This window comes from Oceanispirochaeta sp. M1 (assembly GCF_003346715.1).
Classification (GTDB): Bacteria; Spirochaetota; Spirochaetia; order DSM-2461; family DSM-2461; genus Oceanispirochaeta.
This window is the reverse complement of record NZ_QQPQ01000036.1, coordinates 1-48,679: the sequence shown is the minus strand read 5'-3', so window position 1 is coordinate 48,679 and position 48,679 is coordinate 1. Positions and strand designations below refer to the sequence as shown.

At 42.2% G+C, this 48,679-nt stretch carries 44 protein-coding genes; 26 read left to right on the top strand and 18 right to left on the bottom strand.

Annotated elements, in window-relative coordinates; genetic code table 11:
* Positions 1–332: 332 nt before the first annotated feature.
* Positions 333–1,109, bottom strand: coding sequence for a hypothetical protein (locus tag DV872_RS20305; RefSeq protein WP_114631799.1), 777 nt, complete (start codon positions 1,107–1,109; stop codon positions 333–335).
* 426 nt (positions 1,110–1,535) lie between these two features.
* Between DV872_RS20305 and DV872_RS20300 the strand changes: the two genes are divergently transcribed.
* On the top strand, positions 1,536–2,468 hold the full coding sequence (locus DV872_RS20300; protein ID WP_158547081.1) for an alpha/beta fold hydrolase: 933 nt from the start codon (positions 1,536–1,538) through the stop codon (positions 2,466–2,468).
* 43 nt (positions 2,469–2,511) lie between these two features.
* Here DV872_RS20300 and DV872_RS20295 read toward each other — a convergent pair whose 3' ends face one another.
* Positions 2,512–3,708 (bottom strand): hypothetical protein, encoded by a 1,197-nt coding sequence (locus tag DV872_RS20295; protein WP_114631797.1) that lies wholly within the window; start codon positions 3,706–3,708, stop codon positions 2,512–2,514.
* Between the two features lie 88 nt (positions 3,709–3,796).
* Between DV872_RS20295 and DV872_RS20290 the strand changes: the two genes are divergently transcribed.
* On the top strand, positions 3,797–4,183 hold the full coding sequence (locus DV872_RS20290; protein ID WP_114631796.1) for a hypothetical protein: 387 nt from the start codon (positions 3,797–3,799) through the stop codon (positions 4,181–4,183).
* On the opposite strand, the gene DV872_RS20285 is transcribed toward DV872_RS20290, so the two are convergent.
* Positions 4,167–5,432: an OmpA family protein gene (locus DV872_RS20285; RefSeq protein ID WP_114631795.1), complete on the bottom strand. Its 1,266-nt coding sequence runs from the start codon at positions 5,430–5,432 to the stop codon at positions 4,167–4,169. The two genes, DV872_RS20290 and DV872_RS20285, sit on opposite strands and share 17 nt — an antisense overlap.
* On the bottom strand, positions 5,429–6,553 hold the full coding sequence (locus DV872_RS20280; protein WP_114631794.1) for a hypothetical protein: 1,125 nt from the start codon (positions 6,551–6,553) through the stop codon (positions 5,429–5,431). Before DV872_RS20280 ends, DV872_RS20285 begins: the two co-directional genes overlap by 4 nt.
* A 52-nt stretch (positions 6,554–6,605) precedes the next feature.
* Between DV872_RS20280 and DV872_RS20275 the strand changes: the two genes are divergently transcribed.
* Entirely contained in the window at positions 6,606–8,126 is a 1,521-nt protein-coding gene (locus DV872_RS20275; protein WP_114631793.1) for a hypothetical protein, read from the top strand.
* 6 nt (positions 8,127–8,132) lie between these two features.
* Here the strand turns inward: DV872_RS20275 and DV872_RS20270 are convergent, their stop codons facing one another.
* Positions 8,133–10,433: an ATP-binding protein gene (locus DV872_RS20270; protein ID WP_114631792.1), complete on the bottom strand. Its 2,301-nt coding sequence runs from the start codon at positions 10,431–10,433 to the stop codon at positions 8,133–8,135.
* Positions 10,434–10,796: 363 nt separating this feature from the next.
* Between DV872_RS20270 and DV872_RS20265 the strand changes: the two genes are divergently transcribed.
* A complete protein-coding gene (locus DV872_RS20265) occupies positions 10,797–11,135 on the top strand; it encodes a helix-turn-helix domain-containing protein (RefSeq protein ID WP_114631791.1) in 339 nt (112 codons plus the stop codon).
* Positions 11,136–11,141: 6 nt separating this feature from the next.
* Here the strand turns inward: DV872_RS20265 and DV872_RS20260 are convergent, their stop codons facing one another.
* Positions 11,142–11,447 (bottom strand): EamA family transporter, encoded by a 306-nt coding sequence (locus tag DV872_RS20260; protein WP_255526131.1) that lies wholly within the window; start codon positions 11,445–11,447, stop codon positions 11,142–11,144.
* A 258-nt stretch (positions 11,448–11,705) separates the two neighbouring features.
* Between DV872_RS20260 and DV872_RS20250 the strand changes: the two genes are divergently transcribed.
* The 14 genes from DV872_RS20250 (at position 11,706) to DV872_RS20185 (ending at position 27,085) form a co-directional block, all read left to right on the top strand.
* A complete protein-coding gene (locus DV872_RS20250) occupies positions 11,706–11,999 on the top strand; it encodes a hypothetical protein (protein WP_114631788.1) in 294 nt (97 codons plus the stop codon).
* Between the two features lie 111 nt (positions 12,000–12,110).
* The gene (locus tag DV872_RS20245; protein WP_114631787.1) at positions 12,111–13,319 is read left to right on the top strand and encodes a transporter substrate-binding domain-containing protein; all 1,209 of its coding nucleotides are present in this window, start codon (positions 12,111–12,113) and stop codon (positions 13,317–13,319) included.
* Positions 13,320–13,572: 253 nt separating this feature from the next.
* Positions 13,573–14,784, top strand: a complete 1,212-nt coding sequence (locus tag DV872_RS20240; RefSeq protein ID WP_114631786.1) for a 3-oxoacyl-ACP synthase III family protein — start codon at positions 13,573–13,575, stop codon at positions 14,782–14,784.
* Complete coding sequence (locus DV872_RS20235; protein ID WP_114631785.1) at positions 14,774–15,199, top strand: VOC family protein; 426 nt, start codon at positions 14,774–14,776, stop codon at positions 15,197–15,199. The genes DV872_RS20240 and DV872_RS20235 overlap by 11 nt, the downstream gene beginning before the upstream one ends.
* Complete coding sequence (locus DV872_RS20230) at positions 15,196–15,981, top strand: SDR family NAD(P)-dependent oxidoreductase (protein ID WP_114631784.1); 786 nt, start codon at positions 15,196–15,198, stop codon at positions 15,979–15,981. The genes DV872_RS20235 and DV872_RS20230 overlap by 4 nt, the downstream gene beginning before the upstream one ends.
* A 12-nt stretch (positions 15,982–15,993) precedes the next feature.
* The gene (locus tag DV872_RS20225) at positions 15,994–16,443 is read left to right on the top strand and encodes a hypothetical protein (protein WP_114631783.1); all 450 of its coding nucleotides are present in this window, start codon (positions 15,994–15,996) and stop codon (positions 16,441–16,443) included.
* A 12-nt stretch (positions 16,444–16,455) separates the two neighbouring features.
* Positions 16,456–16,896, top strand: coding sequence for a methylaspartate mutase subunit S (glmS, locus tag DV872_RS20220; RefSeq protein ID WP_114631782.1), 441 nt, complete (start codon positions 16,456–16,458; stop codon positions 16,894–16,896).
* A gap of 29 nt (positions 16,897–16,925) precedes the next feature.
* The gene (locus DV872_RS20215; RefSeq protein WP_158547080.1) at positions 16,926–18,368 is read left to right on the top strand and encodes a methylaspartate mutase subunit E; all 1,443 of its coding nucleotides are present in this window, start codon (positions 16,926–16,928) and stop codon (positions 18,366–18,368) included.
* Positions 18,369–18,462: 94 nt separating this feature from the next.
* Complete coding sequence (locus DV872_RS20210) at positions 18,463–19,443, top strand: aldo/keto reductase (protein WP_114631780.1); 981 nt, start codon at positions 18,463–18,465, stop codon at positions 19,441–19,443.
* Between the two features lie 14 nt (positions 19,444–19,457).
* Positions 19,458–20,699, top strand: coding sequence for a DEAD/DEAH box helicase (locus DV872_RS20205; protein ID WP_114631779.1), 1,242 nt, complete (start codon positions 19,458–19,460; stop codon positions 20,697–20,699).
* A gap of 115 nt (positions 20,700–20,814) precedes the next feature.
* Positions 20,815–24,684, top strand: a complete 3,870-nt coding sequence (locus DV872_RS20200; RefSeq protein ID WP_114631778.1) for a response regulator — start codon at positions 20,815–20,817, stop codon at positions 24,682–24,684.
* Complete coding sequence (locus tag DV872_RS20195; protein ID WP_171832144.1) at positions 24,681–25,517, top strand: protein-glutamate O-methyltransferase CheR; 837 nt, start codon at positions 24,681–24,683, stop codon at positions 25,515–25,517. Before DV872_RS20200 ends, DV872_RS20195 begins: the two co-directional genes overlap by 4 nt.
* Positions 25,514–26,086: a chemotaxis protein CheB gene (locus DV872_RS20190; RefSeq protein WP_114631777.1), complete on the top strand. Its 573-nt coding sequence runs from the start codon at positions 25,514–25,516 to the stop codon at positions 26,084–26,086. Before DV872_RS20195 ends, DV872_RS20190 begins: the two co-directional genes overlap by 4 nt.
* Positions 26,087–27,085, top strand: coding sequence for a diguanylate cyclase (locus DV872_RS20185; RefSeq protein WP_114631776.1), 999 nt, complete (start codon positions 26,087–26,089; stop codon positions 27,083–27,085). It begins immediately after the preceding gene.
* Positions 27,086–27,106: 21 nt separating this feature from the next.
* Here DV872_RS20185 and DV872_RS20180 read toward each other — a convergent pair whose 3' ends face one another.
* The 7 genes from DV872_RS20180 to namA all read right to left on the bottom strand — a co-directional run bounded on the left by DV872_RS20180 (position 27,107) and on the right by namA (position 36,304).
* The gene (locus tag DV872_RS20180) at positions 27,107–28,891 is read right to left on the bottom strand and encodes an ATP-binding cassette domain-containing protein (protein ID WP_114631775.1); all 1,785 of its coding nucleotides are present in this window, start codon (positions 28,889–28,891) and stop codon (positions 27,107–27,109) included.
* 7 nt (positions 28,892–28,898) lie between these two features.
* Complete coding sequence (locus tag DV872_RS20175; RefSeq protein WP_114631774.1) at positions 28,899–30,254, bottom strand: sigma-54 dependent transcriptional regulator; 1,356 nt, start codon at positions 30,252–30,254, stop codon at positions 28,899–28,901.
* Between the two features lie 58 nt (positions 30,255–30,312).
* Entirely contained in the window at positions 30,313–31,272 is a 960-nt protein-coding gene (locus DV872_RS20170) for an ABC transporter permease (protein WP_114631773.1), read from the bottom strand.
* A 3-nt stretch (positions 31,273–31,275) separates the two neighbouring features.
* On the bottom strand, positions 31,276–32,769 hold the full coding sequence (locus DV872_RS20165) for a sugar ABC transporter ATP-binding protein (protein ID WP_114631772.1): 1,494 nt from the start codon (positions 32,767–32,769) through the stop codon (positions 31,276–31,278).
* Positions 32,770–32,774: 5 nt separating this feature from the next.
* Positions 32,775–33,971, bottom strand: coding sequence for a hypothetical protein (locus DV872_RS20160; protein WP_114631771.1), 1,197 nt, complete (start codon positions 33,969–33,971; stop codon positions 32,775–32,777).
* Between the two features lie 69 nt (positions 33,972–34,040).
* Complete coding sequence (locus DV872_RS20155) at positions 34,041–35,006, bottom strand: sugar ABC transporter substrate-binding protein (protein WP_114631770.1); 966 nt, start codon at positions 35,004–35,006, stop codon at positions 34,041–34,043.
* 266 nt (positions 35,007–35,272) lie between these two features.
* Complete coding sequence (namA, locus tag DV872_RS20150; RefSeq protein ID WP_114631769.1) at positions 35,273–36,304, bottom strand: NADPH dehydrogenase NamA; 1,032 nt, start codon at positions 36,302–36,304, stop codon at positions 35,273–35,275.
* Between the two features lie 354 nt (positions 36,305–36,658).
* Here namA and DV872_RS20145 point away from each other — a divergent pair, with 354 nt between their 5' ends.
* Positions 36,659–37,030 (top strand): RNHCP domain-containing protein, encoded by a 372-nt coding sequence (locus DV872_RS20145; RefSeq protein ID WP_114631768.1) that lies wholly within the window; start codon positions 36,659–36,661, stop codon positions 37,028–37,030.
* Positions 37,027–38,130, top strand: a complete 1,104-nt coding sequence (rsgA, locus tag DV872_RS20140; protein WP_114631767.1) for a ribosome small subunit-dependent GTPase A — start codon at positions 37,027–37,029, stop codon at positions 38,128–38,130. Before DV872_RS20145 ends, rsgA begins: the two co-directional genes overlap by 4 nt.
* Positions 38,131–38,355: 225 nt before the next feature.
* On the opposite strand, the gene DV872_RS20135 is transcribed toward rsgA, so the two are convergent.
* From DV872_RS20135 to DV872_RS27140, 4 genes are all read right to left on the bottom strand, one after another.
* A complete protein-coding gene (locus tag DV872_RS20135; protein ID WP_114631766.1) occupies positions 38,356–38,811 on the bottom strand; it encodes a MarR family winged helix-turn-helix transcriptional regulator in 456 nt (151 codons plus the stop codon).
* Entirely contained in the window at positions 38,811–39,236 is a 426-nt protein-coding gene (locus tag DV872_RS20130; RefSeq protein WP_114631765.1) for a flavodoxin family protein, read from the bottom strand. Before DV872_RS20130 ends, DV872_RS20135 begins: the two co-directional genes overlap by 1 nt.
* Before the next feature lie 133 nt (positions 39,237–39,369).
* A complete protein-coding gene (locus DV872_RS20125) occupies positions 39,370–40,014 on the bottom strand; it encodes a peroxiredoxin-like family protein (protein ID WP_114631764.1) in 645 nt (214 codons plus the stop codon).
* Positions 40,015–40,099: 85 nt separating this feature from the next.
* Positions 40,100–40,222, bottom strand: a complete 123-nt coding sequence (locus DV872_RS27140) for a hypothetical protein (protein ID WP_255566876.1) — start codon at positions 40,220–40,222, stop codon at positions 40,100–40,102.
* Positions 40,223–40,323: 101 nt separating this feature from the next.
* Between DV872_RS27140 and DV872_RS20115 the strand changes: the two genes are divergently transcribed.
* The 3 genes from DV872_RS20115 (at position 40,324) to DV872_RS20105 (ending at position 44,275) form a co-directional block, all read left to right on the top strand.
* Entirely contained in the window at positions 40,324–40,869 is a 546-nt protein-coding gene (locus DV872_RS20115; protein ID WP_199563520.1) for a TetR/AcrR family transcriptional regulator, read from the top strand.
* Positions 40,870–40,944: 75 nt separating this feature from the next.
* Positions 40,945–41,895: a 1-phosphofructokinase family hexose kinase gene (locus DV872_RS20110; protein WP_114631761.1), complete on the top strand. Its 951-nt coding sequence runs from the start codon at positions 40,945–40,947 to the stop codon at positions 41,893–41,895.
* Positions 41,896–41,941: 46 nt separating this feature from the next.
* Positions 41,942–44,275: an EAL domain-containing protein gene (locus DV872_RS20105; RefSeq protein ID WP_114631760.1), complete on the top strand. Its 2,334-nt coding sequence runs from the start codon at positions 41,942–41,944 to the stop codon at positions 44,273–44,275.
* A gap of 2 nt (positions 44,276–44,277) precedes the next feature.
* Here the strand turns inward: DV872_RS20105 and DV872_RS20100 are convergent, their stop codons facing one another.
* The gene (locus tag DV872_RS20100) at positions 44,278–45,069 is read right to left on the bottom strand and encodes a hypothetical protein (RefSeq protein WP_114631759.1); all 792 of its coding nucleotides are present in this window, start codon (positions 45,067–45,069) and stop codon (positions 44,278–44,280) included.
* Between the two features lie 337 nt (positions 45,070–45,406).
* Here DV872_RS20100 and DV872_RS20095 point away from each other — a divergent pair, with 337 nt between their 5' ends.
* The 3 genes from DV872_RS20095 to tpx all read left to right on the top strand — a co-directional run bounded on the left by DV872_RS20095 (position 45,407) and on the right by tpx (position 48,531).
* Positions 45,407–45,628, top strand: coding sequence for a FeoA family protein (locus tag DV872_RS20095; RefSeq protein WP_158547079.1), 222 nt, complete (start codon positions 45,407–45,409; stop codon positions 45,626–45,628).
* On the top strand, positions 45,612–47,789 hold the full coding sequence (gene feoB, locus DV872_RS20090) for a ferrous iron transport protein B (RefSeq protein ID WP_114631757.1): 2,178 nt from the start codon (positions 45,612–45,614) through the stop codon (positions 47,787–47,789). Before DV872_RS20095 ends, feoB begins: the two co-directional genes overlap by 17 nt.
* A gap of 241 nt (positions 47,790–48,030) precedes the next feature.
* On the top strand, positions 48,031–48,531 hold the full coding sequence (gene tpx / locus DV872_RS20085; RefSeq protein WP_114631756.1) for a thiol peroxidase: 501 nt from the start codon (positions 48,031–48,033) through the stop codon (positions 48,529–48,531).
* Positions 48,532–48,679: the final 148 nt, after the last annotated feature.

The following is a 48,679-nucleotide window of genomic DNA, read 5'->3' as shown; positions in this document are numbered from 1 at the left end:
AAACAAATTGTAGCACGATGGGGTCGCTTTGCGGCCCCTTTTTACATTTAAAGACTTTCGAATAATTGTTTTGAAAAAGAAAAGGGCTGTCGCTTTAGTCTAATTAGACTTTTGCAACAGCCCCTTTTTTTTCAAATCAGGATTCATAAGATCCTGTCAAATCTCAAAAGAGATCTGTATAATATCTATAAAAAAATACTTCCATAGATTGTCGGACTACTCTCATCATTCATACTCAAATCTCCTTAATATGCGGATTTTTGTTCCAATGAACTTACTTATAAGATAATACGAAATCCCTCTAACTGCAAATTAATTCGCCGATTTTCCATCTACTGCCGCAGGGAAAACTCTTTATTGAAGGATTTCTGGAATGCGTTAAAAATAAAGAAACGTACCTTCTCTTTCACCTTAGCCTGAGCATCAGCCTTGAAAAGAAACACATAGACAGATTGTTCACCGCTGACTACGCGGGAACCAATTAGAATAACATCGGTATTGACAATTACCCCTCTCAGACGCATCTGTGTATTTCTTATCAGCTGATTCTGAACCAGGCCCTGATGCGCACCCAGAGTACAAGACATTCCGACTGAACTGATATCCAATATTTCTCCGTTGACCTGTGTATCAAACAGAGAAAAATTGACTGCAGCCCGATCTTCAAGATTGCATTGATAACGGATATATTTGCGGCGACCCTTAACCTCATTGGCTTTGAGAACCTTCATCATCATATCCGAAGCAGCCTTTGTCCCCTGCTTAAGCTGAATAAACCCGCAGCTGACTCCAAGATCAAGGAGGTAGTACTGAACCTGTTCCGGATCTGTAATTTTGAATGACATTATCCCTATCTGAATACCAGGATTAACTGAATTCAAATTTTCTATAAAGATCTGCCACTCGTTTTCCACCTGTACAGCATCCACATTTATGAAGAAGATAGTATCCGGATATTTGGCAACAATCGCGGGTATTTTCTGATGATCCATAAGAACATAGACCTCAAGCTCCTCATCTGTGAGGATCTCCATAATCGGCCCTTTTACAAGATCGGGAGGATTTACAAATACAATCTTTTTCCCGAGGAAGTCAATATTAACGCTCATTGTGTCTGCCCCCCGCAGTACTATTCCGCCTATAGCATCAATTTTAGATTCTCTTAATTCCACTGAAACCGGACTGGATATTTACAGTTACCATGTTGAGCTCTTCCGAGGCTTTCAAAGCCTCCCGGCTGGCGGTATTCAATTATTCAATTGAGTGACCGATTTCAGAAAAAGAATTATTCATATCTTCAATTTCCCTATTGATTTCATCAAAGACATCTAATGTTTTCTTAAAAATTGCCGTCTGTTTCCGACACAGTATCTACAATATCATATTAATTAATACTTACCTGATATTTAGTTTCACAATCACTCCATTTCTTTTAACTGACAATGCTTAAAGTATCAGTTAAACTGAGTATGACTACAATTAGAAAAAACATTAATAAAAACTCACTTCAAGATAAAGCTCAAAAGGAAAATGTCATGGCTGTAAATCTGAAGAGAACTTTGATTATGTTAACAACACTTATCGTACTTCTCCTTATAATATCATTGATCAGTCCGGAAAAAAAGTCACTGAATAACACTGTAAGAGAGCAGTCGGGAAATGATTATGTAAAGCTCTCCGAGGGCTGGACAGAATATGAGATCGACGGTCCGGAAAATGCTCCTGCCGTGATACTTATCCACGGTCTTTCGGTAGCAATGTATGACTGGGACAGGCAGTATCAGGTTCTTGTTGATGAGGGATACCGGGTTCTCCGATATAACCATTATGGACGGGGACTTTCAGACCGCCCCCGGAATAAATATGACAGCAGCCGCTATGTCCGGCAGCTCAAGGAACTGATGGACGCTCTTGATATTGATCAGGCTTATCTTGTAGGTCACTCAATGGGAGGGCTCGTGACTGCGGCTTTTGCGGCTGAACATCCTGATAAAGTGATGCGCCAGATACTGATATCCCCTGCTCTGCATATGGCAGAGAATAACTCAGGAGTAACCCTGGTCCGCATACCCATTCTGGGAGATCTGATGGCAATATCCATCCTGCCCCGTATTCTGACAGAACGGGCAGAAAAGCTATTCAGACATTCCGGTATCAGCGAATCAGAAGCCTATGTAAATGCTTTTACAAGTCAGACCGGATACAGAGGTTTTTCCAGGTCAGTAAAATCTCTTTTCAGGAATAATATGATGGAAGATTTCTCTGATACATATGCCCGGCTTCAGGGGGATCGAACCCTACTGATATGGGGCGGCAATGACGGTTCTGTGCCTGCGAAACATACTGAAAAAATTATATCAGTTCTACCGGGAATTCACACAGCATTTCTTGAAGGCTGCGGCCATATGCCGAATATGGAAGAGGCAGAAAAAGTGAACTCCCTCATTCTTGATTTTCTCCGGAAATAAATTAAAATTAATAGATACAAACTGCCGGATACGTGGACTGAGATCAGTACTCGGCCTCGATACTTAGAAAGAATCCTCCGCCTATAACCTCATCCCCCAGGATCTCTGTCTTGTCAAAGGCTCCCTTGGTATAAGCTGCCGGAGCTCCTGTATTATGATCACTGTAACCTGAATACAGAGAAAAAGGGCCCAGTTCCAGACAGAACCCCGCCTCATAGGAGAGCCCGGGAGAATCAAGAATGCCGAGGCCTGCAACGGCTCCGATCAGGCCGAAGTATTTATTCATCATACTCTGTACATCAAGACCAAAATTCATAAAACTGCCCTCTCCTGTGCTGGAGAGAATCATACCGTTACTTCCCGAAAGGTTGGCCGTCATTCCGGCCAGCAGGGGTATCTCAAAACCAGCCGCCCATTCAGCCTGCATGATATCATCACTGTCCCGGTCATACATGAGAAAATATTCAGTCATACCGAATCCGAAGATATCAATTCCGGCAAAACTCAACAGCAGTGTACCCCCTATCCCCAGAGTCATTGCGCTGTCCGGATCGCTATAAATCCGATTGTTCTCAAGATTAGAATGGGAGTCGTAGAAAAGCTGCATGGAAGAGCTCGTAAAATGGATCAGTGAGCCCCAGGAAATACCTCTATGATCATTCTCCAGATAGAATGCTCCGAAGCAGTCGGGAACAGAAATATCCTCAAACGAAAAGGAGGCCGGATTTACCGCTGCTGTAAGATAGTAGTTTTCACCGAACTGCAGCCGGGTTCTGAAATTGAAGCCGTCAATTCCGGAGGTAGTGGAGTGCTCAAATCGGTAGCGGGTATGTTCAAATCTTAATACCTCCTGGCTGCTTCCATATCCGAATTTCAGATTCAGGGGAACAGAGGGATTAAGACCGCTCTCCTGGAGCACATCGGATTCCAGGTAAAACATAGTTCTGTTGAAATCATCCTCAAGTTCAAAAAAACCTGAAGGGCTGTCGGTCCAGGCGGCGTTATAACCTTTCAATGGATTCAGCTCCAGACGGGCGGCAAAACGACTGTATTCTGTGAATGCGACCTCCACTGTGAAACCAAGTTCATCTGCCAGATTATATGCACTTCCGTCATTCTCTATTTTTAAGCTGTCCCTGAGAACTGCTCCGCCTTTAAAACTCGGATATTCCGCAAAAACAGGAAGAGATGAAAAAAATAGTATAAGAAGTATAAACAGAGGAAGATTTTTTTTATTCATAATCCGGCCTTTTTTCGAGATAGGATATTATATAATATAAGTTCATAAGAATGTATGGATTTATTATATATTCAGATAAAGGTTGTATATGAAGAGATCTGCCATATCCCTGGCATTGTTGTTATTACTGATCATTACTCTCTCTGCGGATGAAACGAAAACAAAGGATGATTTCATTCCGGCCCCGCCGACAGAGCAGCCTCTCACAGATTTTCTACCAAAAAAAATGAATCCTGAAACCGGTCTCTGGATATCTTCCGCAGGAGCTTTATTCGGTATGAGCCTGGCAACTGTTGTCAGCTACAATACATTCAGCAGAGCTTTGGATGATCCCCGACAACAGGATATGCAGATGGGAGTGCCCCTCCTTGGTATATGCCTTGCCGGTACAGTTGTATCTACCGTTCTGATTGACTATTTTCTGGATCAAATCAGAGAAAACAAGAAGAATGAAAGAGCTATTTCAAAAGAATAAATTCAACCCTTCTGTTTCTCCATCGGTTCTGTTCATCCTCAAAGGGGATAAGAGGGAATTCTCCTCCCCGTCCAGCGACATCCAGCCTCAGTAGGGGAATGCCTTCTTCTGCGAGAACATCTCTGACAGCAGCAGCACGTGATTCTGATAATGGAAGAAGAACTTCCTTCTGCTCTATGGCGGCCAGTTCATCCGAACTCCAGTGAATTAGATTTCCATGACCTTCAATAAGGATTCTATATTCGGGAAACTTCCATAGAGTGGCTGCAATTTTCCTGATAATCTCCCTATTCTGCTCTACCTCTTCGTCTGTCAATCTGGAAAAATCGGAGGATCCGGGTGGGAAAATAATCCCGGGGACTCGAATCTTCAGCTTTCCATTTTCTCTGAAAACAAAAACATCTGTAATAAAACTGCCTTCTCTCATAATTCTGTATCCCAGAATATCAAAGAGTTCAAGTTCAAGGGAAAAGTCTGCAGCCGATGAAACCAGAATATTATTTGAAGCATAACCGTCCCAGCTGATAGCAGGGGGGGGTGCTCCCTTTCCACTCTGCGAATAGATTTGAACACCAGTCTTATCAAATATCCGGAAAGTCCATTTTTTTACGGATGATGGATTCTCAATAATCGGAACAAGCTCAAGTACATCGGCCTCTCCATCACCGTCAGGAGAAAAGATTTCCGGCCTGACCAGAAGCTCCAGATCAACAGGAGGCACAGACCTTTTAAAGGGAATAGAGTGCTTTACCCCCAGGTTTATGGAAAGATAAGGAGGCAGTTCAGAGCTGAAAGGAAAGGATAGGGACGTTTCCAGACTCAGATAATTTCGCTTATACAGATGCATATCAAACATAGCCGAAGCTGCAATGGATGCCTTCATGGATATTCCTGATTCCTCCAGGGGCCAGTACATTGAAAATACTGCTCCCGGATAAAAACTGAAAAGTTCTCCCAGAGGCACTCTGTATCCTCCTTTCAGACTGAAATAAGGAAAAGGCAGTGCCTGGGAGTTATCATCACTCAAAAAACCATATCCCCCGGCAAGCCCCATTCTGACACGGGGGATAAAATCTACCACAGAGAGCCCGGTTTCTATCCCTCCTCCGATTTTACCTTCTCCAAGAGGCAGGAAGAATCCTGAAAAGAACTCCGGAACAACTGAATAAGTCCTGCCGGGATAAATGTCCTGTGCAGTGAGTGAAGATGCTAAAATTATCAGAATCCAAATCAAAATCCGCCGCTTCATAAGCTGACCCCGAGAGAGATCCCGCTGCTCAAGCCTTTGCCGGGAAGAATGAGGATTGGAATATTGATAAACATCCTGCTTATATCAAACTGGATTCCCGTAAAAAAATATCCGAGAAAAGGTCTGGGTGACGATCCTTCCACCGAACCATCAACAGAAATACTGCCCGGAACGTCTACAAGATCTCCCAGATAGCCCAGAACCGTAACTTCATTATCCCCGGAGAGAAGAATATCAGTTCTACCAAAGGAGAGATTGCATCCGGCTCCCAGATAAAAATGAAAACTGTTAAAAAGGCTTACTCCTGTGGTGGCGGAAAATGAGAAGCATCCGATATTAGACCGCATCCCGATATCAAGAACGGGGTCCAGAAGAATGGAGACGTCCTGAGGCGGAAGAGGTCCGTTCCCGTCAGGATCAGCTTCAAATTCTCTTATGATCTCTCCCACAGGAATATTGGTACCAACATCATGAAATCCATAGGCCCCTCCGCCCTGAATATATACAGGAGTCCAGCTGAGTCGATCCTCTCTGCCAAGATCTTTGAAAACAGCATAACCAAGGGCCGTCTGCAGAAAGAAATCCTTTAGATAATAATCTTCACTCTTAACATCTGAATAGCCGATTGAAGCAAAGAGAGACAGCCTGGGCAGTACTTTCTCAAGAGGGAATGTGAAGCTGCCGTTGATAAGTCTGGCACTTCCTCCAAACTCAAAATCCTCTTCTGGATTGAGTTCAGACAATCGGTCAGAGATCAGTTGAACATCCAGAGTATAGGAGTAGAGTGAGGCATAGGCTCCAAGAGAAAAGGAGTAAGTTGATGCAAGAGGTTGAGTTCCCAGCATAGGGAGGGTGGCAGACATACTGACAGCGGAGCCGAAGGCTCTGGTAAACTCTGGTTTCTCAAGAAAATTATTTACAAGATTCTCGATTTCAACTGCAGCGTCACCTATGTTCTCCGCAAGGAGCGCTTCCAGCTCTTCCATCCCGTCTCTCAACTGGGGTACAGCTATCTCCACCTGGATCTCTGCCCCCAGGCAGGCAGGAAATACCAGTATAAACAAGAGTATCAAGAATCTGAAAAGATTCTCCATAATAGGCTGTGCCCTTTTGATTTCCATGCAGATAAGAGATATATTAATACATACTATGTCATTAATAAAGGTAAAGACGATGAAACAGTCATTAGCCGTATATTTTATGTTAAGCGCACTTTTCCTGCAGAGCTGTTCATTGGACTTCCTGGACGAAGATTCTCCCACAGACAGTGCATCAAGTTATACCCGCTACGATTCCGAGGGAGATATCCTCTATTGTTATGACAGTGAGGACAATCTGAAATGGATTGAGTACTATGATTATAACAGTCAGGGACAGTGCATCTTTATTAAGCATACCCTCCCCTCCGGCACAGTTCTCTGGTCCTACGTCTATGAATGGACCGGTTCAGACCTGGTGACTGAAGCCTATTATGACAGCGGGAATACACTCTCCTGGTTCAACGGATATTCCTACACAGGCGGCAGCCCTGTAATGAAGAGCAAATATAACGGCAGTTCAGCTCTTCAATCTTTCCAGACTTGGACCTACAACGGAACGGGCAAGGTCCTGACAACAGGCAGTTACAGCGCCTCATCTGCCCTGCAGTGGGCCTATAAGCATGCATATGACGGCTCGGACAACACAACATTGACCTCCATCTATGGGAGTGATTCACTTAGAGACGCCTATATAGTTTATGACTATGACGGAAGCAGCCGAAAGACCAGGGCCACAGGTTATGGTTCTGCAACGGCCTCCGGCAGCTATGAAGCACCCTGTGAAATTCCGGGCTTCCCGACATACGGCGGAGTGAACACAAGCAGCAGAAATGATACAGGCATATCGGTACCAGGAAAACCCGCGGCGCCCTCTGCCCCTGGCTTGAGTCTGACTGACAGCCCAGTCTCCTATGCATGGATGAGTCTCTGGTTTTTTGACTCCTACGGATACACATCGGCTACTCTGAATTCTTCCTACCTGCCCATTGAGCTGGTCAGATCAGCACCTGATTACCTGAACGGACATCCACTTGAGGCAGACCTCAGTTATGACAGCAGCAAGCGTCTGACAAGAAAGACAACAATGTGGAATGGTGAAACAGTTCTTGATCTGGTATTCGGATACGACGGCGATGGTTACCTGAACAGCCTGGATACAAGGGGCAGAAGCCTTTATATCCCCCTCCGCTATACAATCGGCTACACTCCTATTAATGATTACAAAGTACCCGCAGAATTGAAGATCTATAATGAGTCCACCCTTCTGCAGAAATTTGTCTATGCCTACAGTGGAAGCCTCGGCAGTGCTGAAGAGTATGCAAAAGGAATCTCAACCATCACCCATTACGATGGTGACGGTGTTCTGGTAGGTACATACACTTTCACATACAGCGATCCGCTTTTAACAATCGATGTAACAGACAGCTCAGCCGTATATACGGGCCGTTTCGAGTTGACCTATGATGGGGACGGCAAGAATGCATCCTTCAGCAGTTATGACAAGGACGGCAATACAGTATGGAGCTATCAGTTCCGTTATGAAGGAGACAGTCGGGTATCTGAAGCAGTTCATGATGAAAACAATCTGCCCGATGCAGGGGACTTCTTCAGCGTGGAATCACTCTTTGTAGATTTAGGCCGTTTTTTCCCTTAACGGGGATCAGTGGAGAATCTCATCAAGCAGTTTCCCGAGTTCCTCTGTAAGAAAGGGCTTCTGAATAAACCCGGAAAGCCCATCGGCTCTCATTTCACTAAGATTTTCATCCTTTGTAAATCCCGATGAAATAACAAATAGGCAGGTAGGATTAATCTCTCTTATCTTATAAAAAAGATCTTTGCCATTCATCCTTGGCATTATCATATCACTGAGAACGATTGATATATGGCTTTGTTCCTTTTTATAGACTTCAAGTCCTTCTATTCCGTCCCTGGCCAGCAATACGTTATAACCCATTTTTTTAAGAAGGGGTTCGGCTGTAAGGCGTATAATCTCTTCATCATCAATAAGGAGTATGGTACCGCTCCCTTTTTTAAGAGCAGATTCTTTGTGAATCTGAACTCTGATTTCCTGCTTTGAGCAGGGCAGGTAAAGATGAAAAACCGTCCCGTTGCCAAGTTCACTTTCGACCTTTACAGCTCCCTTATGATTCTGCATTGCCCCATATACAGAGGAGAGACCCAGACCGGTACCTGTTCCATGCTCCTTTGTTGTATAAAAAGGTTCAAAAATTTTCCCCAGAGAATCGGGAGGTATTCCTACACCCGTATCCGATACTGCCAGGTCAATAAATTCACCGGGAAGCAGATTAAATGGACTTACTCTACAGTAGTACTCATCAAAAAAAAGATTTCTTGTACTCACCGTCAGCACTCCACCATCTTTCATAGCATGTGAAGAATTAATCGCCAGATTCATCAGAGCGTTTTGTATGGTTGAATAATCCCCGGAAAAAATTGGTTTATCTGCAGTATTTTCACAATGGATAATTATTCTTCGATCAAGAGTCCTTTCCAAAAGAGCCAGAGTTCCATTTATGATTTCATGGATATTAACTGACGTGGAACTGATGCTGTCTTTTCTGCCGAAAGTAAGGAGCTTGGAGGTTAAATCTGCAGCCTTACTGGAAGCATCCAGAATAAGATTCAGATATTTCACACTCTTATCATCTTTAGAATCAATCATGGTCTGCAGGAGAGATGCTGCTCCTGTAATTCCAGCTAACATGTTGTTAAAATCATGGGCTATACCACCGGCAAGCTGCCCTATAGCATCCATCTTCTGTGCCTGAACAAGTTGCTCCTCTAATAAGGTTTTGTCGGTCACATCATCTATGCGGATAACAGCCCCCTGCTCATCAATACTCTTAAGGGGATAGATGGTAATATCATCATAATTAACCATATCTCCTTCACTCCGAACCTGCTGAGGGTAGAACTGAACGATACCTTTCTGAATGCCTGACAGTATACTGAGTAGATCAATATCAGGAAATGGAAAGATCTGATCCAGAGGCTGTCCTACAGCTGAGGATGAAGGTATCTTCGTCAGTTCGACAGCCCTGCTGTTCCACTGAGTGACTATACCCTCTGTATCAATTCCGATCAGAACCGACGGCATGGACTCAATAACACTGACAATATAATTACGTGCTTTCTGCAGCTCACCCTCAATCTTCTTCCGCTCAGTATTCTCATGATTCAGATCTTCAAGCTTCTGTTTTATAGAGCTCTGCATATTTTTAAAACTCTGAGCAAGTACCCCGATCTCGTCCCTGCTTGTTATAGCGATGTGATGATCCAGCTCACCTTCTGCCATCTTTTGAGAGATTTCTGTCAGCCTCACAACCGGCTTAATAAAATTTACAAGCAATATTGTCAGAACCGGCAGGATCAAAATCATGAACATCAGCATAACCACCAGCAGCATGCTGATAAAACTGCGTGCGTCCCGATATTTTTCACTGACAGGAACTGTATAACAGACAAGCCAGCCCCAGGGAGCAAACTCCTGATAGATATACCACTTATCAACACCCATAAATTGGGTTGTGAACTGACCCTGATGAGGAGCAGGCATTAATTCCGTCCAGTTATATTGATCCAGGAGATCACTGTCCTTCGGAACTGTCGGATGTAAAATAACTTTGAATTCATGGTCCACAATAAAAGGATAGACAGTAAGTTCATCTTCGCTGTAGTAGGCTTTACGAAACTGTGAAAGTACCGAATTCTGGAAGTCATCCACATTGGCCTCTACAAGGCCTGTTTTCTGAAGACGTTGCTCAGTACGGTCCAGCTCACTCCATATCAGTTCCAGCTTCTCATGATAAATTTCTGTCTGACTCTTATCCAGGATTTTATTCAGCTGTTTGTCAGCAATAAATAAAATAGAGAGAAGGGTGATGATATAAGTTCCAATAATAAGAAAGAGCAGTTTTGCTGTAATAGACCTGAAATGCACTATTCAGACTCCTCCCCGGGGGTATCATTCAAGAATACAGCATTTTCCATAATATCCGAAGAAAATTTAATTCCTATTTTATTTACAAATGTCATGTTTGCCAAAAGCTTGTGCTGCTGGTTTTGTATAATTAGACCATCAGCATATTCTGGCAGTATCTCAACAGCCTATACCAAAGGATCAAGCTCTATCATTCTGTTCGAGCATGAGATTGATTATGAAAGAGTAGTTAAAAGCAGCAGAAAGCTGAGAAGCCAAATGGCTTAATCGCTTTTTAACAACTTACTCCGCCACTTTAAGTGGCGAACAGAATCCGCCGAAGGGCTTTTGAGGAATTATCCCGGGGGATAGATAATTAAATTAATGATGGGAGAATATAAACAGGATAAAGTGCGGGGTGTTTTAGCAGTCAATCTCAAAAGATACCGCTCAGCCCTGGGACTGTCTCAGGAGAAATTTGCTGAGAAAGTATCTCTGGGACACAGCATGATAGCAGCCATTGAAAATCAGAAGAAATTCCCCTCTTCCGACTCTCTGAATGAGATCTGTTCTTTTCTTAATATTGAACCCTACCAGCTCTTCCTCCCTGAAAATCTTACAGAAAACGATTCTGTATCAGAACTGGGCAGTTTACGAGAAAGGATGAAAGAAGATCTGAACACCTTAGTGAACGACAGGTTCAGAGAATTTATCACTAAATAACATTAATCAGCTACCGGATTTCTTCTCAAAGGTTGTCAGCAGTATCCCACTCACAATCACTATGATACAGAAAAAATGATACAGTCTTATCTCCTCACCCAGAAACAATGAAGCAAATATTCCGCCATACAGAATAGCAATACCCAGAACCTTACGAAGAGATATTTTTTCTTTAAGAAAGATTCGTGAGAATATCACAATAAAAACTGGAGCGGTTATGGCGAGTATGGACTTATTGATAGCCGTTGTACTATGCCCGGCTATATAGATAAATGAATTGAACATAGAGATGCCAAGAATGGAAGCGCACAAAAATATCCGGAAATCAGGGAAGACCGCTTATCCATTTTTAATTCTCCTTAGAGCTATTTTACAGAGTTTTGGATTAACTGACGACAATAATAGACCTCTGAGCTGCGGCCTGATATCTGAGATTTCCAAAAGGAACGACTCATTCTTCTTATATCCTCAGGGCACAGATTATGGTAATATTATCTGTGTCTGGAATGAAATGGTCTTCAAGATTTCTGTAGAATCCATCACCGGCAAGGCAAATAGAGGTTAGATTAAATGTTAAAAGAAGAAGATCTGGAAAGAGTCAGCGGCATAGCCCGTTATCATGAAAGAATGTGGATCGAAAGAGATGATGATGGAAAAATCAAACAGGTTTATGACCTGAACTTCGACCCTATTGATAAGACAATGCTCCATAGATCCTTTGAAAGCAATACACAGGAAGATGGATTCACTTACAAGGGAGAGTTTATACCTCTTGAGAATTCCAGAGATATTGCCAAAAAACGCTCGCAGGGATATCAGAGGCGAAACAGAGGTCATAACCCTGAAGATGTACTTCAAAGCTGAAAGTTATACCGGACAACCCATGAAACCTGACTACTCAGTCAGGTTCTGATATAATTACTGGAAACTCAAGCCTTTTAAACCTAGAGTTTGTGATACAGGAATTAGTAGGTCATGAAAAATAAAAAGACATCTTCATCAACATTCTTTATAGCAATACTCTGCATCTCTTTTTATTTATCTCCCACGCTACTATTCTCACAAGACTCAGAAGATTCGGAAGAAGCCTATAAGCTTTTCATCAATCTGAATGAAGAGGAGAAACAATGGATTGAAGAACATCAACGTTTAAGGATCAGCGGTCCAAGAAGTTTTCCTCCATTTCATTCCTTTGATGAACAGGAAAACCCACAAGGAATAGCTGCAGACTATATCAGGATTATTTTTGATAATCTGGGGATAGAGCTGGAGGTTCAACCCAACCTGCCCTGGCCTGAAGTCTTGAAAAGAAGCAGGAATAAGGAACTTGATATAATCGCCTGTTCTGCAAAAAGTGCAGACCGCGAAGAGTATCTGCTGTTCACAAATCCTCACCTCTCATTTCCTCTGGTTATAATATCCCGTGAAGATTCACCTTTTATTGCAGACCTGAATGATCTTACAAATATGAAAGTGGCTCTGCTGAATCAGAATATAATAACAGACTGGCTTAAACGAGATGGGATCGAAGTGACTCCCTACCCTGCCGAATCACCTCTTGATGCCCTTAAAGCTGTATCAACCGGCAAGGCCGAAGCCTATATAGGAAATCTTGCGACCTGCAGTTACCTGATTAATGAGTATGGACTGATGAATCTTAAAGTAGCAGCTCCCACTGAATACGGGAACTACAATCTGTTCATAGCCGTAAGAGACGATTGGCCGGAACTGGTCTCCATCCTTAATAAGAGTCTTGATGCCATAAGCCCTGAACTGCATACAGCACTTCGCAGCAACTGGCTTTCAATTAAGTATGAGTTCGGCATCACACCGGGAGATATAATCAGAACTATTCTGATAGTTGCTGGAATAGCCGCTGTAATTCTGTTGATTATCTTAAGATGGAACCGTCTTCTGAGAAAAGAAATCGACACAAGAAAGAAGGCTGAAAAGGAACTCAAAGCTGCCTTTGAAGATATAAAGACATTGACCGGATTACTCCCGATCTGTGCACATTGCAAGAATATCCGGGACGATAAGGGCTACTGGAAAAAAATAGAGAGCTACTTTGAAGACCATACTGAGATCTCCTTTTCACACAGTCTTTGCCCGGACTGTATAAGTGAATTATACGGGGATGAAGATTGGTATATTAAAGAGAAAAAAGAAAAAGATAAAATATGAGTAATGATTAAAACCGATTCATGAGCCAGTTTTTTATCACATTTTTCAGATGATTATGAAATCCATATATATAATGGAAACGAACAAATGTCTCTTAATGTGACATCAATATCACCGATTTATATAGTAAAAACCCACTATTTTAAGAAATTTTAATTAAATAGAGCCACTGGAGACTTTATTCTCATACCTGCATTCAACTACAATAAATCTCATTTTTTTATTATTGTTTTAATGTTAATTGGAGATAAAAATGTCACAACTAAAGAATGCCGGACTGATCAGTATGGGTGGATTTCTGCCCGCAAAAGAAGTCCCTGCCAATAAAAAAGATAATCTTGTTAAGTTTTTAAGAAAAGAAACTCTGCTGCACCACGAATATATTGATGCAATCGACCAGAACGGCCGCATGCCTGGAAGAGTCGAGACCAATTATGACGGATGGGAATCTCAGCCCTGGTATGATGAATGGGTATCCAGGCTACCGCCGAAAAAACAGTCGAATCCCTTTCAGGGAGCCGTTGAACGAAGACGTGTTCCCATGGATCCCGTTTCAATTAAAAAATCCATTCACCCCCATCCCATGCTTTCTTCTGATGCAGAAACCCTGGCGGCTGCAAAAGCCATATACAATGCCGGAATAGATAAAGACGAAATTGATCTGGTTCTCTGTTCTTCCCTTGTACCCGATCTTTCTGTTCCCCAAAACGCCTCGCTTGTTCAACATAAACTGGGTCTTAAAAATGCAGGAGCCATTAACGTTGATACCTGTTGTTCTTCCTTCATAACAATGATGGAAATTGCAATGAATTATGTCAGATGCGGAGCCAAGAAAAAGGTTCTGATTGTCGGAAGTTCACTGGACTCTCTCATTAATGATAAAACGACCTACTACAGTGTCTATATCGGAGATGGTGCAGTAGCAGGAATCGTTGGAGAAGTTGAAAACGGATACGGTTATATCTCCTCCCACTCCCACAGTATCGGAAAACGTCACAAGGCTATCATCTTCCAGAAAAGAGCGCCGAAGCTTCTGATTCCCACATCACAGGGACCTAATTATGAACAGGAATTTGTAACTTTTTATGACAAAGACATGCAGAAGGAAATTGCTCATGAGACCCAGAACGATATTATGAGGGTCAGCAGTAAGATGTTTGAGAAAACAAAATATACAGAAAAAGACATAGATTTTCTGATTACACACCAGCCCGTTCCCTGGACTCCCGAGTCCTGGCGAGAATGCCTGGGTGTTCCCAAAGACAAAATCTATCAATCCTGGGAAAAATATGGAAATATTGCCGTAGCCTCATCTGCTGTGAACCATATGGAAGCAATTGAAAAGGGTCTTATGAAGGCCGGTGATAAAACCATGATTGTATCTTCTGGTGTAGGAGAAAATCATATTGCTCTATTTCACAGGATTTCTCCAAAACTGGTTGAAAACGTAAAGCATGAGTGCTGAAATTGATCATATAGCGATTAAAGTATCTGACATTGAAGAGTTTAGTGCAGGGCTTATTAACCTGGGCTACACTCTCCAATCTTCAGGACAATATGATGAAGTGGGAATGAAGATCGCCTTTCTGGGAACCGAATCTTCCGGTAAATCCGAAAAGATGGAACTCCTTGAAGTCACTGATCCCACAAGTCCTATCGCTGCTGATCCTGACGGTCTTCATCATCTTGCAGTTTCTGTCTCCGATATCGAAGCCAGCTATGAGATGATGAGCCGGAGTCCCCTCTATTCTGTAGAGGGAAATATCAGACAGGGTGCTCACTGTCGTATATTCTTTTTCAGGATGGCCGGAACTGAGCAGCCTCTCTTTGAGTGCTGTGAAGAGACTGTCGGACTCAATGTTGATAAGGAAAATAAATGAACCTTGATCTTTCAGGCAAAACAGCTCTTATTACCGGAGGAGCAGGAGGCATCGGCCGTGCCATCAGCCAAACCCTCGCAGAAGCCGGAGCCCGGGTCATCATAGTCTGCCGGGATTCGATCAAAGCAGAAGAGACCAAGGCTCTGATTGAAAAAAAGGATGCACAGGCTGAGTATTATATTCTGAATCTTGCAGATGAGCAGGATAGAGAAGAAGGACTGAACCGTATCCTAAAGGAACATGGCAGAATAGATATTCTTGTAAACAATGCAGGGATTTCAGGCCATATGGGCCCGGTTGCCGACACACCACTGAAGGAACTGCAATCAGTACTGGACGTTAACCTTGCAGCCCCTTTTCATCTGGCACAGAAGGTAATTCCTTCAATGCAGAAACAGGGCTTCGGACGTATCATCAATATCAGTTCGGTTGCCCCCAGGGTAAATCCGGCATATTCTGTTACCTACAACATGAGTAAAGCAGGATTAAATTCATTCACAGCATCCCTCTCTAGAGAGGTAGCTGCACATGGAATAACTGTAAATGCACTGGCCCCCGGTCTTGTAATGACCGATAGAATTAAAACAAAAAGACTTCCGGGACTGGCTGCCGAAAGCGGAAAGGCCGAAGAAGAGATACTGAATGGAATGAAATCCAAATCAGATACGAGGGAACTGACAACAGAAGCAGAACTCGCAGAAACAGTTCTCTTCCTATGTTCCGGTTCAGCAAAAAATATCAGCGGAGAGGTTATTGAAATTTCCGGTGGATATCAGGGATAAGAGGAGAGCAACATGGTGAATTACAACAAATTTAAAGAGTTTATGGAGCAGTACTTCAAGGATTACAGTCAGTATGCCCAGGACGCCGAAACAATGTCCAGGATGGATAAATACTGGACCGAAGATATCAAAGTAACAGCCTATTTCCAGCTGCCCGGCGGTGAGTATCCTTTCAAAATGGATAACCGCAGAGTTTGGCAGGACTTTCTAATCAAAGGACATCTTACAATATGGGAGAATCTCAGTCCTACTGATATGATGCTTGATCCTGTCCAGCTTAAAACGTCCTCAATGCTGAAGGTTGTTAAATTTGACAGAACCACAAACAAGGAATTGGTTAATCTGGATGGAATCGGCTATTATACCCTTATAGAGAATGAAGATGGCTCCCTTCAGATAAAGAGTCTTGATTTCTTTACCGGAGATGCCGGCACCTTTGCCAGTCTCTATACACAGGAATAAACGGAGAGTGATATGAACAGCGAATATAAAGCAGTATTAGTTACCGGAGTGATTGGTGAGGATGTCCATGTGACAGGTATCCGGATTCTGGAACATGCCCTGCGGAAAGACGGCTATGCTGTTCATTCCCTGGGAATTCATAATTCCCAGGAAGACTTTATAAATAAAGCCATTGAGGTAAAAGCGGACGCCGTGCTCATATCATCCTTGGCAGGCCATGCAGAAATGCTGGTACAGGGCTTCAGAGAAAAATGCGACAAAGCCGATCTTAAGGATATAAAACTCTATATCGGTGGGCAGCTTGTTATTCATGCCGAAGAATGGGCGGCTACAGAAAAAAGGTTTATTGACCTGGGATTTACAGCCGTTGCAGCCCCTTTCAATCCACCCAAAAATGTTCTGGCAGAACTGAATTCAGATCTTTGCTCAGAGCAGAATAAAACATCCGCCTGACACCTATAGCGAAACAGGAGAACAGAATTTTGGAAATCTCAAATAAAAAATGGTCTGATGAATTCTTTCAGAAACAGAGAGAAGAAGTTCTGGCACAATGGCCGACCGGAGAAGATGTAGATCTTGATGACGCGGTTGCGTACCATAAAAGTCTACCCGACTCCAAGAATGCGGCCCTGAAAACTCTAAAAGCCAGAAAAGAAAAGAAGACACTGCTCTGCCCTTCACTGGGTTCTGATACAGTAGAAAATCATAAAAGTCTTCTATTATATCTTCAGAACGAAGGTCAAGTAGATATTCTTACCTCCTACATAGACAGCCTTACCAGAAACTGCCGATTTGAAATGGCAAGCCAGGGATTAATGAAAGCTGAAGCTGCAGGACGCCCGGTTCTGAACGGCTTTCCCTTTGTTGTTCATGGAGTACAGAAAACCAGAGAGGTTATGAATGCGGTTGATCTGCCTTCAATGCTGTTCGGCCCGACACCCGATGCCCGTCTGACACATGAGATTGGTCTGGCTGGAGGACATACAGGATACTCCGGCGGACCTCTGATCTCCTTCTGGAATTATACAAAAAATGTGCCGCCTGAAGAGGTAATTCACAATTTTCAGTATGTGAACAGACTCATGGGATACTACGAAGAACAGGGTGTTCCTATCCTATATGCTGTAAGCGGTGCCATGCCTTCTGTCAGCCCTCCCTCACTTATGATAGTTCCTGAAATTATAGAAGTTCTGATAGCCGCAGCACAGGGTGTAAAACACGTTCAGCTGAACAACTGGCTTCAGGGACATGTAGCTCAGGATCTTGCCTATATTCAGGTTCTGAAAGAAAAAACGGACTTTTACCTTAAAAAACTTGGATTTGATGATGTAGAAACTATAACCTACAGTGTCAGTCCTACAGGCCGCTTCCCGGTTGATACTGACCAGGTTTATGCCCTGATCTCCCACTTTACAATGATTGGTGCCCTGGGAGGTGTGCAGGTCAGCGGATCAAGAACCATTGATGAAGCCCTCCATATCCCCACAAAAGAAGGTTCGGCCCACAGCTTCCGTAATGCCCGTATGTTTCTGAATATGATTCAGCCTCAGGGCTTTGATGTTACTCAGAATAAGGCTGTTCTGAATGAGAAACATTTCATGGAACTTGAGGTGGACTGCCTTATGAATAAGGTTATGGAACTTGGAAAGGGTGACATTGTTAAAGGTACTGTTGATGCCATAGCATCAGGAATACTGGACCAGCCCTACTCTACATCACAATTGGTGAAGGGAGAAGTTCTAGGTGTTAAAGACGACACAGGAGCCGCCCGCTATTACGATATGGGCCAGCTGCCCTTCAGTAAAGAAATAAGAGACTTTCACAGAGAGAGAATCGAAGCAAGAGAAAAAGTATTGGGCGAGAAGGTTGATTACGACACCATTATTCAGGATATGACTGCTATCAGTTCAGGAAATATTCTTTAAAAATACTGATCATAAAAAAACATAGGGCAGGCCGTTCAGGGTCTGCCCTTTTTTCGTATAATATTACAAAATATAAAGGATAGGAAAAATAAATATGAAACATAAAAAAGATTCACTTTTTTTTCCACCTCTTGCCCTGGGGACATGGACCTTTGCAGGAGATAAAATTTGGTCAGACAGTGATGATAAAGAATCCATCAGAGTAATTCATGCAGCCATGGATGAAGGAATAACCCTCTTTGATACTTCTCCAAACTACGGTGGAGGCCGAAGTGAACAGATTCTTGGAAAGGCCCTTCAGGACAGAAGTCTGGCAGCAGTCGCTACCAAGATAAAAGTGGATGGAAAAACGACAAAAGAGATAACCCTGGCAGTTGAGCAGAGCCTTCATAATTTGAAGCGGGAGGCCATTGATCTGATGCAGATTCATTGGCCTGCAGCCACAGAAGACACAGCCAAAGCTCTGGACTGTTTTATAAACTTAAAGAATCAGGGGAAGATTCTTGATATTGGAGTCTGTAATTTCGGAACATATGATCTGAAGGAGACAGAAAACTACCCCATAAAAAGCAACCAGCTTCCCTACAATCTCTTCTGGCGCGTTATTGAGGATAAAATAGCACCCTCTTCTAAAGAGCAGGGAATGAAAGTCTGGGTCTACTCACCTTTTCAGCAGGGCCTGCTGTCAGGAAAATATAAGAACATTTCCAACTTTCCCGAAGGGAGGATGCGGACCAGGCATTTCTCACCGGATAGGGAAGCCGCCTGCCATGGAGATGGGGGTATGGAAAGAGAAACTCAGGAGGCCCTGACAGGATTCCTGAACATCGCAGAGGAAGTGAACATATCTCCCCTTGAGCTCGGTCTGAGATATATCAGCAGCCGCTCCTTTGTAGACACTATACTTGTAGGAGCACGGACAGTGGAGCAACTGAAAGAGATACGGAAATCCCTTAAAGGTTCACTGGACAATGATGTGATAAACAGTCTTAATAGATGCTCGGAGAAATTACTGGCAGCTGCAAAAGGGAACCCTGATATGTATCAAAAGATTTCCCGTATCCGGTATAAGTAAAAGAAAGGAAGTTTATGAAAGAATCCAGTCCCGGTCAATTTTCAGACCTCAATTTATCTCCTGCAATTCTCAAGGCTCTGGCGGCACAGAATTACAGTGAACCATCTCCTGTTCAGACCCTTACAATACCGCCGGTTCTGGAGAGAAAAGATGTACTGGCAGCAGCTCAAACCGGAACAGGGAAAACGGCGGCCTTTGTACTCCCTATCCTGGAAATTCTTTCACGAGTGGGCAGAACCAAATCTAATAATATGAGGGCTCTGATTCTGGTACCAACCAGAGAGCTGGCTGCCCAGGTCTATGAAAGCATTATGAACTACAGCCGTTTCCTCAAGCTGAAATCGACAGTTGTTCATGGAGGTGTAAAGATAAACCCTCAAATGCTGCGAATGACAAAGGGACAGGATATACTTGTTGCAACACCCGGAAGACTTCTGGATTTATACAGACAAAATGCAGTAAATTTCGATCAGATGGAAATCTTAGTCCTTGATGAAGCAGACAGAATGCTGAACCTCGGCTTCAAAGATGAAATCACAGAAATCCATTCATTGATTCCGGAAAAGCGTCAGACACTGATGTTTACAGCAACATTCACCGATGAAATGAAACAGCTGGCTGACAGCTTCGTGAATGACCCTGTAATAATTGAAGTTAATCCTGAAGAGATTACAGTTGAAGCCATAAAGCAACTGGTATATCCCGTAGACAAAATGAAAAAGACAGCTCTCTTTATTCAACTCTATAGAGCTCAGAACAGAGACAAAACTCTGGTTTTCACTAAAACAAAAAACAGAGCCAACCATCTTGTAGAGAAGCTGGGAAAAGCCGGAATCGAAGCAGCTGCCATTCATGGAGATAAAAGTCAGGGTGCAAGAACAAGAGCACTCGATGAATTTAAAGCTGATAAAATTTCAGTTCTCGTAGCCACAGATCTGGCTGCAAGAGGCCTTGATATCAGACAGCTCCCTCTTGTTATTAACTTTGATATGCCCCATCTGAAAGAAGACTATATTCACAGAATAGGAAGAACCGGAAGAGCCAGTGCTGCCGGCCTGGCAATATCCTTTGTGGAGACCGAAGATTTCCAGAAACTGAGAGATATTGAAAGGCTTACAAAGCAGGTCATTGACCGGATTATAATTCCCGAATTTGAACCTGATCCACCTCTACCCGAATCAGAACTTGATCTTCGGCCATTTAAGGCAAAAAAGCCCAAGAAACCCAAAACAAAGAACCAGCCAAAGATCAGCTGACATATTGCACTAAAAATAGTTCCTTATTACTGAAAATATACTGAAGAACAATGTCATTATAATCCAATGATCCGTTACAATAGGTAATAACTCACACTTACTTATTGAGGAATGAATGAATAGAAAATTTTTCACCGTTCAGACAAAACTCCTGGCCGGATTTATAGGAATTCTTCTCCTTGCAGGCTTTGCAGGGATTACAGGATTTAGAGGCATCTCGGAGATAAACTATCAGAATACAATAGGTGTCATTATTGATGAACTTACCGAGTACGCAGAACAGGCCCAGGCTGCATCCCTCAGATATATTATCTATGAAGATGACAGCTTTCATGATTCCGCAATAGAATCTGCCGACAAGGTTCTGGAACTGTCAAAGATGGCAGAATCAATGATGCTTGTTGAAACAAACAGGAATAACACTGAAGTGCTTGTTTCACTGATGGACGAGTATCGTGAGCTAATCTCCTCATTCAGAAAAGTGGAGCATCTTAAAATTGAAGCTCAGAAAAGCAGAAATAATGCAGCCTTGAAAATAATAATCCAGCTGGATTCACTGCTGGCATCACTCAGAACACAAGCAGATTCTGCGGTCTTACAGAGAGAAAGAAAACAGATATCAAATACCATTGATGATTTATATATGATTCTGAGTTCTATGAATGAATTCAGAACTGATGCTCTCAACTATGTTGTGGAAACAACAGATGACAGTAGAGAATCCACAGTCAAAAACTGGTTATTAAAACTGGATGGTCTTCTTGAAAAACTAAAAAACCTTGAACTGTCTGAGGGAGATATAAAATCCAAAAGAGATATAATAGAGATTTCTGCCTCCCTTAAAGAATACAGAATTCAGATTGAAAGCTTTCATGAAAAGACTTCTGAACGTTGGATGATGCAATACAATCAACGCAGAGTAGCTTCCCTCGTGATGGCTCAGGTACGCATAGTCAGAGATGGTGTACAGACATCTATTGCCAGAGCAACGGAAAACACACAAAGAGCAATCCAGACAAGTTTGATTTTCTCCGTACTTTTCAGCATTTTGATTGCCTTCATTCTTTCCCGCAATATTACGATACCCCTGGTACAGGGTATTTCAGTAGCGAGAAATATCGCGTCTGGCAACCTGGAGAATATAGCATTAAATCTTAAAAGGCATGATGAACTTGGAGAACTGGCAACCGCACTGGATACAATGGCTCACAGCCTGCAGGTTCAGAATTGGCTGCAGGAGGGAAAGCAGGGACTTGATGATGAGCTTCGGGGTGATTTCGATATAAAAGACCTCTCCAGCAAATTTATTTCTTTTCTCACCAGGCATATGGATGCCCAGCTGGGTGCCATTTATCTATTTGATGAACAGGAAACTCTTGAACTGGTTGCCTCCTATGCCTTTACTGACAGAGCCGGGAACTTCAACCGTATAAAACTTGGAGAAGGATTTATCGGCCAGGCAGCCATGGAAAAAGAAGTGCTCTATTTCTCAAAACTTGAAGAGGCTCCCGCATACAACTATGGCGCCGATGAACAGCAGCCGGAACATTTTATGACCGGATCTCTGGTTTTTAAAGACGAACTAATTGCAGCCTTTCTGATCGGATCTTTTACACCCTTCAATGAGGATCAGAAAGAGTTTATTTCCGCCAATGTGGATAATGCAGCGGTTCTATTTAATGCGGCAAAATCAAGAGATACAATCAGTCAACTTCTTCTCAGCTCTCAGCAGCAGCAGGAAGAATTGAAGAAAATAAATGAAGAGCTGGGAGATCAGACCAGAGCTCTCCAGGAGTCTGAAGCAGAGCTTCAGGCACAGCAGGAAGAACTGCGTGTGACCAATGAAGAACTGGAAGAGAGAACCCAGGCCATCCAGGAACAAAGGGACTCTATCCGGGAAACAAATGATGATCTCATCAGGGCGCAAAAAGACATTGAAAAGAAGGCCAGTGACCTTGAACAGGCCAGCCGATATAAATCAGAATTTCTTGCTAACATGTCCCATGAGCTTAGAACCCCTCTGAACTCCATACTCATATTGGCTCAACTGCTTTCAAACAACAGCGGTGAAAATCTGACCGAAAAACAGGTTAAGTCCGCATCGGCAATTCATGCATCCGGATCGGACCTCCTTAAATTAATCAACGACATTCTCGATCTTTCCAAGGTGGAAGCAGGGAAGGTGGAATTGAACATCGAAACAGTCAGCTTCAGCAGTATCATTGAAGACTTGAAACGTGTATTCACTGAATCTGCATCAGAAAAAGGGCTGGAGTTGAATCTCAACAGAAGTTCCGATGTCCGGGAAGCCATCAGGACTGACGGGCACAGGCTGCAGCAGGTCATCCGAAACCTGCTGACAAATTCTATAAAATTCACCGAAACCGGCTCTGTATCTATGGATATAGTACTCCCTGAAAAGAGCTGGAAAGGTAAAAAACGGGGTGAATATTTCCAAATCAGAGTCACCGATACAGGGATAGGTATTCCCGAAGAAAAACAGGCCGCAATTTTTGAAGCATTTCAGCAGGCCGATGGAAGTACCATCCGTAAATACGGCGGGACGGGGCTGGGCCTTTCAATATCCAGAGAACTTTCAAAACTTCTTGGCGGAGAACTGCAGCTGGAAAGCGAGGAAGGCAGGGGAAGTACTTTTATGTTAACCCTCCCCTATCTGGAAATGGAAAATGAATCAGAGACAAAAGCCATAAAGTCAAAAACTGATCAATTACCTTTACCGAAACCGGAAAAGGAGACTCTGGTATTTGAAGATTCTGATATCAATGATGACAGGCACAACCTCTCTGAAGAAGACAAGACAATTCTGATCATTGAAGATGATCCAAATTTTGTCACCGTTTTATCCGACCTGGTAAAAGAGAAAGGCTTTAAGACACTTATTGCTTCTGACGGAGAAACAGGTCTTCATTTTGCAGATTATTACAAACCCAACGCCATTATCCTGGATATAGGTCTGCCCGGTATTGACGGTTGGACTGTGATGGAACGCCTGAAAGAGAACTCCGAACTAAGACATATCCCGGTTCATTTCATGTCCGGGAATGATGACAATCTTCAGGCCATGCGTATGGGAGCCATCGGTTATCTGACGAAACCTGTGTCCATCAGTGATGTAGAATCAGCACTATGTAAAATAGATCGATTCACGGATGCTCATATCAGCACATTACTGGTAGTCGAGGACGATGATGTTCAACGGGACAGCATTCGGGAACTTATCGGAAATGACGATGTAGAAATTCATGATGTGTCTACAGGAGCCGAAGCATTTGAGGCACTTCACAGCAGCTGCTATGACTGCATGATCCTGGATCTGGGGCTGAAAGATATGTCGGGATTCGATCTTCTGGAAAAAATCAACAACGATCCGGGCTGTTCCCGTATTCCCATAATAATCTACACAGGGAGAGACCTGAGCAAGAAGGATGAGGAATCTCTCAAAAAATATGCTGAAAGTATAATAATCAAAGGTGTGAAATCACCGGAAAGGCTGCTGGATGAGACATCCCTCTTCCTCCATAGAGTAGAGTCAAAACTACCGGAAGAGAAACGCAAACTCCTCAAGGATATTCACAGCAGTGAATCGGTACTGGAAAACAGAAAAATTCTTCTGGTGGATGATGATATGCGGAATGTCTTTGCTCTCACCAGTATCCTTGAAGAAAAACAGGTAAATATTGTTGTTGCCAGAGATGGTGCTGAAGCTGTCGAGAAAGTGAATTCAGAACCCGGGATTGATCTTGTACTCATGGATATAATGATGCCGAATATGGACGGCTATGAGGCGATGAGACAAATAAGGAAAAATATTCAGTTCAGGAAACTTCCTATCATCGCTTTAACAGCGAAAGCCATGAAGGGCGATAGAAATAAATGTATTGAAGCCGGAGCCAGCGACTATCTGGCAAAACCTGTTGAAACAGATAAGCTTCTTTCCATGCTGAGGGTCTGGTTATATAAATGATTGAATCGAAAAATGCTGTAGACAATGAATACCTGGAGCTGGAACTGCTTCTGGAAGGAATTTTTAGAAAATACGGTTTCGATTTCCGTGAGTATTCCGGTGCGCATATCAAACGGAGATTAAGCCATCGCCTCTCTGCTGCAGGAATGCAGAATTTTACTCAGATTCTCCATAGAATTATTTATGATGAAGAGTTTTTCAAACAGATACTTCTCGACTTATCTATAAACGTTACAGAAATGTACCGGGACCCTACCTTCTATCTTGAATTGAGACAACGGGTCATCCCCTACCTCTCAACCTACCCTTTTATTAAGATATGGCATGCCGGTTGTTCTGCCGGACAGGAGGTCTACTCTAATGCGATACTCCTGGAAGAGGAGAACCTGCTTGACCGTTCCCAGATCTATGCAACAGATTTTAATGAAAAGATTCTTCAGAGAGCAAAAGAAGGAATTTACCCGATTGAAGAGATCAGAAAGTATACAGAAAACTACCAGAAAGCTGGAGGCAGGAATTCTTTTTCAGAATACTACACTGCTCATTACGATTCAGCCCTTATTAAAAAAAGCCTGAAGGACAACATTCTCTTCTCTTTCCACAATCTGGTGACAGATGGAGTATTTGGTGAAATGAATATGGTTTTCTGCCGTAATGTACTGATCTACTTTAACAAAGAACTACAGAATAAAGTATTAAAACTCTTTCATGACAGCCTTATTCCTGGTGGTTTTTTATGCCTTGGAAGCAAGGAGTCATTGAAATTTTCTGCGGTGGAAGATGATTTTGAAATTATCTCTCAGCAGGAAAAAATATACAGGAAAAGAAGATGAGCCGTTTCAATGCTTTAGTTATCGGAACATCTGCAGGAGGTCTGAATGCACTCACCAGGATTCTACCGGCCCTGGATTCAGATTTCCCTGCACCCATAATTATTGTACAGCATATGAGTCCCGATGGATCCAATTTCACAGCTTCACTCCTGGACAGAATATCAAAGCTTACAATTAAAGAAGGGGATGAAAAAGAAAAACTTGAACCCGGAACAGTCTATCTTGCTGCCCCGAATTATCATCTCCTCATAGAAAGAGACAAAACCCTGAGCCTGTCTGTTGATCCTAAGGTGAACTATTCCAGGCCTTCTATAGATGTACTCTTTGAAAGTGCAGCAGAAGCATACAGTGACAAGCTTCTGGGCCTTATTCTAACAGGAGCAAACAATGACGGTACTATGGGTGCCATTAAAATTATCAAGTTCGGCGGATCCGTAATCGTGGAGGATCCCGATTCAGCAGAAGCTTCAGCCATGCCGCTTTCAGTTATTGAGAACTGTAAGGTAGATAAAATACTGCCCCTCGATGAAATTGCAGACTATTTAAATATAATTATAAAAGAGAATTAAATGGATAAAATTAAAATACTGATTGTAGATGATATTAAAGAAAACCTTTACTCCCTGGAACTTCTTCTTGAGGATGAGGAGATGGAAATTGTAACCGCTCTATCCGGTCAGAAGGCATTGGAAAAGACGCTGGACAATGATTTTTTTCTGATCCTTATGGATGTTCAGATGCCCGGGATGAACGGTTATGAAACAGCCGAGCTCCTGAGGGGAAACAGCCGGACTAAGAACATTCCCATAATTTTCATAACCGCAAATAACAGGGATGAAGACCAGTTATTCAAAGGCTATGATGCCGGGGCTGTGGACTTCCTTGTTAAACCATTGGCAACACAGATACTTAAAAGCAAGATCAATGTATTCAGAACATTTCATACACAGCAGCAGGAATTACTCAGAAAAACAGAAGAACTGAATGGAACTATATCTGAGCTTGAGGAGTTACAGCAGGAACTGGAAGAAAAGAATGAACAGTTGAAAATACTATCCAGCAGAGACGGTCTTACAGGTCTCTACAACAGACGCTTCTTTGATATTTTCCTGGAAGAGGAGTGGAGCAGAGCCCTCAGAAATAAAAACTCGCTGGCCATAATTATGGGTGATATTGATGAATTTAAGCTATTCAACGACAACTATGGACATATCAAGGGAGACTCATGCCTTGAAGATGTCGCTTCTATTTTCAATAAAGCCTTTCATAGATCTATAGACCGGGTTGCCAGGTATGGAGGAGAAGAATTCATTGCTCTTCTACCCCAAACTGACCTGGCAGGGGCCGAAGCTCTGGCTGAGAATCTTTTACAGTCCGTCAGGAATGAAAAAATCCCGCATAAAGGATCCGGCCGGGGAGGATTTCTTACACTCAGTCTTGGAGTCAGCTGTGTATCACCGAACAAAAACCTGAATGCAATTGACTTTCTCAAATGTGTTGATAAGTCCCTCTACTCAGCAAAAAACAAAGGCCGGGATAAGTGGATTTCAGAAGAATACTCGTCCTGAGAAAGAACCGCTGACACTGGTTTATATTGGAAAATCCAACAGAAATGCAGCCCCCTCCTCTTCCCTGAGATATTCAATTGTCCCCTTATGCTCCGACATAATATGCAGAGAAACCGAAAGCCCCAACCCTGAGTTTTTATCTTCCAGTTTTGTAGTAAAGAAAGGATTGAAAATCTGCTCAACTACGGTCTTTTCAATTCCTGGACCATTATCAGAAACTGTAGCTGAAACCGACCTGGTATTTCTAACAATATTGATTCTGATCTCTCCACCCCGTTGTAGAACATCAAGACTGTTCATAATCAGATTAATAAAGACCTGTTCCAGTTTATTCAGATTCCCATGAATACAGACAGGTTCTTCCGGCAGGTCCAATTCAACTTTGACACCATTAGATTCTATGCGGTACTTCAAAAGAAGTAAGGCTTCTTCCACAGCCTTTCTCAAATCTAGTTCTACCATTTCAGTATCTTTCACTTTTGAGAAAGAGAGCAAACCGCCTGTAATTTCAGTGATCCTCTGGATCTCCCTCTCTATCTTACTAAGCCTGCTTACTGAAGGTTCATCCTCAATTGCCATGGAGAGAAGATCCATATAGTTTAGAATAATATTAAGTGGGTTATTGATTTCATGGGCGACACCGGCTGCCAGTTCTGCAATAGATGATATCTGCTCAGTCCTCCGTATGTATTCCTGGAGCTTCAAAGCCTCTGTCTTATCATCAATAAGAATGATTGTACCACCGCTCTCTTCATCATCACCACTGAACGGTGCACATAGAAAATTATAAATACAACCATTGCTATAACTGACATGCTCAAGGTGAAGCCTTCTTCTCTCTTCAACTGCAAGACGGAGACTCTTAGCATCTTCCGGCTTTAGATTCTTCAGAATCCGATCAAGATCGGGCTCCTGATTATTCTCAAAATGCAGGAGAGAGTCGGCAATTTCATTAACCTGATAGATTCTTAAATCCTTATCCAGAATAACGGCTCCCACAGGGATATTCCGGATAACCGCTTCATTATATTTTTTGAATTTATAGAGTTCCAGATTTGCCTGCCGGAGTTCCTTACGGGAAAGCTCCCTGGAATAGGTCATATAGTAGAGCTGCATCTTATCCAGGTTAGCAATAGTCTCAGTTTTTCTGCACAGACCATCCTTTAAAATTGTCACCCTGTCGGCAAATTCCATGACCTCATCCATATCATGAGAAATATAGATAACTCCCAGCCCTTTCTTTTTCATCTCCAGAACCTGTCTGTAAATCAGATCCATCTCACGGGGGGTGAATCTTGTGGAAATTTCATCCAGAATCAGAATTGAGGGTTTAAAATATATGGCTCTTAGAAACTCAATCAGATGCTGATGAACCTTCTCAAGCTGAGAAACCGGCCTGCTTAAATCCAGATCAATATTCAGGTCTCCACAAAAGCTCTTCAGCTCTTCCACATGCTGTCTATAGCGTATGACCCCACCTGGAAAAAGCCTGAAATGACCTGAAAAAATATTATCAACGGCATTCAATGACGGAACCAGAGATTCTTCCTGAAAGACAACAGCTATGCCTTCACTGAAGGCTTTCCGGGGAGTCAGGGAAGAGTAAGTTCCCGATGGCAGAATAATATCTCCCCGACGACAGCGGAGGGCTCCGCAGAGCAAGCGGATCAGAGTGGATTTGCCTGCTCTATGATCGCCGACAAGAGCATGAAACTCTCCTCTCTGAAGCTGAAAGTCCACCCCGGTTAACGCTTTTTTAGCACCATATGAGTGATGGATATCTTTTAATTGAAGAAGTGTTTCCATATACGCACTAGTCTCGGATATTCAATTTTTTCATCTTATTATAGAGGGTTTTACGGTCCATATTAAGAAGTTCAGCCGCCATGGTTTTTTTTCCCTGACTCTTTCTAAGAGCTTCTTCAATAAGCTCCTTATTAATATTATCAATAGCCCGTTCGTACTCATCGGACCAACCCCGGCTTGGGATATCCTTATACTGAGCAGGAAGATCTTCTATTGAGATCAAATCATTTTCACAGAAGATCACTGAGCGTTGGACACAGTTCTTCAGCTCCCGGATATTTCCGGGCCACAGATGAGACAGCAACAGGTTTTCAACCTCAGAGTCAAATCCACGGATTTGTCTGCCATATTCTCTACAGGCTTGTTCCCTGAAAGCTTCTGCCAGAAGAAGAATATCCCCTTTTCTTTCTCGAAGAGGAGGTAGTTCGAAGTGGACAACAGAAAGTCTGTAATAGAGGTCCTCTCTGAATGTCCCATCGCTCATCATTTGTTGGAGGTTTTTATTTGTTGCTGTAATAATTCTTACATCTACAGATTTAGGCTCATCTGCACCTAACGCCGTCACCTGACTGTCCTGCAGGACACGAAGCAGTTTTGCCTGGATCATTAAACTCATGTCACCCATCTCATCCAGAAACATACTGCCCTTATGGGCGGTGTTAAATCTTCCCGGACGATCCTTATCGGCTCCTGTAAACGCACCCTTTTTATGTCCGAACAGCTCACTCTCCAGAAGTGATTCGGGAAGAGAAGCACAATTGAGTTTTACAAACTTCTTATCACTTCGCTGACTCAGGCGATGAATTTCATCTGCAATAAGTTCCTTACCTGTACCACTTTCACCTGTAATCAACACGGGTGCATTAGTCTCGGCAACCTTCTTAAGAGAATAAATGATATCCAGCATCCCTTTATGACTGCAGATTATCGGAGAGTCAGAAACTAGAGGAAGTAATGTATCAGATACTTCTGAATGAGGTTTCAGAATACACGAGATCTCTTCAAGCATGCTGCTGAAACGGACTGGTTTTTTAAGAACATTCATGGCTCCGATCTGCATGGCCTGAACCGTTGTCTCTATATCTATATGCCCCGACACAATGATTACAGGTATCCGGGAATTGTAGACTCTGATCTTCTTTAATAGATCAATACCACTCATTCTCGGCATCTTTAGATCAAGCAGAATAATATCAATTTCACATGATTTTAATAGATCAAGAACCATATCAGGATCTGTGCTGTGAGAACAGCTGAACCCTGATTCCTCAAACAAGTCCTTCATTGAAAGACAGTACTCAAGTTCATCATCCACAATAAGTACACGCTGCTTCAAGTTGTTTATATTTGTCCTGTCTGTCATGCTGGCATTATAATCCTGTTCTTATTTTTCTGTCATTATATAGTTTTATATCTGATATCTAATTCTTCTGCTTTTTAGAATAAGAATCAATTCCGACAACCAGCAGAATGATCATCCCTTTTACAAGATACTGCACATAGACCTGTACACCCATAAGGTTGAACATATTATTCAAGATAGTCATTAGAAGAACACCTATCAGTGTCCCAATGATGCTACCCTGTCCTCCCGAAACAGTGGTACCGCCAATAACAGTTGAGGCAATTGCATCCAGGTCATAACCCTGTCCGGCCAGAGGTGTGGCAGAGTTTAGGCGTGCTGCATAAACAATCCCCGCCATAGCAGCCATTCCGCCCCCGATCATAAAGGTCATGATCTGGTAGAAATCGACATTTACCCCTGAGAGCCTTGTGGCTTCTTTATTTCCGCCAATTGCACAGCTATAACGTCCCAAAGGAGTCTTACTTAAAACAAACTGCCAGATGGCAACCATGGTAAGCAGAAGGATAATTGGAAAAGGTATAGATCCGATATATCCGGAACCGATAAACTGGAATCCCTTAGATTCTCCTGTAATAGGATACCCACCCGTATACATATAAGTCAGCCCGCGGACGAAGGTCTGAGTACCAAGTGTTGCAATAATCGGTACAATACCAATCTTGGCAGCCAGAAACCCATTACAGAATCCAATAGCAATACCTACCAGGAGTACAACAGCTGTTGCAAGCATCCAGTGCATCTCTGCCTGAAGACCGAGAGCCATAGCAGCCGAAAGAGCCAGAACACTGCCGACTGAGATATCGAAACCTCCACCGATAATGACAAAGGTTGTCCCTATAGCCATCACCCCGATAATAGAGCTCTGTCTAAGAATATTGATAATATTCTGACTATTCAGAAAATTGGGTGTAACAATTGAAATTATAATACTGAGAATAGAAAACAGAATCATAATTCCGTACTTCTGTGTTATCTGTGTCAGGTTCTTCTGATCTAATATTTTATTTGAGTTCATTGCTTATGCATCTCCTTCGAGCATTGCTTTCATTATGGATTCAATGGAGTCCCTGGGGGAAAATTCCTTCTGTATATATCCACGTCCCATAACAAGGATTCGATGGCAGAGAGCATGAACTTCAGGTACCTCGGAAGATATGAAAATCACAGATTTCCCCTTGGCTGCCAACTCTCGAATAACTTTATAGACTGCCTGTTTGGCCCCTATATCAATACCTCTTGTAGGTTCATCCATAATCAGGATCTCCGGATCGGCGGCAAGCCATTTCCCGATTACAATTTTCTGCTGATTCCCGCCACTGAGAAAACGAAGAGACTGATCAGGCCCTGTTGATTTAACCTCAAGATTTTTACAACAGGACTCCGTCTCTTTTAACTCCCTTTTTGTCTGGATAATACCCTTGCTGAGAAACTTCTTAAGAGAGGCAAGAGTCAGGTTGTGTTTGATCGAATCATCCAGCAGTAATCCTGTATCCTTTCTATCCTCGGTTGTCATTCCGATCCCGGCTGATACAGCATCTTTTGGTGAACGGATACGGCAGGGAATACCATCCAGAAGGACCTCCCCTCCTGCCTTCCTGGAAGCACCAAAAAGAGCATGCCCCAGTTCTGATTTCCCTGCACCCACAACACCTGTAATCCCGAGAACCTCTCCCGGGTACAGCTTAAAACTGCTGGGCTTTGTAGAATCATCAGGTCTTAAATCCCGAACTTCAAGACGAGGTGCATTGAAGGCTTCCAGGTTTAACTCTGTTGCCATCTCAAGTTCAAGTAAATCACCTACCATATGAGAAACAATGGATTCAACATCCATCTCCTCTGCAGGTTTATCACAGACCAGAAAACCATCCTTTAGAATGGTTATCTGATCTGATATTCTAAAAACTTCATCAAGAAAGTGAGTGATGTAGATTATTGTGATTCCTTTGCTCTTAAGGTCTGAAATGACATCAAATAGCAGATCCACCTCTTTCCCCGACAAAGAATCAGTCGGCTCATCCATAATGATCAAACGGCTGTCTCGAGCCAATGCTTTCATAATTTCAACAATTTTTTTCTCAGCAACCCCAAGACTTGATATCTTGAGATCCCTATCGATATTCACACCCACTTTTTCAACCAGAGTACTGAACCTTTCCTCCATATCCCTGACATCAAAGACATGATTTTTCATAGGTTCAATTCCCAGGAAAACATTTTCTAATACAGTAAGAGTGGGGATCAGGCTAGTTTCCTGATAGATCACATTAATCCCCACCCTTACGGCATCCTGTGGAGAAGTGAAATGTAGCTCATCACCATCAAGAAAAACCTTACCGGAACTCAGGGAGTAGACTCCGGAGATGATTTTAATCAGTGTGGATTTCCCGGCACCATTTTCTCCAAGTAGAGCATGCACTTTCCCTTTGTGAACATCCCAGCAGATATTCTGCAGAACGCTCACCCCGGAAAAACTTTTATTTATATTATCCAGAGAGAGTAAATTTCCCGGCATATCTTCTATCCTTGATCCAACATTGTAAAATAGAGTTCGGGAATTTCAAGACAGTTCCAGCAGGCAAGAATTTCCGCATTACCACTGAACAGGTCAACCGCTTCTGCAGCCCTTGATTCAGGAACCTTTGTCTGAAAAAGCTCACTGTGAACAAGCTCAATTCCTGGAAAGAACCTGCAGCTTTCAGAATATTCCTCTGCTCTCTTCCATTCAGAAAATGCCAGAGAGGATGGAAATCCTGTTTCACTTCTTTTATCCCAATAGGGCTTCAAATCATGCCCCATCATTTTTTCCAATGTTTTAATAATTTTGTCCTCCTCCATATCAGAGAAGGTTTCCCGGATGCCTCTAAACAGACAATCCAGTTCCAGGGGGATTCCTGCAGGTCCCCAGGCCATGGCGTAAGTCATGGGTTTGATCCAATCGGCTATCTGGCTAAGGGCAGCATAGTCCTGCCCTACAGCCCTGGCCAGACCAGGTGAAAACAGATCCAGGGCCATTCCCTTATCTCTGCTTCTGATAATTCTATTCAGTCTTTCCACTTTTTCTGTGATGAGTCTCATTCTTTCTTTGACAAATCTATGGATCAATGGAAATCTCTGTTCAGTACGACCTGTAGGCTCATCTCCACAGAAAAGCTGTAAGAAATCGTCCCCTGAAAGAGATTCGAATTCTCCTGCAATACCCTCTCGATCAATATTCATCCTGCTGCAGCACTCAGGGCAGACACAGGAATAGAGAAGAGGCAGTCCATTGGCAAATGACGGGTAGCGGATACGGTCCAGAAAAACTCCATCATAATCATAGCGATCCAGTAAATCATCCAGATGCTCTTCTGACAGTTTTTCAAAGGTTCTGTCAGAAGGACAGGTAAAAGAAAAATCTTCCTCCCCCTTACCTGACAACTTCATGGAGCCCGGGGAGCAGAGACCGCTCTCACCTTTATGATTTATTGAAGGCTGTGCATTATCTGTAGATACAAGTGTATCCGCAAGCACAGGAAACCAGAGCCAGCACTCTGTACCACTTTCACGGCATAGTCGCAGAACTATCTCACTGTACTGATCATCTTCTGTATTCCAGAAAAGAAGCCTGGACATCTCAGGTCTCTGCAGTATTCTCTTTAATCTCTTCTCAATCTCATCAAGACTGTATCTTTTTTTTTCTTCAGCACTCAAGTAGAGTTGAGTTCCCCAGTTCATAATTTATCCATCCTTGTCCAGGGCCGTTTAACAGCCCTGGTTCTTATATTGCTTTAAAACTATTTTGTTTTAGAGCTCAGGAGTTACAGAGTCAACATTATTAATATCAACTATGTATGCCTCAAGAGGGATAAAGAGGGGAATTGTCTCTCCGTTAAAATATTTATTTGCAGTTTCGATTACGGTATAACCGGCGCCTTCAATAAAGTAGTTGGAAGTCATATCAACTTTACCGTCATTGATCATAGGAATCAGTTCTTTTGAAAATTCCAGTCCGGTTATATAGATCTTGTCTGTTTTACCGGATTCATCAATAGCCTTGGCAGCTGCGGCGGCTGCATTGTACCACTGACAACTGATCAGATCGATTTTTTCTCCAGACTGAAGAACTGCTTCAACTGCAGCCAGAGCACCTTCCTTAGTCCATCCGGGTATAGCCTGCTGGTAAACAACATTCCAATTGCTGTGCTTATCAACATATTCCATAAAACCTTCTGTTCTCATTCTCTGAGGAGCAGTACCGGGATTACCTTCAATCAGTACAATGTTGGCATCCTTATCTCCCAGAAGGGACTCTGCCATTTCACCCATCAGATGACCCAATGAGATTTCATTGATACCGATAAATGTTTCAATTCCATCGACCTGACCATTAGGATCAGCACCAAGAGTATTGGTAAAGGTAAAAAGTGGAATAGAATTTTCATTACAGAGTTGTACCGCCGGCAGCAGAGCCTGATTATCAGCAGCACAAAGCATCACAGCATCAACACCTCTGGCAACAAAATTCTCTACCTGACTGAGCTGTTTTGCAGCATCCCACTCTGCATCTGAATAGATAAGTTTAATACCGAACTCAGCAGCAGCTTTATCCATACCTTTTTTCTGTACAGAGAAGAATTCAACACTTCCAGGCAAACATACCGCCAGAGTCTTCTGACCGGGATCAGCATCTTTCTGACCTGATGCAGTAAGGGGCAGCAGAGAAGCAAAAAGAAAAAGAATACTAAGTAATAAAGTTGTAAGTCGTTTCATAAACGTCCTCCTTGATTTTCCCATACTATTGCAAGGGCTGTGCCATCTTCCTGGACTCAGTTATTATAGCAGATTGAAAGGCTGAAAAAACTTTCATAGAGAAAACAACAACTCATTACTGGATATAGTTTTAGAGAATTTCAAAAATAAAAATAAATATTTGATATTATTTTGAAGTTAAACCTGGCCTGTAAAGTATAGACTGAAACTTTGAGATTTTTTTCCTCAAATAAAATAATTTTGGGGAATCAATTCCCCGAAATCATTTATGCCCTGTCATACTGCCTTGGCCGATAAGAGAGCTCCACTCCCGCAGCCTTTGCACTAAGCAGAGGAAAGTAAGGATTACGAAGCAGCTCCCGTCCCATAAAGACAAGATCACTGTCTCCATCGGTAATAATCTTCTCAGCATGTTCCGATTCAGTAATCAGCCCCCCGCCGACAACCGGAAGTCCCGTCTGAGCCTTGATGATTTTTGCAGGGGGAATCTGAAATCCCGGAGCTGCAGGAATCTTCACATTAGGTACTACACCACCGGAACTGACATGGATGAGATCCACACCCTCAGATTTTACTAAGTTGATCATCCGGGCAAGATCCTCAGGCTGATTACCACCCTCCATATAATCAACAGCGGATACTCTGAGAATCAAAGGATTATCCTCTTTCCACACCGAACGGACAGCTCTGATTACCTGTCTAAGAAACTCAGCTCTCTTCTCAGGAGATCCGCCATAAGCATCTGTTCTTTGATTTGTCAGAGGAGAGAGAAATTCACTTATTAAATATCCATGGGCGCCATGAAGTTCTAAAACTTTATATCCGGCATCTCTCACCCTTACAGCAGCATTCTTAAAAGACTCAATAACAGATTCAATATCAGCCTGACTCATTTCACGGGGTGTTATATAAAGAGGATCTTTCGTATCAAAATTTAAAGCTGATGGAGCAATAACATCTTCTCCTGTTGCACAGCACTTACGGCCTGCATGAGCCAGCTGAATAGCAGGCACTGCACCTTCAGAAACAATTCCTTGAACAATATTTTTCAACCCTTGTATTTGCGAGTCATCCCAGATACCAAGATCATTGGCAGAAATTCTCCCTCTGGATTCTACTGCTGTGGCCTCCTGAATAATAAGTCCTGTTCCTCCCTGAGCTCTGGTTCTGTAGTGGAAACGATGCCAATCCGTTGCTATACCGTCTTTATCTGCACTGTACATACACATAGGGGGCATAACAATACGGTTCCTCAGAGTTATTTTATTGAGACTGAAAGAGCTGAAAAGGTGGTCCATATCATGTTTCCTGTATAATGCGAGATATCTTATAATCTCAGCTAAACTTAAGAACAAATCAAATTCTATATTTATTAAATATGGCTCTGGCCGGGTAACATTATCGCAAATACTAAATTTAATGTTGACAGATTTCCAGACCGGGATTATATTGAGCACATCTTAAAGTTACCTGAGGAGGCGTATATGTCAGCTATTGTTATCAAAGATGTTCCTGTTCAGGGGACTTACGGCTGCTGATTTTCTAATTTCAGTACCAACCGTTTATTCCCATCGGAAAAATCTTAATAATTTCTAATTGAACAGGACATCCCATACCACATACACCAGGTTTTTCAACCTGAAGGAAAAGGTATGTCCCGATATAATCACAGAGACAACAATTACACAGACACATTTATCTGCCGTCATTGCGACATGACAGTTCCTCCCCCTGAAGCAGGCGGGAGTCATCGCAACCACTGCCCTCATTGTCTCTGGAGTCTTCATGTAGACCTCAGAAAAGGTGATCGCCGCTGCGGATGCAGAGGTTTGATGGAGCCCATATCAGTATGGGTCAAACCGTCAAAAGAGTGGGCAATTATTCACCGCTGTCAAAGCTGTGGATTCATTAGAACCAACAGGATCGCCGGGGACGATAACGAAATGATCCTGTTCAGACTGGCAGCTGAACCTATTACCATGCTGCCCTTCCCCGCTAAAAAGACTTTGGAGAAAATCGTATGAGTAAAGAATCATGGGGCTGGAACAGCTCTCTTGAAAAAGAATATCAAAACCGTCATACCGACGGTCTTGAAGCCGGACGGGTCATAAAAGAGGTCCGGCATCTCTATACTGTTGCTTCCGAAACTTCATCCGCATCAGAAGAATATCTTAAAGGTGAAGTTTCCGGTGCTTTCCAGTTTAAAGCAGCAGGGCCGGCAGACTATCCAGCCATCGGAGACTGGGTTCTGTACCGCAGGGCCTCTGAAGATAAACTTGTCATCGAGGATGTACTGCCGAGATGGAGCAGTTTCTCCCGAAAGGTGGCGGGAGACAGGACGGATGAGCAGGTTCTGGCAGCGAATATTGATATTATCTATCTTGTCTTCGGGATAAACGGAGGCAGGAATTTTACATCCGGTGGACTGGAACGCTATATGACACTGGCATGGGAGAGCGGTGCTACCCCGGTTATAATTCTAAATAAAGCGGATCTCTGTACTGAGGACGAACGGGAAACTGCTCAGCTTACTGCAGAGAATGCGGCACCCGGAGTAGAGATACATATGATCAGCGCTGTAACTGAAGAAGGGCTTAATGAGATGACTTCTTCCCTGAAACCGGGAATGACCATAGGGCTGACCGGTCCATCAGGGGTTGGTAAGTCGACAATTATCAATTCTCTTGCGGGTGTATCGCTGCAGAAGACAACATCCCAGAGAGAGGGAGACCTGAGGGGTCGTCACACTACAACTCATAAAGAGATGTTCAGACTTCCCTCGGGTGTAATTATGGTCGATACACCGGGATTAAAAGAGGTCCAGTTATGGGCAGATGAAGATTCCCTGGCTGAAACATTCCAGGATATTACTAAACTGGCACAGAACTGCCGTTTCAGGGACTGCAGTCATCAGGGAGAACCCGGATGTGCAGTTCAATCTGCTCTGGCATCTGGAGAACTTGAGAACAGGCGTTATGAGAACTATCTGGTGCTGCAGAAGGAGTTAAAATACCTGAAGACCCGTCAGGAGACAAGTGCAGCCAGACTGGAACGGGAGAAGTGGAAACATGTTGCCCAATTTGTTAAAAGTCCTATGTATTCTGCAAAAAGAAAAAAAAGATAAAATAACAGTCAGTACAGCCTTCCCTATGGGAGGGTTGTCCTGAATATATTAAAACATAAAGAATCAATGTCAAAACTAAATAAGCAATCACAAAAAACTGACTGAATTATTCACTAGAGTCACTGAAGTTGAAACACTGATTAAACAGCCGGGGATTTTCCATCTCAAGAGCCTGGTCTTATCTGAATAAAAACTTATATTTTGATAGAGCTTAAATTGAGAATATTAAGCCCCGGTGTAATTCTGCAGCATCAGCAAAAAAAGATCATAAAGCTCTTTGGCCTTGTCCTCGGGAAGGTTGACAGTTAACTGCCCCTTCAAAGCATCCTCTGCCAGTTTTTTGACTTTGCGTCCCTCATCTGTAATATTGACGTAGACGATGCGCTGATCTTCCTGACTTCGCTCTTTCATCACATAGCCGAGTTTAATCAACTGTGTGATGGAGCGTGAAGTATTAACTTTATTAGGAAGACATTCACTGATTTGATTAACTGTCATGCTATTATCTCTACCACTATTAATTGCATAAAGAATAAGACTCTGAAGATATGTCAGTCCCAGATCTGTAACAGCGTTATTCAGACGGGCTTCCATCTCTCCTCCCAGCAATAGAAAAAGCTGGAAGCATTTCTGGTTGTATGATTCATCTGGATTCTGTATAGAATCTCCAAAGATCTGCATTACTGATCCTTATACTGTTTAAATATTTTATTGGCAAACTTCTTTATGGCTTTAAGGTCATTAGCATCAGGGCGGTTTTTATGTAAAGCACCGAAGGCACCATAGCAATGAAATTCTTCATCAGCGCATTTAATACCGCTGCGCTGCAGATTTTTTGAAACCACGGGGTAAGAGGATGTCAGCAGTGCTGTAGTGCTGAAAACAAAGACCTTTTTAACACTGGAGCCTCTTAGAGATTCGATAAACCCCTTCATCTGTTTATCGATATTAAGAGCATATAATGCACTACCCAGAAAAAGAATTTCAACATCATCTTCCAGAGGAATATCCACAGACTGCGGATCTATGTTTAACTGCTCACCAATAGCCCTGGCCAGTTTCTCGGTATTACCGGTTCTACTGAAATACCTTACGGCAATTTTCATTTATACAACCACCAATTTAGAATAGCAAAATTGTACAATAAAATCCGGAAGAAATAAAACGATTACATACTCTTTTAAGTTTTTATTATCTTTTATACAGCTGAGGGGAGATCGGCACCATTCATGTTTATAATCAGATATAAAGCAGTTTCTTATATTCATCCAATACAAGTGATGGTTCAGCCCGTTTTGTATAATCCGGATCTACAAATGCGAAAGTAATCACACCCTCTTTATCAATAACATAGGTCGCCGGGATTGGTAATTCGGCTTCATTATTTTCCTGCGTTTTTTTCAGATTAATTCCACCAAGCCTGTAAATCAGTTGAAGCAGCCATGATGGAGTGTAAACAAGGTTCAATTTCTTAGCAAATTGATTTTTTACATCACTGAGAATAGAAAAGTGAAGGTCATCTGTATTTATAGAACTATCAGGGGCTTCCGGAGTAATGGCAAACATATTTATGCTATCCATTTCAGACTCCTCAATAAGATGATGATAATACCGGAGTTCCAAATTACAAAAAGCACACCAGGAGCCTCTGTAAAAACTCAGAATAGCTGGTCTCCCCTTTCTCTGATCTGAAAGGGTTACGACTTCATTGTTTTTATTTAGGAATTTGCTGTCAGAAATTTTATCCCCAACTTTAAATGCTCTTTCTATGAACTTTTCATCATAAATTCTGGCAATTTCATTTTTAAAATATTTTGTGATAAAAAAAGGATATTTTTTACTCTGACGACTAATCTCATTGTTTAATTTTTCTGATAAATACATGCTCTTCTCCTGATCTCTATTGGATTATTCAACCAACAGAGTCCTGATACTTTTCGACACCTTCAGGACTCAGCCCGTACTGTTCTTACTCATCATTTCCGATCAGCTCTCTATGAATCAGTATAGTGTAGATATCAGGAATCTTCTTTTTGATATTCTGTTCCAGGGACCGGGCAATATCATGTACGGAACGGTATGATTGACACAAAATATACCGATAGGTACAATAAATAAATAAAAATATTGAGGAAGCTTATGGCAGGTGGTCGTAAAAAAAAATTTGATGAAGAGACGGCCCTGAAGGCTGCTATGGATGTCTTCTGGCAGAAAGGCTTTGCGGGTACCTCCATATCAGATCTCACTCAAAGAATGGGGATAAACAAGCCAAGCATGTACAATACCTTCGGCAACAAGGAAGAACTGTTTGTCAAAGCAACAAATTTCTATATTGAAAACAAGGCTAAATCACATTCAAAATTTCTATTGGAGAATCGGAAACCGCTAAAAATGCGTTTGAAAAATTACATGAGATCCATAATCTCCATTCAATGTGAATCTGAACAGCATAAAGGTTGTTATCTCGTGCATTGTCAGTCAGAAGTGGCCGGCGGTGACTTACCGGAAAATGCAAGAAAGCTGTTAGTTGAAGCAGATAAATATGACAAATCATTATTAACGGATATCTTTAATAATGATCCGGAAGCAAAAGAAAGAGGATTAAATAAAAATGCTGAGATGAACGCACTTTGCCTTGCGGCAACATTGAGAGGAACTGCATCCATGGCTCGTGCCGGATCAACTTTTTCTGAACTTGAGTTTGTCATTGATCACAGTATAAAAGGAATAGGATTGTAAATAGCCATTCAGATTTGCCGGGATCAGAAAAATCCGTCATTTGACAGATCGCATTTCATCTCTTAACGTGTTCTCATGATGAAGAAAAAGATATTAACAGTCACCCTTAATCCAGCAATCGATTACACAATTGAAGTAAATAATTTTGCAATCGATGCGGTAAACAGAGCATCTGCCAGCAGGAGAGATCCGGGTGGTAAAGGGATCAATGTAGGGACTGCTCTATCACAGGGAGGTTTTCCCGTTTGCCTGACCGGCTTCCTCGGTAAAAGCAATATTGATATTTTTCTGAATCATATCAAAGTCAACTCCATGGAAGACCGCTTTCTGCATGTTGAAGGCCCAACCCGGGAAGGCATTAAAGTGGTTGACCCGAAGAATGCTGTTACTACAGATATAAACTTTCCTGGATTCATGCTGACAGAAGAAGAGATCGCTAGGTTCATAGATCTTTTCAGTAAAATTGTTTCCGATTTTGAATACATAGTTATGTCTGGAAGTATTCCCGCAGGCGTACCCTCAAATATATATGGAGAGCTGGCACTTATTGCAAAACGTTCAGGAGCCTTTGTTGCCGTAGATACAAGCGGAGAAGCATTAAGAGCTGTAATAGAATCGGGTGCCGCTGATCTTATTAAACCAAATATTGAAGAACTGGCAGAAATATATCAGGAACTCGATGATGCCGAAGATAAAGACTCAGCTGTTGGAGCTCTGGCTGAAAAGCTGCTGGAGAAAGTCGGAATGATAGCTCTCTCCATGGGTGGAGACGGTAGTCGTCTTTATTCAAAAAGCGGAATTTATGATGTATCGACACCAAAGATTACAGTTAAAAGTACTGTAGGCGCAGGTGATGCCTACCTGGCAGGACTGGTGGCAGGATTGGCATCTGATATGGATGAAACTGCTGCTCTCAAATCTGCTTCTTCCTGGGCCGCATCAAAGCTGACCATGTTCGGTCCCGGATTATCAAAAGAATCCCCTCCATTTCAATATTTAGATAAAATAAACGTATTTTTAGTATAAACATTGAAATGGCAGATGCCCTGTTATTCAACTATAATTCAATAATATGAGAACTTCAGTCCGCATATATAATCGAGTACTCATCCCCTTTATGTTACTCATCCTCCCTCTGGGAATATCATACCTCCTCAGAACAGACGGAATTGCAACTGATAAATATATAGATGATCGAAGAAACTACATTGAACAGGTGCTCGATACGATAGACTCCAGTTTTTCTGCCTATGAACAGCTGATATATACAACTGTCAAGATCACAGAAGAATTAGCTCCTGACAAAGCAGAACATGAAGCCGCTCTAAAACTTGCATTTTCCTCATCCCGCTCAGCCCTTGTTTACGGCATTGGAATCTGGTATGAGCCATACAGTTTTGATGAAAAAACCGAGCGCTTTGGACCATATATTCATCATATTGATTCCAATAACAACAAAGAAGAAATCACTTATTTCTGGAATACTCCTGAGTACAATTATCAAAATAGAGAATGGTATAAGACATCCCTTGCTGCAAAAGAGGGAGAGATTTCTGTTTCACCGCCCTTTTTTGACAGTGATTACACATATATAACATTCGGTATTCCTTTCTCCAAAGAAGGAAAAAAAACTGGCGTTGTTACAGTAGACATTGTCCTTCCACAGCTCCAGGGCTACCTGTCAGATTATAACTTTTCTGATTTTTCAGGAGTTTATCTGACAACAAAAGACAATAGCATTGTATTTTCTAAAACAGATGCAAGTAATGCTGCTATTGAAAAACATGCAATGGAAGGAGAACAACCGGGTCTTTTTACAGATAGGACCGCTGTATACGATGAAAACGAAATTACCTCATTCTTTGAAGGGATTGGTCAGAAGCCGGAGATACTGACCAGTGAAACTGAGAATGGAGTATTTAGAATTCATGCATTTCTGGATAGGAAAGCCATATTTCTGAATATTATTTTTCGGCATTCCCTTCAATACCTTATCTTCTTCCTGTTCTGGACCTCGGTGCTATATCTGATTATTTTCAATTCATCATATCTGAAAAGAAATTATGAGAACCGCCTTCTAAATACAGAAAATGAACGCTTGACAGAGGAAATCTTCAAACGTAAAGAGGCAGAATCACGTCTTACATTTCAGGCATATTATGATGAAGTTAGCGGTCTTCAGAATCTCAACTCATTTATGGAGAAAGAAGAAGCACTGCAGCCTGGAAATGATAATCGCTCTCTGATACAGGTATCACTGAATAATATGAAAGAGCTTTCCCTGATCTTATCAAGTACTATAATTGATGAGACTCTGCTTGCCTTTACGACTCGACTGAAAAGTGTCTGTCCTTTAGAAACAAGACTCTATAGGGCTCGTGGGTTTTCTTTCTTTGTTGTCTATGATGACCAGAAGACAGGAAGTTCTCAAAAACTGGCAGAAAAACTGCAGAATGAATTTCGCTTTGCACTGCGCCTGGGTTCCAGAGATATCAGACTCCGGGCAAAGATCGGATTAGTATACTTCAAGGATGCCGAAAGCCTTGAGCAGGTACTGGCGATGTCACAGTCTGCCATTGCAGGACTGGATGTAGCAGACAGTGGACGTGTGGGGCTCTTTGACCATTCAGTCCAGGAACAGAAAGCAAGACATGTTGTATTGGATGCAGCCATGAGCCAGCCGGGATTTATCAGTGAACTGTACATGCTCTATCAGTATATTGTAAAAACCGAAGACCGCAGTCCTGCAGGATTTGAAGCACTTATGCGCTGGAAGAGCTCTGTTCTGGGATCAACGGTCTCACCGGCAGAATTCATTCCGATGGCAGAGGAGAACGGTTTAATTATCGGACTAGGATGGTTTGCCATTGAGGAAGTACTGAAGGCTATCTCGGGACCTCTTAAAAATAGCGGTTTATTTGTAACTGTAAATGTCAGTCCTATTCAATTTATTGAGCTGGACTTTCCTGACAAACTGGATAATCTTCTCAATCAATATGCTGTAGATAAAAACAGGCTGAAACTTGAGATAACCGAGTCATCAGCTGCGGCGGCCATAGAATCGTTCTGGCAGATTATCGATGAGCTGATCAGACGGGGTTACCGTCTTGCTATTGATGATTTCGGTACTGGTGAATCATCTTTTCACAGACTCTACAGTATGGCCTTTGATACTCTGAAGATAGATAGATCCTTTGTAACAGGACTGAATCTGGATGAACGGAATCAGGAAATCTGCCGCTCTCTTATGAATATAGGTAAAACCATGGGCAGCCAGATTGTTGCCGAAGGTGTAGAGACCGAAGAAGAGCACAGGGTCCTCAGGGAGATTGGAATTAAATATTCACAGGGATACCTATATGCCCGTCCACAGCCTTTGAGCGAAACGGAATTCGGAAAGAGCTGAATTTACGATATCTCTTCAATTATTGAAATAAGTCTGTTCAATACTATCTCACTGGTCAGCCCACTGCCCTCATGGCGGCAGATCTTTACACATTCAGGCTCCAAAGCAATCGTTATCATTCTGGAATTCCTGACCATCCTTTTAAAAATTTCAAAATTCTCAGGATGAAGACTCTTTTCTGTATTAAAATAATCACAGTCAATATCAAGGATGTAATTCTCAAAGAATGAACTTTTGAATGACTCTGCATGTGAAACTGCATCAAGCAGAAAAGAATCTTCAATAGATGAATCCGCCCTCAAACCAAGGCACTCATTACCATGAGTCTTTTTACTGCATCCGGGGACACACTGGGGTGAGAATTCTATAATTCTCTGATGTCCATATTCTTCCGGTCCATCGGCTATATAGACATTGGGGTTGGAACTTGAAGCATTTCTGTTTGTCGATAATACAAAGACTATATTAACCATATCAGTACGAACTGCAAAATCCAGATGTTCATCATGCTTCAGGTTATCATTTACCTGATTTATATTTATCTGACCATCCAGATACTGAGAGATTTTCTCTTCTGTCAGCTCATACAGTCTTTCTTCATGATTACCGCAGCGTCCTGATTTAATTTCACTGTCTGCTCTCCAGTAGGAGTAATTATGAAATGCTGTTTTTGTATCGGTATGATAATCCAGGGAAAAGACATTGATACCGGGGCTGTCCCTCCATGCTTCCAGTACCTGGTTATGAGACTGGACAATAAATATTTCTTTTCCGGCTACGTTAATAGATCTCATTTAACCTGCTGACAACTCTTGGAAAAACTGTTTTGGAGTTATCCCTTTTTACTTTTTTCTTCACTTTATAGAAGGATCATTCACAAAGGGAAAAAAATAATACTCTAACTATAACCTGATTTTGTTTGAAAAACTCAAACTGCTCTATATTTTTCTAACAACTATATAGAACAACAGAGTATTGAGATGTAGAATGACAACACAATTTTCTATCTGAAATCAATGTTGCCTCCCCTGTGTTAGCATTGACTAATTTAGTTTCAATTGTTAACGTATATTATAAAATACTAATATTAATTTGTATCCCGAAAAATATGATTCGGGGATGGTGAATAAGATGAGTTTATCTGAAATAGAACCTGGAAACAGTGCGGTTGTAGAATCAATACTTGGTGGAAAACACTTGAGACAAAAGCTTGTAAACCTTGGAATGATTCCTGGGGCGATAGTTCATGTTGTTCGTGCAAACAGGATGGGCCCCATGGTCCTGAATGTACAAGGCTCCCAGATCATGATTGGCCAAGGGATGGCAAAACGTATCAATGTCAAACAAAAATGATTTTACTCTTGCTTTTACAGGTAATCCAAATTGCGGTAAAAGCTCTCTTTTTAATTTACTGACCGGAGCAAAACAACAGATTGGAAACTGGCCGGGTGTTACGGTAGAACGCGTAGAAGGCCGATATCAATACAATAATCAAAGCTACAACATAGTAGATCTCCCGGGCATTTATTCCCTGTCTCCCAATTCCGAAGACGAACAGGTATCAAGAGATTACATCCTCAGTGGAAAGGCTGATCTTATAGTCAATATCCTGGATTCTTCAAACTTATCAAGAAATATGTATCTTACTGCTCAGCTGATTGAAATGAGGGTACCCGTAGTCGTTGTATTGAATATGATGGATCTTGCCGAGAGCAGCGGACTGAGTATCGATATTGATCATCTTTCAGCTCATTTAAAGTGTCCTGTGATCGGAGTGAGTGCAGTAAATCAGAACGATATATCCCGGCTTAAAGATTTTCTCAAAACTAATTCTGAAGAACATCCGGTATCTACTGTCGAGCTGAAATATCCAAATGAAATAGAAGATCTTATAAGTAACTGGAAAATCCTTCTCGAAAGCAAGGCTCAGGAACTCAACCTTGATTCACGCTGGATGACACTCAGACTTATTGAAGAAGACCCCTGGGTTACTTCAGCTATATATAATGCCGCAATCCTTACAAAAGAAGAGATAGAATTAGAGCTCGAGCATGTAAAGAAGATTCTGAATGAAACACCCGACATGATCATCGCCGATTATGTATATGGTGCTGTAAACGGTATTAGCCGTGAGGTTGTTAAACGTATTAGAAAGGTTAAACCTTTAAATGATATCGTTGATTCTGTAGTGATGCATCCAATCCTTGGAATCCCCATATTTTTTGCCGTGATGATGCTTGTATTTTTCGTCACAATCGAGATTGGCAGTATTTTCGTTGGCTGGTTTGATACCTTTGCCGAAATGATCTTTGTTGACGGAGTTAGCTCCCTTTTATCATCCGTCGGGGCACCGGAAATTATTTCATACTTCATTGCAGACGGCATAGGTGCAGGGATACAGATGGTAATTTCATTTATTCCGTTTGTATTTTTTATGTTCCTGATGCTCTCATTACTTGAAGACTCCGGCTATATGGCCAGGGCGGCCTTTGTTATGGACCGCTTTATGGGAAAACTCGGTCTGCCGGGAAAAGCCTTTGTCCCCATGATTGTAGGATTTGGATGTACAGTACCTGCGATCCTTTCAACCAGAACCCTGGATAACAGGCGTGATCGTATGATTACAATTTTTATGGTTCCCATGATGTCATGCGGCGCAAGACTCCCGGTCTATGCCCTCTTTGCAGCTGCTTTTTTTCCAACAAAAACTGGGCTGATTGTGTTTTCTCTCTATATGACCGGAATCCTTGTAGCCGTACTTTCAGGACTCCTGATAAAGGTAACTCTCTTCAGAGGAGAACCTTCTCATCTAATTATGGAACTTCCGCGCTATCATATACCAAGAGCAAAACATATTCTGCTTCACACCTGGGCCAGAGTTAAGGACTTTATCAAAAAAGCCGGTCAGGTAATAATCATCGCCGTTTTCATTATGTCTATTTTTTCATCCCTGAGCCTAAGCGGTGGATTCGATCCTGATAACACGGCTGAATCGATCCTGGCAGCGTTAGGCCGGTTTATGACTCCCCTTTTCACATCAATCGGAATAACAGATGAGAACTGGCCTGCCACTGTCGGTCTATTCACAGGTATATTTGCAAAAGAGTCGGTGGTAGGAACACTTAATGCCCTCTACAGCCAGCTGGAAAGCATCGGTCCTGCTTCTGAAGCTTCGACCGGTCTATTAATCCTGAGATCAAAGTTTACACCTGCAGCAGCTTATGCTTACCTGCTGTTTATCCTGTTATATATGCCCTGTGTTGCTGCAGTCAGTGCTGTCATGAGAGAAATCAGCATCAGCTTCGGTCTGCTTCAGGCACTATATCTGACGGTGGTTGCCTGGATCATCTCAACTCTGTTTTATCAAATAGTCGAAGGACATAATCCTGTCTATATTTCAATTGCCGCAGCTTTAACAGCATTGATAATACTGATCTTTAAAGTCGCCGCACGGTTAGTTCCCGTAGACCATATAGACCATATAGACCATATAGACCATATAGACCTTAAGTGAAACATAGAGAATGAGAAAAAATCTGTCAGAAAAATTTGAGCTGTTTCTGTTGACTGCAAATCAGGGAGATTGAGTTAATGATATCCGGAGTTCATTCTTCTCAATAACTTTAGAATCCCGATCTGTATCAATACCTGCCTGTATTTCTCTTTGAAATAAAAATAAAAAATATTTTACTTTTAATCGTTGCCTTACCTTACTATATTTGTATTAACTAATATTAAATTTTAAGGAGAAACATATGGCGAATATCACATTACATGGTAATCCTGTAAATACAGTTGGAGAATTACCTAAGGTTGGAACCGTGGCTAAGGATTTTAATCTGGTTCAGGCAGATCTTTCAGGAATAAAATTATCAGACTATAAAGGCAAAAATGTTGTACTTAATATCTTCCCAAGTCTGGATACATCCACCTGTGCATCTTCAGTAAGAAAGTTTAATAAAGATGCCTCATCACTGAATAATACAGTTGTACTCTGTGTTTCAGCAGACCTACCCTTTGCAGCAGGCCGCTTCTGTACTACAGAAGGATTGAGTGATGTGTATACAGCATCTGTATTTCGGGATACTGATTTCGGAAAAGATTATGGTGTACAGTTTAGTGATGGACCTCTTGCAGGTCTTCTATCCAGAGCGGTAGTCGTAGTAGATCCTGAAGGAAAAGTCTCCTACACTCAGCAGGTTTCTGAAATTGCGGATGAACCGGACTACAATTCTGCTCTCGCAGCGCTTAAATAACATCAGCTCTTAAAATGAATTAGGGGCTGTTGCAAAAGTCTAATTAGACTAAAGCGACAGCCCTTTTCTTTTTCAAAACAATTATTCGAAAGTCTTTAAATGTAAAAAGGGGCCGCAAAGCGACCCCATCGTGCTACAATTTGTTTAA

What these genes read in the sequence shown, in the direction of transcription:
- DV872_RS20300 (WP_158547081.1), top strand. Translation starts at nt 1,536, where the DNA reads ATGGCTGTAAATCTGAAGAGAACTTTGATTATGTTAACAACACTTATC.
- glmS (WP_114631782.1), top strand. Translation starts at nt 16,456, where the DNA reads ATGAACAGCGAATATAAAGCAGTATTAGTTACCGGAGTGATTGGTGAG.
- DV872_RS20210 (WP_114631780.1), top strand. Translation starts at nt 18,463, where the DNA reads ATGAAACATAAAAAAGATTCACTTTTTTTTCCACCTCTTGCCCTGGGG.
- DV872_RS20110 (WP_114631761.1), top strand. Translation starts at nt 40,945, where the DNA reads ATGATGAAGAAAAAGATATTAACAGTCACCCTTAATCCAGCAATCGAT.
- DV872_RS20105 (WP_114631760.1), top strand. Translation starts at nt 41,942, where the DNA reads ATGAGAACTTCAGTCCGCATATATAATCGAGTACTCATCCCCTTTATG.
- DV872_RS20200 (WP_114631778.1), top strand. Translation starts at nt 20,815, where the DNA reads ATGAATAGAAAATTTTTCACCGTTCAGACAAAACTCCTGGCCGGATTT.
- DV872_RS20190 (WP_114631777.1), top strand. Translation starts at nt 25,514, where the DNA reads ATGAGCCGTTTCAATGCTTTAGTTATCGGAACATCTGCAGGAGGTCTG.
- tpx (WP_114631756.1), top strand. Translation starts at nt 48,031, where the DNA reads ATGGCGAATATCACATTACATGGTAATCCTGTAAATACAGTTGGAGAA.
- DV872_RS20195 (WP_171832144.1), top strand. Translation starts at nt 24,681, where the DNA reads ATGATTGAATCGAAAAATGCTGTAGACAATGAATACCTGGAGCTGGAA.
- DV872_RS20240 (WP_114631786.1), top strand. Translation starts at nt 13,573, where the DNA reads ATGTCACAACTAAAGAATGCCGGACTGATCAGTATGGGTGGATTTCTG.
- DV872_RS20155 (WP_114631770.1), bottom strand. Translation starts at nt 35,006, where the DNA reads ATGAAACGACTTACAACTTTATTACTTAGTATTCTTTTTCTTTTTGCT.
- DV872_RS20280 (WP_114631794.1), bottom strand. Translation starts at nt 6,553, where the DNA reads ATGGAAATCAAAAGGGCACAGCCTATTATGGAGAATCTTTTCAGATTC.
- DV872_RS20130 (WP_114631765.1), bottom strand. Translation starts at nt 39,236, where the DNA reads ATGAAAATTGCCGTAAGGTATTTCAGTAGAACCGGTAATACCGAGAAA.
- DV872_RS20275 (WP_114631793.1), top strand. Translation starts at nt 6,606, where the DNA reads ATGAAACAGTCATTAGCCGTATATTTTATGTTAAGCGCACTTTTCCTG.
- DV872_RS20265 (WP_114631791.1), top strand. Translation starts at nt 10,797, where the DNA reads ATGATGGGAGAATATAAACAGGATAAAGTGCGGGGTGTTTTAGCAGTC.
- rsgA (WP_114631767.1), top strand. Translation starts at nt 37,027, where the DNA reads ATGAGTAAAGAATCATGGGGCTGGAACAGCTCTCTTGAAAAAGAATAT.
- DV872_RS20230 (WP_114631784.1), top strand. Translation starts at nt 15,196, where the DNA reads ATGAACCTTGATCTTTCAGGCAAAACAGCTCTTATTACCGGAGGAGCA.
- DV872_RS20115 (WP_199563520.1), top strand. Translation starts at nt 40,324, where the DNA reads ATGGATGTCTTCTGGCAGAAAGGCTTTGCGGGTACCTCCATATCAGAT.
- DV872_RS20175 (WP_114631774.1), bottom strand. Translation starts at nt 30,254, where the DNA reads ATGACAGACAGGACAAATATAAACAACTTGAAGCAGCGTGTACTTATT.
- DV872_RS20295 (WP_114631797.1), bottom strand. Translation starts at nt 3,708, where the DNA reads ATGAATAAAAAAAATCTTCCTCTGTTTATACTTCTTATACTATTTTTT.
- DV872_RS20225 (WP_114631783.1), top strand. Translation starts at nt 15,994, where the DNA reads ATGGTGAATTACAACAAATTTAAAGAGTTTATGGAGCAGTACTTCAAG.
- DV872_RS20180 (WP_114631775.1), bottom strand. Translation starts at nt 28,891, where the DNA reads ATGGAAACACTTCTTCAATTAAAAGATATCCATCACTCATATGGTGCT.
- DV872_RS20185 (WP_114631776.1), top strand. Translation starts at nt 26,087, where the DNA reads ATGGATAAAATTAAAATACTGATTGTAGATGATATTAAAGAAAACCTT.
- DV872_RS20125 (WP_114631764.1), bottom strand. Translation starts at nt 40,014, where the DNA reads ATGTATTTATCAGAAAAATTAAACAATGAGATTAGTCGTCAGAGTAAA.
- DV872_RS20205 (WP_114631779.1), top strand. Translation starts at nt 19,458, where the DNA reads ATGAAAGAATCCAGTCCCGGTCAATTTTCAGACCTCAATTTATCTCCT.
- DV872_RS20285 (WP_114631795.1), bottom strand. Translation starts at nt 5,432, where the DNA reads ATGAAGCGGCGGATTTTGATTTGGATTCTGATAATTTTAGCATCTTCA.
- namA (WP_114631769.1), bottom strand. Translation starts at nt 36,304, where the DNA reads ATGGACCACCTTTTCAGCTCTTTCAGTCTCAATAAAATAACTCTGAGG.
- DV872_RS20135 (WP_114631766.1), bottom strand. Translation starts at nt 38,811, where the DNA reads ATGCAGATCTTTGGAGATTCTATACAGAATCCAGATGAATCATACAAC.
- DV872_RS20290 (WP_114631796.1), top strand. Translation starts at nt 3,797, where the DNA reads ATGAAGAGATCTGCCATATCCCTGGCATTGTTGTTATTACTGATCATT.
- DV872_RS20305 (WP_114631799.1), bottom strand. Translation starts at nt 1,109, where the DNA reads ATGAGCGTTAATATTGACTTCCTCGGGAAAAAGATTGTATTTGTAAAT.
- DV872_RS20250 (WP_114631788.1), top strand. Translation starts at nt 11,706, where the DNA reads ATGTTAAAAGAAGAAGATCTGGAAAGAGTCAGCGGCATAGCCCGTTAT.
- DV872_RS20245 (WP_114631787.1), top strand. Translation starts at nt 12,111, where the DNA reads ATGAAAAATAAAAAGACATCTTCATCAACATTCTTTATAGCAATACTC.
- DV872_RS20145 (WP_114631768.1), top strand. Translation starts at nt 36,659, where the DNA reads ATGTCCCGATATAATCACAGAGACAACAATTACACAGACACATTTATC.
- DV872_RS20165 (WP_114631772.1), bottom strand. Translation starts at nt 32,769, where the DNA reads ATGCCGGGAAATTTACTCTCTCTGGATAATATAAATAAAAGTTTTTCC.
- DV872_RS20170 (WP_114631773.1), bottom strand. Translation starts at nt 31,272, where the DNA reads ATGAACTCAAATAAAATATTAGATCAGAAGAACCTGACACAGATAACA.
- DV872_RS20235 (WP_114631785.1), top strand. Translation starts at nt 14,774, where the DNA reads ATGAGTGCTGAAATTGATCATATAGCGATTAAAGTATCTGACATTGAA.
- feoB (WP_114631757.1), top strand. Translation starts at nt 45,612, where the DNA reads ATGTCAAACAAAAATGATTTTACTCTTGCTTTTACAGGTAATCCAAAT.
- DV872_RS20095 (WP_158547079.1), top strand. Translation starts at nt 45,407, where the DNA reads ATGAGTTTATCTGAAATAGAACCTGGAAACAGTGCGGTTGTAGAATCA.
- DV872_RS20160 (WP_114631771.1), bottom strand. Translation starts at nt 33,971, where the DNA reads ATGAACTGGGGAACTCAACTCTACTTGAGTGCTGAAGAAAAAAAAAGA.
- DV872_RS20100 (WP_114631759.1), bottom strand. Translation starts at nt 45,069, where the DNA reads ATGAGATCTATTAACGTAGCCGGAAAAGAAATATTTATTGTCCAGTCT.